This is a genomic window from Heyndrickxia acidicola (genome assembly GCF_001636425.1).
GTDB classification, from domain to species: Bacteria; Bacillota; Bacilli; order Bacillales; family Bacillaceae_C; genus Bacillus_AE; species Bacillus_AE acidicola.
In genome coordinates this window covers 2,682,582-2,740,252 of the sequence record NZ_KV440953.1, presented here as the reverse complement: position 1 = coordinate 2,740,252, position 57,671 = coordinate 2,682,582, and the positions used below count along the sequence as shown (strand labels likewise).

Annotated in this window: 51 protein-coding genes, 1 pseudogene and 1 other annotated feature (2 of these 53 cut by a window edge); of the genes and pseudogenes, 39 read left to right on the top strand and 13 right to left on the bottom strand. The window is 39.6% G+C overall.

From position 1 onward, the window contains the following. Positions 1-1,162, bottom strand: the 5' portion of a protein-coding gene (locus A5N88_RS12790) for an aldehyde dehydrogenase family protein (protein ID WP_066266650.1). 293 nt of this gene lie to the left of the window's left edge; the window shows 1,162 of its 1,455 coding nt (coding positions 1-1,162); it begins with the start codon at positions 1,160-1,162; its stop codon lies beyond the left edge, outside the window. Positions 1,163-1,307: 145 nt separating this feature from the next. On the opposite strand from A5N88_RS12790, the gene A5N88_RS12785 reads away from it, so the two are divergent. Continuing rightward, positions 1,308-2,213 (top strand): LysR family transcriptional regulator, encoded by a 906-nt coding sequence (locus A5N88_RS12785; protein WP_066266647.1) that lies wholly within the window; start codon positions 1,308-1,310, stop codon positions 2,211-2,213. 303 nt (positions 2,214-2,516) lie between these two features. Next, a complete protein-coding gene (locus A5N88_RS12780) occupies positions 2,517-2,978 on the top strand; it encodes a nucleoside 2-deoxyribosyltransferase (protein WP_066266645.1) in 462 nt (153 codons plus the stop codon). Between the two features lie 13 nt (positions 2,979-2,991). Here the strand turns inward: A5N88_RS12780 and A5N88_RS12775 are convergent, their stop codons facing one another. After that, positions 2,992-4,044: a mechanosensitive ion channel family protein gene (locus A5N88_RS12775; protein ID WP_066266643.1), complete on the bottom strand. Its 1,053-nt coding sequence runs from the start codon at positions 4,042-4,044 to the stop codon at positions 2,992-2,994. A gap of 482 nt (positions 4,045-4,526) precedes the next feature. Between A5N88_RS12775 and desA the strand changes: the two genes are divergently transcribed. From desA to A5N88_RS12720, 11 genes are all read left to right on the top strand, one after another. After that, a complete protein-coding gene (gene desA / locus A5N88_RS12770; protein WP_066270505.1) occupies positions 4,527-5,573 on the top strand; it encodes a Delta(5) desaturase DesA in 1,047 nt (348 codons plus the stop codon). Positions 5,574-5,753: 180 nt separating this feature from the next. Next, a complete protein-coding gene (locus A5N88_RS12765) occupies positions 5,754-6,869 on the top strand; it encodes a sensor histidine kinase (RefSeq protein ID WP_066266637.1) in 1,116 nt (371 codons plus the stop codon). An 11-nt stretch (positions 6,870-6,880) separates the two neighbouring features. Beyond that, the gene (locus tag A5N88_RS12760) at positions 6,881-7,480 is read left to right on the top strand and encodes a response regulator transcription factor (protein ID WP_066266636.1); all 600 of its coding nucleotides are present in this window, start codon (positions 6,881-6,883) and stop codon (positions 7,478-7,480) included. 166 nt (positions 7,481-7,646) lie between these two features. Then, positions 7,647-8,033: a YidH family protein gene (locus A5N88_RS12755; RefSeq protein WP_066266635.1), complete on the top strand. Its 387-nt coding sequence runs from the start codon at positions 7,647-7,649 to the stop codon at positions 8,031-8,033. 123 nt (positions 8,034-8,156) lie between these two features. Then, entirely contained in the window at positions 8,157-8,453 is a 297-nt protein-coding gene (locus tag A5N88_RS12750; RefSeq protein WP_066266634.1) for a rhodanese-like domain-containing protein, read from the top strand. Positions 8,454-8,911: 458 nt separating this feature from the next. Next, positions 8,912-9,304, top strand: a complete 393-nt coding sequence (locus A5N88_RS12745; protein WP_232317574.1) for a hypothetical protein — start codon at positions 8,912-8,914, stop codon at positions 9,302-9,304. A 492-nt stretch (positions 9,305-9,796) separates the two neighbouring features. Then, positions 9,797-10,225: a MarR family winged helix-turn-helix transcriptional regulator gene (locus tag A5N88_RS12740; protein WP_066266632.1), complete on the top strand. Its 429-nt coding sequence runs from the start codon at positions 9,797-9,799 to the stop codon at positions 10,223-10,225. Positions 10,226-10,608: 383 nt separating this feature from the next. Next, positions 10,609-12,243: an MFS transporter gene (locus A5N88_RS12735; protein ID WP_066266630.1), complete on the top strand. Its 1,635-nt coding sequence runs from the start codon at positions 10,609-10,611 to the stop codon at positions 12,241-12,243. A gap of 36 nt (positions 12,244-12,279) precedes the next feature. Further along, complete coding sequence (locus tag A5N88_RS12730) at positions 12,280-12,915, top strand: biotin/lipoyl-containing protein (protein ID WP_066266628.1); 636 nt, start codon at positions 12,280-12,282, stop codon at positions 12,913-12,915. 224 nt (positions 12,916-13,139) lie between these two features. Next, positions 13,140-13,679 (top strand): NAD(P)H-dependent oxidoreductase, encoded by a 540-nt coding sequence (locus tag A5N88_RS12725; RefSeq protein ID WP_066266626.1) that lies wholly within the window; start codon positions 13,140-13,142, stop codon positions 13,677-13,679. Next, positions 13,676-14,152 (top strand): hypothetical protein, encoded by a 477-nt coding sequence (locus tag A5N88_RS12720; protein WP_066266621.1) that lies wholly within the window; start codon positions 13,676-13,678, stop codon positions 14,150-14,152. Before A5N88_RS12725 ends, A5N88_RS12720 begins: the two co-directional genes overlap by 4 nt. A 368-nt stretch (positions 14,153-14,520) precedes the next feature. On the opposite strand, the gene A5N88_RS12715 is transcribed toward A5N88_RS12720, so the two are convergent. Beyond that, a complete protein-coding gene (locus tag A5N88_RS12715) occupies positions 14,521-14,889 on the bottom strand; it encodes a hypothetical protein (RefSeq protein ID WP_066266619.1) in 369 nt (122 codons plus the stop codon). An 18-nt stretch (positions 14,890-14,907) separates the two neighbouring features. Beyond that, complete coding sequence (locus tag A5N88_RS12710) at positions 14,908-15,426, bottom strand: acyl-CoA thioesterase (protein ID WP_066266617.1); 519 nt, start codon at positions 15,424-15,426, stop codon at positions 14,908-14,910. Positions 15,427-15,786: 360 nt separating this feature from the next. On the opposite strand from A5N88_RS12710, the gene A5N88_RS12705 reads away from it, so the two are divergent. The 12 genes from A5N88_RS12705 (at position 15,787) to A5N88_RS24940 (ending at position 26,839) form a co-directional block, all read left to right on the top strand. Next, positions 15,787-17,166 (top strand): FAD-binding oxidoreductase, encoded by a 1,380-nt coding sequence (locus A5N88_RS12705; protein WP_083953147.1) that lies wholly within the window; start codon positions 15,787-15,789, stop codon positions 17,164-17,166. A 486-nt stretch (positions 17,167-17,652) separates the two neighbouring features. Further along, a complete protein-coding gene (locus tag A5N88_RS12700) occupies positions 17,653-18,714 on the top strand; it encodes a LacI family DNA-binding transcriptional regulator (RefSeq protein WP_066266614.1) in 1,062 nt (353 codons plus the stop codon). A gap of 89 nt (positions 18,715-18,803) precedes the next feature. Beyond that, positions 18,804-19,568 carry a sugar phosphate isomerase/epimerase family protein gene (locus tag A5N88_RS12695; RefSeq protein WP_083953146.1) on the top strand — a complete coding sequence of 255 codons (765 nt, stop codon included), beginning with the start codon at positions 18,804-18,806 and terminating at the stop codon, positions 19,566-19,568. Beyond that, positions 19,555-20,508 (top strand): sugar kinase, encoded by a 954-nt coding sequence (locus A5N88_RS12690; protein WP_066266611.1) that lies wholly within the window; start codon positions 19,555-19,557, stop codon positions 20,506-20,508. Before A5N88_RS12695 ends, A5N88_RS12690 begins: the two co-directional genes overlap by 14 nt. Further along, on the top strand, positions 20,505-21,803 hold the full coding sequence (locus tag A5N88_RS12685) for an MFS transporter (protein WP_066266610.1): 1,299 nt from the start codon (positions 20,505-20,507) through the stop codon (positions 21,801-21,803). The genes A5N88_RS12690 and A5N88_RS12685 overlap by 4 nt, the downstream gene beginning before the upstream one ends. Further along, complete coding sequence (gene hxlA, locus A5N88_RS12680; RefSeq protein WP_066266609.1) at positions 21,800-22,420, top strand: 3-hexulose-6-phosphate synthase; 621 nt, start codon at positions 21,800-21,802, stop codon at positions 22,418-22,420. Before A5N88_RS12685 ends, hxlA begins: the two co-directional genes overlap by 4 nt. Next, positions 22,417-22,968, top strand: coding sequence for a 6-phospho-3-hexuloisomerase (gene hxlB, locus A5N88_RS12675; RefSeq protein ID WP_066266607.1), 552 nt, complete (start codon positions 22,417-22,419; stop codon positions 22,966-22,968). The genes hxlA and hxlB overlap by 4 nt, the downstream gene beginning before the upstream one ends. 12 nt (positions 22,969-22,980) lie before the next feature. Then, a complete protein-coding gene (locus A5N88_RS12670; protein WP_066266604.1) occupies positions 22,981-23,598 on the top strand; it encodes a bifunctional 4-hydroxy-2-oxoglutarate aldolase/2-dehydro-3-deoxy-phosphogluconate aldolase in 618 nt (205 codons plus the stop codon). A 620-nt stretch (positions 23,599-24,218) separates the two neighbouring features. Then, entirely contained in the window at positions 24,219-25,109 is an 891-nt protein-coding gene (locus tag A5N88_RS12660) for an SH3 domain-containing protein (protein ID WP_066266600.1), read from the top strand. 355 nt (positions 25,110-25,464) lie between these two features. Next, positions 25,465-26,325, top strand: coding sequence for a type II toxin-antitoxin system SpoIISA family toxin (locus tag A5N88_RS12655; protein WP_066266594.1), 861 nt, complete (start codon positions 25,465-25,467; stop codon positions 26,323-26,325). A 77-nt stretch (positions 26,326-26,402) separates the two neighbouring features. Further along, the gene (locus A5N88_RS12650; RefSeq protein WP_066266591.1) at positions 26,403-26,594 is read left to right on the top strand and encodes a hypothetical protein; all 192 of its coding nucleotides are present in this window, start codon (positions 26,403-26,405) and stop codon (positions 26,592-26,594) included. 107 nt (positions 26,595-26,701) lie between these two features. Next, positions 26,702-26,839: a hypothetical protein gene (locus A5N88_RS24940; protein WP_157090672.1), complete on the top strand. Its 138-nt coding sequence runs from the start codon at positions 26,702-26,704 to the stop codon at positions 26,837-26,839. Positions 26,840-26,900: 61 nt separating this feature from the next. On the opposite strand, the gene A5N88_RS12645 is transcribed toward A5N88_RS24940, so the two are convergent. Beyond that, positions 26,901-27,317: a DUF2500 domain-containing protein gene (locus tag A5N88_RS12645; protein ID WP_066266584.1), complete on the bottom strand. Its 417-nt coding sequence runs from the start codon at positions 27,315-27,317 to the stop codon at positions 26,901-26,903. Positions 27,318-27,804: 487 nt separating this feature from the next. After that, positions 27,805-28,976, bottom strand: a pseudogene (locus tag A5N88_RS12640) (IS256 family transposase). Between the two features lie 116 nt (positions 28,977-29,092). Between A5N88_RS12640 and A5N88_RS24395 the strand changes: the two are divergent. After that, a complete protein-coding gene (locus A5N88_RS24395) occupies positions 29,093-29,473 on the top strand; it encodes a nuclease-related domain-containing protein (RefSeq protein WP_083953144.1) in 381 nt (126 codons plus the stop codon). Positions 29,474-30,211: 738 nt separating this feature from the next. Here A5N88_RS24395 and A5N88_RS12630 read toward each other — a convergent pair. From A5N88_RS12630 to A5N88_RS12615, 3 genes are all read right to left on the bottom strand, one after another. Then, the gene (locus A5N88_RS12630; protein WP_066266579.1) at positions 30,212-31,612 is read right to left on the bottom strand and encodes a protoporphyrinogen oxidase; all 1,401 of its coding nucleotides are present in this window, start codon (positions 31,610-31,612) and stop codon (positions 30,212-30,214) included. A gap of 842 nt (positions 31,613-32,454) precedes the next feature. Next, complete coding sequence (locus tag A5N88_RS12620; protein ID WP_066266574.1) at positions 32,455-35,355, bottom strand: SH3 domain-containing protein; 2,901 nt, start codon at positions 35,353-35,355, stop codon at positions 32,455-32,457. 1,024 nt (positions 35,356-36,379) lie between these two features. Beyond that, positions 36,380-38,104, bottom strand: coding sequence for a pyruvate oxidase (locus tag A5N88_RS12615; RefSeq protein ID WP_066266571.1), 1,725 nt, complete (start codon positions 38,102-38,104; stop codon positions 36,380-36,382). A 285-nt stretch (positions 38,105-38,389) separates the two neighbouring features. Between A5N88_RS12615 and A5N88_RS12610 the strand changes: the two genes are divergently transcribed. The 8 genes from A5N88_RS12610 to A5N88_RS12575 all read left to right on the top strand — a co-directional run bounded on the left by A5N88_RS12610 (position 38,390) and on the right by A5N88_RS12575 (position 48,048). Next, the gene (locus A5N88_RS12610) at positions 38,390-39,244 is read left to right on the top strand and encodes a DUF1206 domain-containing protein (RefSeq protein ID WP_066270494.1); all 855 of its coding nucleotides are present in this window, start codon (positions 38,390-38,392) and stop codon (positions 39,242-39,244) included. A 501-nt stretch (positions 39,245-39,745) separates the two neighbouring features. Continuing rightward, positions 39,746-40,765, top strand: a complete 1,020-nt coding sequence (locus tag A5N88_RS12605) for a LacI family DNA-binding transcriptional regulator (RefSeq protein ID WP_066266569.1) — start codon at positions 39,746-39,748, stop codon at positions 40,763-40,765. Between the two features lie 142 nt (positions 40,766-40,907). After that, positions 40,908-42,578: an ABC transporter substrate-binding protein gene (locus tag A5N88_RS12600; protein ID WP_066266566.1), complete on the top strand. Its 1,671-nt coding sequence runs from the start codon at positions 40,908-40,910 to the stop codon at positions 42,576-42,578. A gap of 65 nt (positions 42,579-42,643) precedes the next feature. Continuing rightward, the gene (locus tag A5N88_RS12595; RefSeq protein WP_066266563.1) at positions 42,644-43,636 is read left to right on the top strand and encodes an ABC transporter permease; all 993 of its coding nucleotides are present in this window, start codon (positions 42,644-42,646) and stop codon (positions 43,634-43,636) included. Beyond that, entirely contained in the window at positions 43,633-44,583 is a 951-nt protein-coding gene (locus A5N88_RS12590; protein WP_066266560.1) for an ABC transporter permease, read from the top strand. Before A5N88_RS12595 ends, A5N88_RS12590 begins: the two co-directional genes overlap by 4 nt. Further along, positions 44,558-45,544: an ABC transporter ATP-binding protein gene (locus A5N88_RS12585; protein WP_083953142.1), complete on the top strand. Its 987-nt coding sequence runs from the start codon at positions 44,558-44,560 to the stop codon at positions 45,542-45,544. Before A5N88_RS12590 ends, A5N88_RS12585 begins: the two co-directional genes overlap by 26 nt. A 5-nt stretch (positions 45,545-45,549) precedes the next feature. Further along, positions 45,550-46,533 (top strand): ABC transporter ATP-binding protein, encoded by a 984-nt coding sequence (locus A5N88_RS12580; RefSeq protein ID WP_066266555.1) that lies wholly within the window; start codon positions 45,550-45,552, stop codon positions 46,531-46,533. Between the two features lie 180 nt (positions 46,534-46,713). Beyond that, entirely contained in the window at positions 46,714-48,048 is a 1,335-nt protein-coding gene (locus A5N88_RS12575; RefSeq protein ID WP_066266553.1) for a GH1 family beta-glucosidase, read from the top strand. A gap of 143 nt (positions 48,049-48,191) precedes the next feature. Here A5N88_RS12575 and A5N88_RS12570 read toward each other — a convergent pair whose 3' ends face one another. After that, positions 48,192-50,384, bottom strand: coding sequence for an alpha-galactosidase (locus A5N88_RS12570; RefSeq protein WP_066266549.1), 2,193 nt, complete (start codon positions 50,382-50,384; stop codon positions 48,192-48,194). 361 nt (positions 50,385-50,745) lie between these two features. Then, positions 50,746-50,970: a binding site (T-box leader), on the top strand. Positions 50,971-51,183: 213 nt separating this feature from the next. On the opposite strand from A5N88_RS12570, the gene A5N88_RS12560 reads away from it, so the two are divergent. Continuing rightward, positions 51,184-52,527, top strand: coding sequence for an amino acid permease (locus tag A5N88_RS12560; protein ID WP_066266543.1), 1,344 nt, complete (start codon positions 51,184-51,186; stop codon positions 52,525-52,527). Between the two features lie 916 nt (positions 52,528-53,443). Next, positions 53,444-53,785 (top strand): hypothetical protein, encoded by a 342-nt coding sequence (locus tag A5N88_RS12555; protein WP_066266541.1) that lies wholly within the window; start codon positions 53,444-53,446, stop codon positions 53,783-53,785. A 101-nt stretch (positions 53,786-53,886) separates the two neighbouring features. Here the strand turns inward: A5N88_RS12555 and A5N88_RS12550 are convergent, their stop codons facing one another. Next, the gene (locus tag A5N88_RS12550) at positions 53,887-54,519 is read right to left on the bottom strand and encodes a hypothetical protein (protein ID WP_083953141.1); all 633 of its coding nucleotides are present in this window, start codon (positions 54,517-54,519) and stop codon (positions 53,887-53,889) included. A gap of 142 nt (positions 54,520-54,661) precedes the next feature. On the opposite strand from A5N88_RS12550, the gene A5N88_RS12545 reads away from it, so the two are divergent. After that, the gene (locus A5N88_RS12545; protein WP_066266539.1) at positions 54,662-54,859 is read left to right on the top strand and encodes a hypothetical protein; all 198 of its coding nucleotides are present in this window, start codon (positions 54,662-54,664) and stop codon (positions 54,857-54,859) included. Between the two features lie 172 nt (positions 54,860-55,031). Here the strand turns inward: A5N88_RS12545 and A5N88_RS12540 are convergent, their stop codons facing one another. Continuing rightward, positions 55,032-55,856 carry an STAS domain-containing protein gene (locus tag A5N88_RS12540; RefSeq protein ID WP_066266537.1) on the bottom strand — a complete coding sequence of 275 codons (825 nt, stop codon included), beginning with the start codon at positions 55,854-55,856 and terminating at the stop codon, positions 55,032-55,034. Positions 55,857-56,301: 445 nt separating this feature from the next. Beyond that, complete coding sequence (locus tag A5N88_RS24390; protein WP_083953140.1) at positions 56,302-56,451, bottom strand: Spo0E family sporulation regulatory protein-aspartic acid phosphatase; 150 nt, start codon at positions 56,449-56,451, stop codon at positions 56,302-56,304. A 489-nt stretch (positions 56,452-56,940) separates the two neighbouring features. Between A5N88_RS24390 and A5N88_RS12530 the strand changes: the two genes are divergently transcribed. Further along, entirely contained in the window at positions 56,941-57,204 is a 264-nt protein-coding gene (locus A5N88_RS12530; RefSeq protein WP_066266532.1) for a hypothetical protein, read from the top strand. Positions 57,205-57,465: 261 nt separating this feature from the next. After that, positions 57,466-57,671 carry the beginning of a DinB family protein gene (locus A5N88_RS12525; RefSeq protein ID WP_066266530.1) on the top strand. 268 nt of this gene lie beyond the right edge of the window, so 206 of the gene's 474 nt are visible here — the first part of the coding sequence; the start codon lies at positions 57,466-57,468; the stop codon falls past the right edge of the window.

The window sequence follows — 57,671 nt, the reverse complement described above, 5'->3', positions numbered from 1 at the left end:
TGATGGCAACAGGTCCGAATATTTCAGTTTGAGCCAGTTTTGAATCGTTGTTTACATCAGTAAAAACAAATGGAGTGAGAACATTCCCAGCCCGTTTTCCTTCCAGCACTAAGCGGTTGCCTTCTTTCTTTCCTTCTTCAACTATCTTTAAAATTTTATTGATTTGATTATTATTGATAATAGGTCCAATTACTACCTTTTGATCAATGGGGTTTCCGTAAGGCAGCTCGCTTGCTCTTTGTACATAGCGATTGACAAATTCATCGTAAAGGCTTCGCTGTACAAGGATACGGTTTGTAATCATACAGATTTGTCCCTGATGAATGAACTTGCCAAAAATGGCTGCATCGATTGCCTGATCTATGTCAGCATCCTCCAGTACGATGAAAGGACTGTTGCCTCCCAGTTCAAGGGCCACTTTTTTCAAATGCTTGCCGCAAAGAGCGCCAATATGCCTTCCAACAGCTGTTGATCCGGTAAATGATATGATTTGAGGAGTAGGATGCTCTACAAAGTAATCTCCTACTTCTTCAATAGTAAATGAAATGACGTTCAGGACTCCTTTTGGCAGACCTGCCTGCTCAAAGACCTCTGCAATGATAAAGCCGCCGGATATTTGAGTTTGCAGATCCGGTTTTAATACTACTGCATCTCCTACAGCTAACGCTGGAGCAACTGCACGCATGGAAAGGAAAAGTGGATAATTAAAAGGACTAATAATTCCCACCACACCGGCAGGCTTATGGTAAACAAGACTTTCTTTCCCTGGCATCGATGATAAAAGAACATCAGGGGCTTCCATTCTGTCACTATAGCTTGCCGCATGTCTAATCATGTCAATAATGCTAATAACTTCGCCTGTTGCCTTTAATACTGAGCTTCCCGTTTCTTGGACAATAACTTGAACGAATTCATTTTTTTTTTCTTCAAAAATTTCTGCAGCACGGTAAAAGATCGCTTTTTTTGTTTCTGCAGAAGTTTTTGCCCAATCCTTTTGAGCTTTCAGGGCTGATTCATACGCTTCATCTACATCTGTTTTTGTAGAAAGCTTAAAGGATGTCAGTACCTCATCATTAAAAGGATTAGTATCGTTATAGACGGTTTCACTTTTCCCCTCACGCCATACACCATTTATATATTGCTTGGAATAATGATTTATCATAAAAGACAGCCTCCTGTACTTTATTTAAATGAATAACTCCTTTAATAGGAGTACAGTTGAAAGTATATAATAGATTATCGATAGTGTATAATACATAATTGTTTATAAAATAATATATTTAAGTCTATGTATTGGAGAGGGAATGATGGAACTTTTACAGCTGAAGTACTTTCAGGTGGTTGCTCGCCTGGAACATATGACAAGAGCATCAGAAGAGTTGAATATCGCACAGCCATCCTTAAGTAAAACGATTTCAAGGCTTGAGGAAGATCTCGGTGTCCCTTTATTTGACCGGGAGGGAAGACAAATCAAGCTGAATCACTATGGTAAAGCCTTTTTAAGAAGGGTGGACCGTGTATTTATGGAAATAACAGAAGGAAAGCAGGAATTGCAAAGCCTCTCGGGACTTCATCAGGGAACCGTACAGCTTGCTATTTCCATTCCAAGTATTTTACCAGAGCTTGTCAGCTCGTTCTTAATAGAGCATTCTAATGTTTATTTTCAGCAGCTGATTGCTGGAAATTCATCCATGGCGTCCTTGATAGAAAGGGGTGACATTCATATGGGAATTTCTTCGACGCCGATAGAAGGTACGGATATTGAATGGACTCCTTTATTGACTGAAGAAGTTTTTCTCATGGTTCCTAATAACCATCCTTTGGCAAAGAAAAAGAGTATTGATCTAATTGAAGCAAAGGACGAGTCATTTATTAGTACGAATACAGGAATTGGTGTTAGGAATGTAACGGATGCCTATTGCCGGGAGGCAGGATTTATCCCGAAAATCGCTTTTGAAGGGGATGAGACTCTCTTAATTGCAAGGCTCGTCCAAAAGGGGCTTGGGGTAGCTTTTGTACCGGCGCTAACCTGGTTTATTTCTCCCCATCAATCAGTATCTTTGCTGCGCATTAAAAATCCGGTGTTTCAACGTACCATTGGGATTGCGCGCTCAAAACGGAGGCATGCCTCCTATGCAGCAGATTGTTTCTTTCAACATGTTGTCAGCTATTTCGAGAAAATTTCATTTAAACTGGAAAAGCATTTTACATAAGGGCTCTTTTATTCTTGCCTGTATATTCCTGATTCAGGCGCTTTTTTGCGTGGGCGGTGCGAGAGCCTCTTTGGTTCTTTGACTCTTTGCTCCTGAAGGTCTCCCTTCACCCGCCAAGCAGGATCCTCGCGTATCTGTAAAATATCAATATTGCGTTTTCAGGGAGCTTAAAGATTATTGGATTAACTATTGCATCCTACTCTTAGACACCTGTGGGATTGTTCTTTCATATATGTAGAAAAAGAATATTTTGGGCGGGAGATCTCCATGCTCAAAATGTTGAAGAAAAAAGGAGCGATATAGATGGAACACAGTTCCCAAAGGACAATAAGAGTATTTATTGCCAGTCCATTTTTTAACAAAGATCAGGTTGACCGCATATACCGCTTAGAACAGGCTTTAAAACGGAATCCTTATGTTGCGGATGTTTTTTCTGCGCGATATCATCAGTTTGAGCAGCTCACATTTGGTTCTATGGAATGGAGAAAAGCAACGTTCCATAACGATCTGAAATTTTTAAGAAGGGCTGACGTTATGGTGGTCATTCTTGATTTTGAAGGATCCAATGTGGATAGCGGGACTGCATTTGAAGTTGGATACGGTTATGCCATGCAAAAGCCCATCATTCTTATTAATGAAAAAGTGCCCATCATTAATTTGATGATGGCAGAAAGCTTGCATGCTTATCTTACGAGAGTGGAAGACATTGCATTCTATGATTTTCTACGTATGCCAGCCAAGCCATACACGGGAAAAGTTATCTAGGCTTGTATCATCTTCATTCTTTTACCATAGGCTGGGATGCTACATAAGTAGCGAGCCGAATCTGTTTCTCCATAAATAGCTTTACAATAGAGTGCCGGAGCCTGCTTTCAATTTCATCTTTTACATCTAAATTCATGACGGGCAGTTCAATTAAGAAATCTATGGCACTCCCGCGGATATTAATCAAGCGAATGGATGTGTCAAGCGCTTTTAGAATGCCTGCCTGTTCATCCTTTACTTTTTTTACTGCTTTATAGAGGAGGAGTTCAACTTCTTTAGTATCAGCCCCGTATTCCACGCTAATCATCACCTGGGCCGTTACTTCAGCCCCCGTCCGATTTTTTATCACTTGTTCTATAAAATATTGATTCGGTACAATCAGCGCACCTTCCTTCGCGCTTCTCACGAGGGTGGATCGGAGCCTGATTTTTTCCACTTTGCCCACTGTATCATCAATTTGAATGACTTCACCTACCTCGACAGGTCTCTCAAAGAGCATAATAATTCCTGAGACAAAGTTCCCCGCTATGTTTCTCATCCCAAAGCCTATCCCGATCCCCAGCACACTGAAAACAGTACCAAGAGCCGTTAAATCAATACCAACACTTTTGAAGCTGATCCACACCGCGAGCAGCATGACAACATAATAAATAACTTGATTAAAGGTAAATCCTAATCCCTTGTCCACATCGTAATGCTTATAAACAGGGGTTAAAATGTATCTTGTAAGCAGCTTTACCAGCCTGCTTGCAAGTGAAACTAACATGATAGCGATAATCACCAGGAAAAGGGTAACCTTGACTCCGCCCTGTGAATAGAGAGGATAGAATAGCCATTTTTTCTTAGAAAAGATAAAAAGAAACAAGAGTATAATGCTGTAGTACATCAGCCAGTTTACGGAGGATAGAAATACCGGTGTAAATCGTTCATTTAAAGCCGAATTTTTGGCTGAAGCGTATAAAGCCGTTCCTTTAAAAGATAAGCCTAGAAGGATTATTAGAAGGGAATATGCAATAAATTTGAAAAGCATAGAATGAATTACTATATTATAAAGATTCTCATTCATGATTGACCACCTAAGTTTAGAGATTTAGTAACCTATTCCTGTTAAGTGCGAAGGTTAAACAATTTTGAAAGTCTGTCTTTGCGAAAGGCTGTTTTCTCATAGATTGCTGCTATACGTAAAAAGGAACATCCCGTATGTTGTCTGTCTTTTTGGCATCTTTTCGTGTGTTATGCGCAAGTCTTAATACTGAGTATATATTTAAAATGATATTTTTGTGCCCATTAGCACCAAAGTATACGAAAAGAACCTTGGTAAAGGAATTTTTGTTTTGATTTTTTTCCATTCTCTTGACAAAAACAGTTATGAACATAGAAATTTAGCAGAATCTAAAAAAAAAGCAACACAGTAAAGCGAGGCGGCTGTAGGGGTGGATCCCTTATACATGACATTTATCATGCATGATGTATGACGGGTATGTCTGCCCGGTTTCTCTTCTTTCTTATATAATGAGCCTTATCCTGCAACAGAAGGGAAACGAAATGATGAATAAAACAAAAAAAGCCAATTTAAATTTAAAAAAATTAACATCGCCATATGAGCGATCCGATACAAAGGGAAGTGTAAGACAAATAATAAATACCATTGTTCCTTTTTTGATCGTTTGGATTCTGGCATATGAGAGTTTGTCGGTTTCTTATTTGCTGACATTAGCATTTGCTGTGGTAGGAGCGGGATTTTTAACGAGAATCTTTATCATTTTTCATGATTGCTGCCACCACTCTTTCTTTAAGAATCGGCGTGCGAATAAAATTCTGGGCACGATTACAGGAATATTGACGTTGTTTCCGTACAATCAATGGCAGCACAGCCATTCTGTTCACCATGCCACAAGCAGTAATCTTGATAAGCGTGGAACAGGGGATATCTGGATGCTGACAGTGGATGAATACCTGTCAGCGCCTATTTGGAAAAAGCTTTGTTACCGTGCATATCGAAATCCATTTGTTATGTTTGGATTAGGTCCTATTTATGAATTTCTTTTGAAAAATCGGTTTAATCGAAAAGGAGCCAAACGCAAGGAACGTATCAATACGTATATTACGAATCTTTGTATTGCTGCATTGGCAGTCTTGCTCTGCCTTGCAATTGGCTGGCAATCCTTCCTGCTGGTACAAGTGCCGATCTTCTTAATCTCCGGCTCAGCAGGTGTCTGGCTTTTTTATGTACAGCATACGTTTGAGGATTCTTATTTCGAGGGTGATGAGGAATGGGAATATGTAAAAGCAGCAGTCGAAGGAAGCTCTTTTTACAAGCTGCCTAAAATTCTTCAGTGGCTTACGGGGAATATCGGGTTTCATCACATCCATCATTTAAGCCCAAGAGTGCCCAATTATCGATTGGAAGCTGTACACAATGATATTAAGCCATTGCAAAATGTTCCAACAATTACCTTGGCAACAAGCCTCCGCTCCATATCCTTTCGCCTTTGGGATGAGAATAACAAGAGGTTTATCGGGTTTAAAGAATTGAAGGGATATGTTAAATTAAAAAATAAAAAGATACAGGCTAGACCAGAAACAGAGCTTTAAATGAATAGAACCTATTCCATACTGCCCGGATTTCCCATTATCCGGGCAGTGTTTGTATATAGAATACATAAAAAATAGTTCTCATACAGAAAGCCTGTAAGATAGGAATGGGTAAGATAATTTCAATAGATATAGTTTGGGGAATTTATTTGAGAATCTACTGGAAAAAGAGGTAAAGAAATGTTTAAAAAGGTAACCACATTTTATCGGAACAATGGTATAGCCCCTTATATATGGACCATACTCTGTATCCTTCCCTTCTACTTTATTTTACAAGCGGACTCTCTGGCTAAAATGCTGGCAGGAATCCTCCTTACATTCTTATTTTTTGCCTTTTACCGCTTTGCCTTTACCGCTTCAAACTGGACGATTTATTTATGGAGCATTATTTTAATTGGTATATCAACAGCCTTTACCAGTCTTTACAGCTATGTTTATTTTTCTTTTTTTCTGGCTTATTATATAGGAAATATAAAAGATCGGATAGCGTTTACCTCTCTGTATATTGTGCTTCTTGTCAGTACCACGGTCTCAATCAACTATAATATCCTTATACAGGATGCTTTAATTTTAAAGCAACTGCCATTCGTGATTATTACGGGAATCAGTGTCATCCTCCTGCCCTTAAACATAAGGAATCGGAAGGAAAAGGGACAGCTAGTGGAAAAACTTGAACATGCCAATAAAAAAATATCAGAGCTGATAAAGTTAGAAGAAAGACAGCGAATTGCACGGGATCTCCACGATACATTAGGCCAAAAGCTTTCGCTTATCGGTTTAAAAAGTGATTTGGCAAGGAGACTAATTTATAAGGATCCAGAGCAGGCGCGAGCGGAGTTAAAGGATGTTCAGCAAACAGCCAGAACGGCGCTTAATGAAGTAAGAAAAATGGTTTCTTCTATGAGAGGAATCCGGTTAAAAGAGGAAGTTCTGCAAATTAAGGAAATCTTAAAAGCAGCAGGGATTGAATTGGAGATTGATGGGTCTACAGTTTTGACAAATGTATCGCTTTTTACTGAAAATATTTTAAGTATGTGCCTAAAAGAGGCTGTAACGAATGTTGTTAAGCATAGCGGTGCGGCCAAATGCAGTGTGATGATAAACCAGTCTTGGAAAGAGGTAGAATTGATAATCAGCGATGACGGGGTATTTAAAGATGGAAATAAAGAGAGGGGCCATGGGTTAAGCGGCATGAAAGAGCGGCTCGATTTTGTAAACGGAGAAATGGAGCTTTTTTCCGAAAAAGGAACCGTATTAATCATAAAGGTACCAAATGATGTGAAGCAAAAAGACTAGGAGGGCTTTAAATGATAACGATTGTTATAGCTGAAGACCAGAAAATGCTTCTTGGAGCCTTTGGATCACTTCTCAATCTTGAAGAAGATATGGAGGTTGTCGGAAAAGCTTCCAACGGGGATGAAGCGATCGAGCTTGTAAAGGCTCTCAAGCCGGATGTCTGTATTATGGATATTGAGATGCCTGGCAAGAGTGGACTTGAAGCAGCTGAAGAAATAAAGGGCCTGAACTGCAAAGTCATCATTTTAACCACATTTGCCCGCACAGGTTATTTTCAGCGGGCTTTAAAAGCAGGAGTAAGAGGGTATTTACTAAAAGACAGTCCTAGCGAAGAACTGGCGAGTTCCATTCGAGGTGTAATGGAAGGCAGAAGAATAATTGCACCCGAATTAATGGATGATATTTATAGTGAGGAGAATCCGCTTACTGATCGGGAAAGAGAGGTACTGGATTTAATAGCAGATGGAAAAGACACAAAGGAAATTGCTGATCAGCTTAGTATAAAAACAGGCACAGTCCGAAATTATATATCCGCTATCCTTGAAAAACTGGGAGTAAAGAACAGAATTGAAGCGATAACACATTTAAAGGAGAAGGGCTGGTTTAAGTAAAAGAGATCAAGTATAGGGATTACTATAATCTGCATTTTATGCAATTAATAATGAATTAATGGCTATGCAAATTTTAAAAATACTATTATACGTAGGAAGCAGAGAATTCTTTGTACGTAAAGTAACAACCTATACGACAATAGCCTTTTATAAAGAGGGATACTAAATGAAAGAAATAGAACAAACTGGAGAATCAAAATATATTCAGCAGCACCTTGCGAATGAGCGCACGTATCTTGCCTGGATCCGTACAAACATTACAATCATCGGGGTTGGCTTTTTAATTACCAATCTTCATTTTTCTACCCAGACACAAAAGATTGTTATCGGAGATATATTGGCTAAGGTTATTGGATTGGCTTCCATTTTCGTGGGGATCATTTCTTTGATCATTAGCACCTTCAGTTATTTTAAAAAAGGGAAAGATATTAATAATCAGACGTTCCGCTTTTCAAGAATTATGGTGATTTTTTTATCTGTCTCCCTTATTTTTATTTTCCTGATTTTTGGTATTTATTACGTTTTTATCTGGGGGCTTGTTCCAAGCCAGTAATCCTAAATTCAGAGTGGTTTTAAGGATTTAATAAGGGTTTATCCATTTTACGAATAGATCTATGAGGAAAATGCCATGAAAAAAGGGTTAACTTAAGCCTTGGTCAAAGGAGGAATAAACAAGATGAAGCATCTATCGGCAAAAGAAGTTCAGCAAAAGCTGGAGAATGGAGAAAAACTGAATATTATTGATGTACGAGAGACAAAGGAAGTGGCGGAAGGAAAGATTTCATCGGCTATCAATATTCCACTTGGCTTAGTTGAGTTTCGCAAGCACGATTTAAATAAAAATAGTGAATATATTCTTGTGTGCCGTTCAGGTGGAAGAAGTTCTAAAGCAGCTGCTTTATTAGAAGAATGTGGATTCAAGGTAATTAATATGGATGGCGGAATGCTTGCATGGGAAGGGAAAACCGAATAGGGTGAGGGTGATATAAATTTAACATGGTACTGGATGAACAGGTCTGACATGCCCAATGCCGATTTTTAAAACCAAAAAAGCATTGAAATCATGGAAACTGGAACTGGTTTCATGATTCCATTGTATGAGCAAAGAAACTCATTGCCGTAGAAGAAGCAGCAAAGCTGCTACTCCCATCTATGTTATTACAACCATTCATTTCTTTCAAACATGGATGTGATCATTTGATAAAATGATTCTTAATCAATAACCACGAAATCTTCCCGCAGCTGTTTTTATGAAAGGATACCTCAACAATCATTATTACCCAATCAGATTTATGTTTATATGACTGATTTAAAGAAGTGAGCACATACATAAGAGGATATGAAACCTGCTTACACGTATAGCATTCATCAGTCATAATCCCTTCCAAGGCTTAATAAAATGTAATAGCTGCTTAAAATGGGGGGAAACAAGTGAAATTGGATTATATGGTGACAAAGGAAATGCTTGCAGAGTATTTTGAACTTAATGCAAAGAAAAAAGAGATTGAAAAGGAAATGGACAAATATAAAAATGTGTTTAATCAATATTTCGATTATGCTGTAGGTCAATATACAAAAGGGGAAGTGACCATCGGAAGCTTTAAACTTGAAAGGCAAATTCGAAAGACAGAAAAATTTGATGAGGATAACACGGTAAAGCGCCTGGAGGAACTAAGATTGAACGAGCTGGTTCAGACGGTCAAAAAGCCAGATGAAGAAAAAATTCAATCTGCTCTTCATTTAGGACTGATTTCAGAACAAGACCTAGAGGGCTGCAGAATCATTCAATCATCGAGAGCCATTTATGTGAAAAATCTTGCCTAAATCGTATTAAAAGTATTTGCATAAAAGACAATAACAGCAGCGTTACCTTTGAGCCAAATAGGCTCTTATTTTTTTCACAGGATCTGTTAGACTTCTATGTTGATAACTGCTCATTTTTTAGATCAATATTTCAGCTGTGCTGAAAGACGTGTGAAACGACCGGTTCACACGAATGAGCTAAAAAACACCAGAGTTCTTTAACAAATCCTTTTGATAAGGATATTCACGTGAAATTTTGCTATTTGACAGAATAAAAGTAGTTAATGCCAAATTTCGTTATTAAAATTATGGATAGCTTACATAAAGATGCCACCAATATTAGGAGTAAATAGTAAATAGCTTGAATAAATAATCTGTATAGGGTGAGGGGAGATTCTCTTGCTCTTTTCTATTTTTATTTCTTCTATTATGATAGTAAATAAGACATGTTTCCAATTTGCAAAGAGAATACGTTATTTTGTAATCGCTCTTTTGCAAGAGGGGGGAAAATAATTGAAAGAAGACTCAATACAATCCATAGAGTATGAAATTGCCCTGCTGGTACGATTAATTACAGCCTATAGCCCAAGACTTGGAATGCTGGATCGTTCCGAATACATGCTGCTGAGCGTATTGGAGAACACAAGTCCTTTGTCCATTAATGGACTAGCTGAGCATTTGATGTTAAATTTATCTACTGCCAGCAGACAGATTGCTGCGTTAGAGTCTAAAAAATATATAAAAAGATCTCCTGATATAAAAAATGGACGAATCAGCCTTGTAGAAATTACTTCAGGAGGGTTGGAGATTCTGCATAAAGTACAAAAAGCCAGGTCTGAATTCTATTCAGAGGTTCTGCAGGACTGGTCACAGGATGAGCTGGAAAGCCTGGAGGCGAACTTGACCCGATTAAACTTTGACTTTCGAAAATGGGGAAAATAAAAGCTGGTGAACCAAAAGGTCATCAGCTTTTTTTAATCAAAGGCTTTATTATTGGAATTCGTTTTTTAGCTCATTCTTTCTTTTCTGTAAAATGAACTTAAAAACGAGCAGTTATCAGCATAGATGTAGCAGAGACTAAAATCCGAATACTAGCCTGCCAAAGTTTTTTATTGAATCGCAATAAACTGAAAAACCATAAAATCATAAAATCATTGAATTATTTTGTAAAAGTTGTATAATACATATTGCATAATACAACTTGTTAGATGCAATATTAAATTTCCATATTGGGAATTTTTTTAGTTTGAAAATACAAATACTATTTTCAATGAAGTGATGCTCCAGTTATAACGACTCATTACTTTATGAAAGGAGGAATCGCGATGAGTCAAAAGATCAATACCTCAATATCAGAGACGGATAGAGTAGCGGTCCCCCAATTTTTAGTTATATCCTTTTTAACTATTTTCGCAATTGGTCCCCAATATTTTTCAAATCTTGCGTATACGATGAATCAGGGGATTGTGCAAAACGGTCTTAATGCAAGTTCAAATTACCTGCTGTATCCATCTATCCTGTCCAATATTGCTTTTGCACTGGGAGTGCCATTTGGCCCGATTTTGACAAGAAAGTGGGGCTTGAAAAGAAATTACTTAACTTTTGTACTTATTTTTTTAATAGGCTCCATCATTAATGCCACAACCCCTGATTTGCAGGTGCTGGCAATCGGAAGGATTATTCAGGGATTAAGTGCCGGGATGCTGTTCTTAACCATTCTGCCTGTCAGTCTCAGATCGTTTCCTAATAAGATTCGTAATGTATTCCTGCTAATGGTCATTTCAGGGCTCTTTGGTTCCAGTGCAGTTGGAGCATTTTTTGGTTCCGTCTCTCTCAGTTTAGACGCATGGCGCTGGCTTTATCTATTAAATATTATTACATCTGTTCTTAGTCTTGCAGTAGGTTCAGTTGCTCTGCCAAAGCATGATGATCATCATCAGGAACACACGCCTGTTGATAAAACCGGTGTGTTCATTCTTACTTTGCTTATGATCGTTTTATCAATTCCGCTTTGCAACTTGGTGGAAAAGGGATTTACATCTTTATATGTCTGGCCGTTCTTTTTAATGGCTTTTATTTTGGTCGTTGTCTTTATCCTTTTTGATTTAAAAGCCAGCACACCTATTGTTCCATTTAGTTCTTTAAAAGCAGCTAAGCCGATTTCAGGAACTGTAATGGCTGTTGCTTCGCATATTTCATTGATCTTTGCGTTAGCCGGTATCAATGGATTTTTGCGGAACAATAAAGATTTGCCCTATGAATATCTTGCACATTTCTATTTCTGGTTCTTTATTGGCGTGTTAGTGACTGCCGTATTAAAGACATTGCTTTTTGACATACTCGGTGCAGGCATTTTGGGTATGATCGGGTCACTTGGGGTCATTTATGTAAGCTGTAATTGGATTTTTATTACACCGGCTGTGACATTGGACACCCTTTATTTCCAAGTTGCCGTGCTTGGCGCAGGAATTAGTATGACTCTTGTATCTGGGGCATTGGGAACCGCGCTTGCTGGTGATATCCATAAAGCATCCATGCGTTCGGTTACCCTGCATTCTATCCGGAATTTTATTGGTGCTCTTATGTCTCCATTGCTGGCATGGTTTATCACAACTGAGAATGCTCTTCATTATGGCAATATCAGAAGCTATTTAGGCCAAAATGATTCAGAAACCAATGCAGAGCTTGTTAATCTAACCAAGCATTTTATGGAGAATGGGCTTCCGGCCACTATGGCAAAAAACATGGCCTCATATGAGCTGATTGCTAATACGAAGCGGGCAGCCATTTTAGGAGCCTATCATAACCTATTTGCTATTTTGCTTGGAATTGGTGTCATTATGTTTTTGGCTTCCATAGGAAAAGCTGTTACGGGTAAAGGACGTACGCTTGTTCAAAAGCCAAAGAGAATGATGCTTCCGGCACCAAAGGAACAGGGAAGCCAGGAAACAGCCAATTAATTTATTTGATTTTTTATATTGAGAGGAGAATTTTATATGAACAGCCGATTACTCATTACGAATATTATAGGCTTTGTGGTCGTTGCCGCATTAGTTGTAATGGGCATTTATTTTTATTACCAGAACGAAAACTATGTGAAAACAGACGATGCAGTGGTTTCCGCTGATATGATGCAAATTGTTTCGCCTTCATCGGGCGTATTATCCAAATGGAATGTATCCGAAGGAGATAATGTTTCAGATAATACGAATGTGGGAAATGTGGCATCGGGCAAAGGCTCTTCCACTTCTATCACTGCAAGAATGGCAGGTAAAATTATTAAAAATGAAGCAAAAACAAACCAAACAGTACAAGCAGGCCAGGTATTGGCGCAAGAAGCTGATATGGACCATCTTTATATCGTTGCAAATATAAAGGAAAATGATTTGAAGGATGTAAAAGTAGGAAACAGTGTGGATGTTACAGTGGATGGCGACCCGGGCACAACGTTTGATGGTACGGTAAAAGAAATTGGCTATGCGACGAACTCAGTATTTTCCGTTTTGCCAGACCAAAACTCCACAGGCAATTATACGAAAGTAACACAAAAAGTGCCGGTGAAAATTTCTCTTAGCCAGGTATCGGACAAAGTGCTTCCTGGTATGAATGCAGAGGTTAAAATTTCAAAATAATCCCCTGCCTCTTTTTGAGATAGGGAATTCATATTTCATGTGTTTTTCACAGATGGATGTTTTAGGACATATGGTTAATTCTCTTCTAAATATCTAAACCTATAATGTGAAAATTAACGCAATGACTTTTCATACACTATTCAGCATGTTTATTTCTAACAACTATTTAAAACGGATAATGATTTGAAATAAAAGGTTATACACAGCATGAGGAGGAATAATACATGAAGATTTGTATTGTATATGATAGTGAAGGCGAACATACAAAAGAGTTAGCACGCTCGATTGCAGAGGGTGCCAAATCAGTCCCAGGGGCAGAAGTATTTTTTCAGCATGTTGATGAGGCGGATGTATATGCCCTTCCAGAAATGGATGCGATTATTTGGGGGTGTCCAGGACATTTTGGTACCATTAGCTCAGGATTGAAGAATTGGATAGATAAGCTGGGATATTTATGGGCACAGGGAAAACTAATCAATAAAATAGGAGCCGTTTTTTGTACCACTGCTACTACACACGGCGGTTTGGAGGCAACTCTTTTAAACCTGATTACACCCATGCTTCATCAAGGAATGATACTGGTAGGCCTTCCAGGAAATATTCCGGAAAATGCTTTATATGGATCCTATTACGGAGTAGGTGTTACCTGTCCAATTGAAAGCAAGGAAATCATTTCGCATGAAGGACTTCAGCTTGGAAGAGCCTTAGGAAAAAGGGTGGCACAGGTGACTGGATCCTTTTTAAATGGAGATGGCAAACAATGATGATTATAGTAATGTTTGTCATTTTTGCGATTATTGTTATTGCAGTAATGTCCATTATCAATATTCGTTACTCTTCACAGAATGCAGAACGAAAGAAGCTTGCTGATAACAAGCATAAGGAAGTCGAGGAAGAAGTGCTCCAATCTCCTGAAACGGCTGATGAGTCTGATGTAACATCACGTGTCGAGAAGAACCGGTCCGCTGCTCATACTGAATCCCTGCAAGAAATTCCTGTAGATCAATTGGACCAGAAAGAAGCTGAGCACGAGCCTGCCCCTCAGACACGGTCTGAAAAGCATGCCGGCAAAGTAACAATGGATAATATTAATGATCAAGCATACAGAGAGGCCCTCGTGAAATTTAAATATGGGCACCCTCAAGAGGAAGAAAAGCCGGTGAAAAAAAACATGAATGATGATGCTTTCCGCAAAGCATTGCAGTCACTGTCTAAGAAGGATGACGATCATTCATAATAGCAATGGTAAGTGGAAGCCTAAAAAACCTGACTGCCAGCACACTTTTTGAAGTGTCTGGAGTCAGGTTTTTTTATGGAAAAGTAAAAAAAATTGTTTGACCTATGCAGTCTCTGTCTAGCTCCAGCGCTTCGCAGAAAGCGAATGCCTAGAGCGGAAATCAGCAGGCAAGAATATCAGGGCCATTATTTTAAAAGGCGCCGCACCATGGTCAGTCAAACTTTCCTCGACTAAAAGACCAAAGATTAAGTAGAAAGCTTGCGCATGGTTAAATTGGAGATCGTTGTACAGCTTAATAATGGGGAGTAATGGAGAAGAGGTGGATTCAACAATGAAAGATTCTCTTCTTTCTGCCTGCCCCTTGTTATTTAAATTAGAAGGGTACCAATTACAGCTTCAGGGCTTTTCCCCATAATTAAGAGACTAATTTTCGCATATCCTGTCTGTTTAAACTCGTTAAAGAGTTCATGAAGAACATCGATGTTTTCGTCAATTTTTATAACTTGAATTTCTCTTTTGTATAAGCGAAGAATGGATGCTTGTACAAATTTCGGTGTGGGTTCTAAAGGAACTTCATCAAAAAGGAGATTTCCCATATATTGATATTTAAATTGGAGTGCACGAGTAAGATACACGGCGTGCAGCAGTTTTTCGAAAAGTACGGGGTAGTTTTGCTTCACTTGACCAATAGTCTTTTGAGCAGCTTTCAAATCATCTAAACTGGATAGTGTTATCAATGTCCCCCCGCCTTTCTTTTACAGATCCCAAGGTTTTTTTAGGGAGATATAATTTGCTAATTCCTTACTTTTTTCTCTTCTCATCTTACGTACTTCGGCACGGTCCTTGGCTGTATTATAGATAAAGATTTCTTCTTCGGTTTCTGGAATCACGTTCGGGACTTCAATGGGTCTTTTATTTTCATCAAGTGCTACAAAGGTTAAAAAGGCAGTAGCAGCAACTCGGCGTTCACCTGTATCAATGTCCTCTGCAATAACCTTACAGAAGATTTCCATAGAGGTTCTTCCTGTATAGCTGACGAAAGATTCCACGCAAACAGAATCTGTTTGATGAATTGGGCAAAGAAAATCGATAGAATCGGTTGAAGCTGTCACACACTCTTTTACACGTGAATGTCTGCGTGCTGAAAGGGTTGCAGCATCATCCAGTTTCTTCATTAAAACTCCGCCAAATAGAGTATTATAATTATTTAAATCACAAGACAGCACTTGTGCGGTATTAATAATTCTGCTTTCTTTCGCTTTTTTCGCTTCCATTTTAATGCTTCCTTTCTTATTTGGAATTACCAGCGAAGCAATTAGTATATGTGCTCGTTCCAAATAATTACTTTACCTTATAATATTACGCCCCTAAAAACCTGAAGTAAAATGGTTAAATATTATTCTGTATATAGATAGAATCTATGAAAATGCTTCCGGTTTTTCTTTAAGTTTGAATTCTTGAAATTTATAATAAAGATAGAGCATGCAGTGAATGATTTACTAACAAACATAAATGGAATATTTTATGTTCGATTAGGCAGATTTCAAAGAGTAATAGTTTGAAACGCTGCTACACATTAGATCAAAATCGGAAATAGCGGAACAATAAAAATTGGCTGCAAGGGGGAATACGGTATGAATAAGATGCATGGAACATGGATAAGTGAATTAAAGAATCTTTTGCAGGAAGACCAGGTAACGGTCAATCCTACAGTGCTGGAACAGCATAGCAAGGATGAATCCTATCATATACCGCATTTGCCGGATGTTGTTGTATTTCCAAAGGATGCTGAGGAAGTTCGAGAAATTATGCGATTTGCCTATAAGTATGAAATACCTGTGACACCATTTGGGCTGGGATCAAGCCTCGAAGGACATGTAATTCCGTATCAAGGTGGTATTTCACTTGATTTTCAATTAATGAATCAGATTTTGGAAGTCCGGCCGGATGATTTTCTGGTACGTGTGCAGCCAGGTGTTACGCGGACTCAATTAAATAAAGAGCTAAAAAAATATGGTCTTTTCTTTAGCGTAGATCCTGGTGCGGATGCTACTCTCGGAGGTATGGCTGCAACAAATGCGAGTGGTACTACATCTGTCAGATATGGCATTATGCGTGATCAGGTTCGAGATTTAGAGGTCGTCCTGTCAGATGGCCGGATGATTCATACAGGAAGCATGACGGCTAAGTCATCTTCCGGATTGTATATTACCGGCTTATTTACTGGTTCTGAAGGGACATTGGGTGTATTCACCGAATTAACCCTGAAAGTTCATGGAATACCTGAGGTGACAACGGCTGCGCGGGCTGTTTTTCCAAGTACAGAGGCCGCAGTCCGTACGGCAGTAGATATTCTGTCAGCCGGCATTCAAGTAGCAAGAATTGAATTAGTGGACGACCGTTCAATTAAGCAGGTCAATCTCTACAATCAAACAGATTATCTCGTTAAGCCTACATTATTTATTGAATTTCACGGCAATGAGGCTGGCGTAAAGCATGATGTAAGCTTTGCCGAATCAATTGCAGCAGAAAATCTTTGTGAGGAATTCTTGTTTGAAGCAGATTCAAAGGCTATTGCAAAGCTGTGGGAAGTCCGCCACAATTTAGCCTATGCTTTTGCCCATAAGTCCCCAGGTAAAAAAATGATGGTTACGGATGTATGCGTCCCTATTTCAGAGCTAGTGGGCGCGATAAAGGATGCACGATTGGCGATTGAAAAAACGGGTCTTGATGGCGCATTGCTTGGACACGTAGGTGATGGAAATTACCATGCGATTATTATGATTAACCTAAGCGATTCAGAAGAGGTGAAAAAAGCAAAAGAACTGAACGCCCATTTAGTCGATTATGCTTTAAGCCGCGGAGGTTCATGCACAGGCGAACATGGTGTAGGAATCGGAAAGGCTGTATACCAGCGAAAGGAACATGGAGACGCACTGGATATCATGCTGGACATTAAAAAAATACTGGATCCCAAAGGAATATTGAATCCAGGGAAAATATTCAAAGGATAGAAAGATACAGCATGCTTTATTTTTTGAAGAAGGATAAGTATAAATTTTTTTATTAGATAAAGTATTTAACCAATGTAGTCTCTGTCTAGCTCCAGCGCCTATCGGCTAGTGAATTTCTACGACTACTCACTGCGATAAGTCAACATCTAGTTTCCTTTATCTCAGTCGAAGACTCTGAAATCCGTACGCCGATGAGCAAGGCGCTTGCGCTTTTCTTCTGTCTAGCTCCAGCGCCTATCGGCTAGCGAATTTCTGCATCTCCTCCCTGCGATAAGTCAACATCAGCTCGTACCTCGCTGTGTTTCCTTTATCTCAGTCGAAGACTCTGAAATCCGTACGCCGATGAGCAAGGCGCTTGCGCTTTTCTTACAAGCATTTGTAACGCAGAAAAAGGAGGATTTTTTTGTTTTTTACTAGTTGACAAGATGAAAGCGTTTGCTAAAATAGATTTATGGGATCGGTTTCATAAACAGAATGGATGATTAGATGGAAAAAAAAGAACCAATCAAAATTACAATTTATGATGTTGCAAAGGCTGCCGGGGTATCCAAATCAACTGTTTCCCGGTACTTAAGCGGCCGTTTTCATGAATTATCGGAAAATACGAAGAGAAAAATTCAGGAAGTCATTGAACAATTAAATTATAAGCCTAATCACATGGCCAGAGGATTGAAGGGGAATAAAAGCTTTCTCATTGGTGCGATTGTAGCAGACATTACAAATCCTTATACAACCGCCATTCTTAGAGGGGCTGAGGATGTCTGTAAAGAGAATGGCTATGCTCTTTTAATATGTAACACAGACAACAATCCGCAGAAGGAAAAGGAATACATTTCTATGCTGCAGGCGCACCGGATTGACGGGCTTATTATTCAAACAACTGGCGGAACCAATCCATTCCTTGAAGAGCTTTTTAATGATGGGAATACACCGATTGTTCTCGTAGATAGAAAGGTTCCGGAGCTTTCGTTTGATCTAGTTGGAATTGATAATCAACAGGCGACATACAAGGCAGTATCCTATTTGCAATCACAACATTACGAACGGATTGCATGGTTTACTGAACCAGTTACTGATATTAGCGTGCGTAAAGAAAGATTTCATGCTTTCCAGGAAGCGTTAAAGCTTACAGATGTCCACCATCCAAGCCTTGAGGATATCTATGTGGCAGACTTGAAGAAGGATGATGAGCTGGAGATGTGTCTTGAGAATTTCCTCGGGAAAACGCAGTCTCAGTCGAGAGCCATATTCTGTGCAAATAGTGTCATTTTATTAAAAGTTATTTTGGCGCTGCAAAGCAAAGGGATGAGGGTTCCGGAGGATGTAGCGCTCATCGGATTTGATAATCCGGAGTGGGCAAGCGCAGTTTACTCAGGTATTACAACAATTGAACAGCCTACCAGTGAGATTGGAAAGTCCTGTGCAGAATTGATAATAAAACGTATTAATGGCACACCAATGCTGCCTCAAACGTTATCTTATCATGCAAGTTTGATAAAAAGGGGTTCAACCCCATCCGTTAAAAAACACTTTCATAAAGAGGAATAATTGATTCTTCTTTATGAATGGAAATGGGAGCGGTACCATAATTTTTAAAGATTAATGGGAACGGTACCAAAAAAGAAGGGGGAATACAAGTGGTTGATGTTTTGATTACGATGAACTCCTTCACTGCTGCTGAAGTCAGTCAGGAGGGCTACCAGAGCCTTTTTAAAATGATTAAAGCGGCCGGGTTTTCAGGAGTGGAAATACGCCGAGAACTGCTAAAAGAAGAGCTTCCTTCCGTTTCAGATATTAAAACGATGCTGAATGATATAGGATTAGTGGGATATTATTCATGCCCCATTCCCTTATTTAATTTAAATGGAGGGTTAAATACAGAGCAAATTAAGCAGGCTTTACTTGAGGGGCAATGCTTGGACGCGAAACTCATTAAGTTTTCCCTGGGCCATTATACTCCTGACAGCTGTATGGAGGATTTAAGGGTGCTTACAGAAACAGCAATCGGGCGATACTGTATAACCGTTGAAAATGATCAGACACAAGAAGGTGGAAAAGTCGAAAGGCTTGCGGCATTCTTTGAGCGCTGCGAGAAGGAAGCTATTTCTATATACTTTACGTGTGATATTGGAAACTGGCTGTACGTAAAGGAGGATCCATCAGCTGCAATCGAGAAAATGAAAGCGCACACAAAGTATATTCATATAAAAGAAGTCGTTCAAGCAGAAGACGGCTTCACAACGGTTGCGATTTCTCCTCATACAAATTTTAAATGGAAACGGCTGCAGGAGGGGCATTCAAATGCAACGCCGATTGCAGTGGAATTTCCTGTTGATACTCGCAGCTTGAAAGACTATTATTCTATGATTACTGAAGGAGGAGCCCATTATGAAACAGTTTGACATGCTGACATTTGGCGAAGCCATGGGCATGTTCATGGCCAATACTAAGGGAAATCTATCAAAAGTAAAGGAATTCACAAAAGAACTGGCCGGGGCTGAAACGAATGTTTCCATCGGTATGGCAAGACTGGGATTTAATGTAGCCTGGCTGAGTAAAGTGGGCATCGATCCAATTGGTACCTATATCATAGAAGAGCTGCAAAAAGAAAAAGTGAACATTTCTCTTATTAAAAGAGACAGCGAAAAACTGACAGGCTTCCAGCTGAAGGAGAAAGTGGAGGCTGGTGATCCCTTTGTTCAGTATTACAGAAGCTTTTCAGCAGCCAATCAAATGTCCTGCGAGGACTTTCCGGAACTGGCTCAAATAACGGCACGCCATTATCATATGACAGGCATTCCTCTTGCGCTTTCAAATCCTGTCAGAGAGCTTGCTGAGCATATTTTAAAGAAAGCCAAAACAGAAGGGAAGACCATTTCTTTCGATCCTAATTTGCGCCCATCCCTTTGGAAAAATGAGAAAGAAATGATCTCAGTCATCCAATCCTTTGCATGCCGTGCCGATTGGCTGTTCCCTGGTATCTCAGAAGGAGCATTGCTGACAGGATTCCAGGAACCGAAGGATATTGCCGCTTACTATTTAGATAAGGGAGTAGGGCTTGTAGTAATAAAATTAGGCAAAGAGGGAGCCTATGTGGCGACACAGCAAGAAAATGGGATCGTTCCCGGTATAAAAGTGGAGAGAGTGGCAGATACGGTCGGAGCCGGAGATGGGTTTGCCGTTGGTGTAATCAGCGGTTTGTTTGATGGTTTATCTTATTTTGAAGCCGTTCAAAGGGCAAATGCCATTGGGGCTCTGGCTGTAATGTCTGCAGGGGACAAGGAAGGACTTCCAACCAGAACAGAACTTGAACAATTTATGAAAAGGGGTGCAGTGGTATGAAACAAAAAAATACAGCAGCAAAAAAGCGTTTTTTCTATTTGATACCGATTGCGTTTATTACTTATAGTCTTGCATACTTTGATCGAGCAAACTACAGCTTCGGTGCAGCCGGAGGAATGGCTGGAGACCTGCATATCACTACAGGTGTTGCCTCTTTTCTATCTGCTTTGTTTTTTCTTGGATACTTCTTTTTTCAGGTACCAGGCGCTCACTATGCTGAAAATAAAAGTGCCAAGAGGTTAGTATTTTGGAGCCTGCTTTTTTGGGGGGCTTTAGCATCTGCTACAGGTCTTGTGCACAACGTAGCTTGGCTTTATCCTATCCGGTTTTTCCTTGGAGTGGTTGAAAGCGCTGTAATGCCTTCGATGCTTGTTTTCTTAAGCCATTGGTTTTTAAAAAGGGAAAGGTCTCGTGCCAACACCTTTTTAATACTTGGGAATCCCGTAACGGTATTGTGGATGTCCATAGTTTCAGGCTATTTATTGAAAGCGTTTAATTGGAGAGGGATGTTTTTAATTGAAGGCCTGCCTGCCATCATTTGGGCTTTCGTATGGCTGAAACTCGTTAATGACAGGCCTAAGGATGCCAAGTGGCTGACCAATCAGGAAAAGCAAGACCTTGAAAATGCTATGAAGGAAGAGCAAGAAGGCTTTAGCCGAATGACCAGCTATAAGGAAGCATTTCGTTCAAAAACGGTTATTTTACTCTCTATTCAATATTTTGCATGGAGCATTGGGGTCTATGGTTTCGTAATGTGGCTTCCATCCATTATTAAAAGCAGTTCAACCCTCAGTATAGTACAAACAGGCTGGCTATCCGCCGTTCCTTATGTACTTGCAACATTGGGAATGCTCTTGGTTTCCTATTTCTCTGATAAAACGATGAATCGAAAAACTTTTGTTTGGGTTTCCCTTTTAATTGGTACGGTGGCATTCTTCGCATCCTACGTGGTCGGGACTTCGAACTTTTGGCTTTCATTTGTTTTATTAGCCATAGCAGGCGGTGCTATGTATGCTCCGTATGGTCCGTTTTTTGCTATTATTCCCGAACTACTTCCTAAAAAAGTGGCAGGTGGAGCGAATGCCCTAATCAATAGTATGGGAGCACTCGGTTCGTTTGTAGGTGCATATGTAGTTGGCTATTTGAATGGTGTGACGGGCAGTGCGACTGCAAGCTATATCTTTATGGCAGGGGCTCTTTTGGTTTCTGTAATCTTGACAATGGCAGTCCGTACACAAAAAAAGTCCTTACTAACTAAAACGGATTACGTAAAAGAAGAGGTGGCTGTCAAGTGAAAATACAATTGGCACTCGATCGTTTAACTATTGAAGAAGCAATAGCTATTGCTGAAAAGGCCGAGCAGGAAATTGATTGGATTGAGATAGGAACCTCTTTAATAAAAGAGTTTGGCGTTAAAAGCATTAAGGAAATGAAAAAGCGTTTTCCAAATAAGTTCATTGTTGCCGATATTAAAACGTTTGATAATGCCAAATACGAATTTGAAATGTGTTTTCAAGCTGGAGCTGATATTGCAACGGTTATGGGGGCTGCACCAGCCGTAACGCTGGATGTCTGTGTCGAAACAGCAGAGCGTTTTGGAAAAAAAGTAATGATCGATTTATTGAATACACTAGAGGAAAATCTGAAATACATTGAGCAGTTTGACAATGTAGTAGTGTGCAAGCATATCAGCAAGGACCAACAGGAGCATGGAGGAAAAGCTCAATGGGTTTCACTATCTGTATCGGGGCATCAGGAAGTAGCGGCTGCTGGCGGGATAGGGATTGATACACTGGCTGAATTAAAAAAGCTGAATCCGGATGTCCTTATTGTAGGGTCCGCTATTTCAAAAGCAGAGGATCCTAAAAAAGCAGCACGGGAAATTAGAAAAGCATGGGAGGCATTGTCATGAGTGAAGCAATTGAAACAATTTTAAATGAGATTCAAGAAGTATTTAAAAAAGTTGATCGGAGCAATGTAGAGAAATTAGTGGACGTATTATCCACTAACCAAAGAATCTTTGTTTTGGGGGAGGGCCGCTCGAGGTTGATGGCCAAATCCTTCGCCATGAGACTGATGCATCTGGGATTACATGTGTACGTAGTAGGCGAAACCACTACTCCGTCCGTGCAGAAAGGAGATATTTTAATAGCAATCTCCGGTTCCGGAACGACAAGCACTATTGTCGGCATGGCAGAAAAAGCAAAGAATAATGGTGTCATGGTAGTGGTAGTTACCAGTGACCAAAAGTCTAAACTCGCGCATGCCTCCGAATGTACCATTCATATTCCAGCCGCTACAAAGTATCGTAAAGAAGGAGAACTTTTTAGTGAACAGCCATTAAGCTCGTTATTTGATCAATCTGTCCATATTTATTTTGATGCAGTTTGTCTAGCCATTGTCCGTGGCCAGAAGTCCGGAAATGAAGAGGCATTTGTTCGGCACAATAATTTGGAATAGGGGGAGGCTGCTATGACCACTTTATTATCATTGCTCGAAAATAAAAAGCTGATAGCGGTTCTGCGGGCATCACATGTTGAAGAAGCCATTGCAAAGGGAGAAGCATTATTGCGCGGCGGCATAAAAGTCCTGGAGATTACCTTTACCATTCCGGAGGCAGAAAAGGTCATTCAGTACTTTGCCGATAAAAAAGAGGCGATCATTGGGGCAGGAACAATTACATCGCTTGAACAGGCCAAATTGGCATGGGAAGCAGGAGCAAGCTTTCTCATTAGTCCTGGATTTCATACAGAGGTAGGAAGATGGACTTTAGAGAAGGGCATACCGTATATACCTGGTGTTTTAACGCCGACAGATATCTTAGCTGCAGTGAACGAAGGCTTTCAAACACTTAAGCTATTTCCCGCTTCTGTTTTTGGCCCAGAATATATGAAAAGCCTGCAGGGACCTTTTCCTAGAGTAAAGTTCATTCCTACAGGAGGCATTACGAAAAGCAACGCAAAGAATTGGCTTGAAGCAGGGGCTATTGCAGTAGGAGCTGGAGGAAGTCTTGTGAGCGGTAAGCCCGAAGACATAGAAAAAAGAGCCAAAGCTATCGTGGATAGCATCCATGCTGTAAATCAGGTTTGACCGAAAAGTCTCTTTTCACAGCCATTGCTCCTATTTAACAAAATAAAGATAATTAAAACAACAGGTTTGATATTAAACTTGTCATTCGTCTACGAAAGGGTGCACGACGAATTACGGGATTTATCTATTGTACGAAAAGCAATAATCTATACGAAAAAAGAGAAGGAACTTATTCCTTCTCTTTTTTCATAGGATCTGCTGCATTTTTTACTCGTTATTGAATCAATCGTAATGGAAACAAGTGCTTCGAGAGGAATTAACCGGCAGGATGATTAAGGCAATACCAAAGTCAGAGTTAAAGCACTATGATGATTTGAATTCAACAGGTAGAATGAAACAGCCTTTTTATAAGGCTCTTTTCGTAAACTTTGTTGCTATGGGACACAGAAATATCATTTTAAATATATATTCAGTATTAATACTTGTGAATAGCATACGAAAAGATGCCACGAAGACAGACAACACACGAAATAATCCTTTATACGTAAAGCAACAATCTATGCGAAAACAGCCTTTTATAAACAGATAACAGATGGATCATAGTAGTATAGTTCCATTTTAGGGTTGCAAAAACTATAGTATACTTTCAATTAGTAAATCTATTAAAGCGAGGGAAAAAAATGAAGAAGAAATCTTGGCTGAAACAAATGATGGCAGCTATATTCGTTTTGTCATTGTTTATTCAGATGCATACAACATCAGATGCCAGCAGCTCAGGAACCTATCAGGTTAAGGCAAACCTATTGAATGTAAGGACTGGCCCAAGTACTCATAATCATATTCTAGGAGCTTTAAAAAGCAATCAGATTATACAGGTAAAGTCTATCAGTAATGGCTGGGCTTCTTTTACCTTCCAGGGAAAATCGGCATATGCGAGTGCTGCCTATCTTCAGCGGGCTACATCCAGTACCATTGCAAATGAGTTTAAAACAATTGGAAGTAATCAGCAGCTTATTCTTGTAACCACACCAAGCAAGGGGACGAGCCAGGCAACTGTCCAAACCTTTGATAAACAGTCGAATGGAAAGTGGGTTCAAATGCTGAATATCAGTGGAATTATTGGCAAAAGTGGCTTTGTCTCAAATTTTAATGAGAATTCAGTAGGCTCTCCTACTGGGAAATTTACCATTACCGAAGCATTTGGCAGACAAGCGAATCCTGGTACAAAACTAAAATATATAAGACTGACTAGCGATAGCGTCTGGGTGGATAATCCAAAATCCCAATATTATAACACTCTTCAATCGATAAAGAAGACACATGAACAAAGCGAGAAAATGTATATTCCTCAATACGATTACGGATTTGTCATTAATTATAATACAAATCGCATACCAGGCAAGGGAAGCGCCGTCTTTTTCCATATTCAAAAGGGGAACTATACACTTGGCTGTACAGCCGTCTCTGAGCAAAATGTGATAAAAATTCTGAAGTGGCTGAATCCGAAGAAACACCCTGTTATCATTGAAACTCCTCTTGATTCGGCACCTTTTACTACTGGTGCATTATAATGGTGTGATAAATGTAACGTGGTGTGCCCGTCCATGACAGCCAGTTACAGAGAGAGACCCCGGATCCTGTTTTGATCCGGGGTCTTTTAATAGAAGTGAATATATCTGAATTTTTTTAAAAAAGTGTATTGTGATGTATACTTTTTGAAAGAGGTTTTGTATCAATGTTTTCAGATATGGCAAAACCCTTTTTATAAAATGTTCATGCAGGACCAAGCAGGACATTGAATGTCTGTAAATGACCCGACATATAGTATAGTAATCTACGGCTGGGGATTGAGATGCTGCATAAAGAAGCCTTCATGCCTCAATTATCAAAAAGATATTGTTCATGCTTAACAAAGGAGGAGAAACCGTGGAGGAACCAAGCCAGGAAAGAACGTGGCTAGTATGGAAGATTATTGTACCTATTGCAGCCATCATCGTAGTGTGTATTTTAAATGCCTATTGGGGGAAGCCATTTTTCATATTTGCCCAGTCGCATAAATGGTATTTATTAATTGGCTTTGCAGCAGTGATGCTTTACTGCAGCTGGGCATTTCCTAATTTTTTTCGGCAATACAAGCAAAATCTCAGGCGCACCTGGTACTTCTTGTTTCTCGTGGGCATTGTCTTTCTTCTTTCAGACAAAGGATTCCGCTCTGCAGATTGGCAGACCTATACACTGTATGCAGGAATGTTCATTTTCGTGGATTTAGCCCTTTTTCTTACACCCACCATTTCAAAAATTGGCGGGACAGAGCTCGGCGTAGTCAGTGAAGTAGAGAATGTAAATGAAGAAATGAAACAGGTGATCGTCAAGACAAAAAGCAAGAGCCATTTGTTTACGACGATTTTGGACCGCGTCGATAAATCAGCCTTTAGTAAACAGGATTGGACAGATATTGATGATTACCGAAACAGCCTGGAAAGCTTTTTGTCTACTTACGGCGAGGAATGCAGGCAGGAAATAACGGTCATATGCAAAAAAGATGATGAGACCTTTCAGCAGGATCTCGGTATCAGCCTTGGGGTTGAAATCCAGGAAGAGCAGCTTGAAATGTTAAATGAAGAAATCATTGTCCAGCTGGATACACAAATTGTACTCATTCCTTTTACACAAAAAATTCATCCCGTGGTCATTGCAGTAGTTTCCTGGAAGGAGCCAGTCCTGCAAATTGATTTTGACTATCTGATTAATTTAGCGATTATTCATACATGGTACGTAAAAGAGTGATAATATAGGCATTTGGGTATAGTAGTGATAGAGGGGATTTGTTAAAATAGTAAATAGACAGGAAAGGAATGAGGCATATGGCAAAAGTATACAAACCAGCATTTAAAAAAGAGCAAAAGGAAAATTCAAAATCACCTTTTTTTGTAGAACAGCCTGATACTTCTCTTCCTAAGGTTCCTTTGGCTCTACATACAAAAGAATTATTTAAAAAAAGTGAAGAAGCGCTGGGCCATCTTAAAGAAAAAAGCGGGTGGACAGGGCGCGTGTAAAAGGCCACAAAAATCTGGCCTTTTTTGTTTGGATTGGAATCACCATTTTTCGCCTATACCAGTAATATAAACTATAACTATTGAACTATTGATGGGAGCAAATGAAGGTGAAAAATAAAAAAAAGAAGAGCCCGCTTATCTTAGAAAAAGCATCAGGCAAATTGCCAAAGTACAATAAGACAGATGATCCCCTTCTCGTGCTGAATTCTAAAATTAAGAAAAAGATTCAGGAGCTGAAGGAGTAGTTTTAATATGCTGTCAGTTTTATGTCCATTCAATGTGCCTGTTGGATTGGTTCTCCAGGCACTAATGTGAATAGGATTTCTCATAGTTGCAGATTTTTTCTTTAGGCAGAGGATTCCTTATCCGGTCAAATCCATAAAATCGCGTTCCCTGGAAGGATAATGTTTTATAATCGCCCTCAGCCAGCATTCCATACTCTCTCCCGGTCAAAGAAAATTCTATGCGGTCACCGCTTTCCACCTCAAATGTTACATAGTGGTCAGTATGGGTATGCATGTCAAAGTGATCTCCATTTCTCCTTATTTCTGTTCTCATTGTTTTTACTTTAGCCAAAACGGACAAGCGGGGAGCCTTTTCATTTTTACTCCATTGGGCAATAGATCCAATGATGGGCACCAGAATACCAATCATGACAATGATAAAGATGGCAGCGATAAAAATGGGTCCGAAGTGTGAGATTGTACCGAAATCATCAAACATATGATATTTTACTCCTTTTTTGTGCGTGTTTTATATACGGAGTGGAGCGGGTTGGGGTTAATTTTTTGGACTTATTGGAGCGGTGAGTATGAGTGTAGAATGCAGTATGGAATAGTGCGGAATTATAGGTCTTTGTACCCAATTTACCCTATTAACGTTAATTTTTACCCGATTAGAAACAGTTTTCGCCCGATTAAGGTGTGTTTTTACCCGAATATCACACTTTTTTACCCGATTCATTGAACTAGGCTGAAAAAATTCATCTAAATTTACGCATATAGGAGGTTATTTGCCTATACAAAGAGATTAGATCTTCTATTAGTAGGAGAGGAGAGTCAAGTCCACTATTATGTGTAAAAAGCATGTTCAATGGATACCACGAATATACGTCTGAGTATTGGGTTTTGGTTGAGGAGGGGGCTAGCCCCCTCCTCAACCAAAATCTTCTTACTCTATCTTTCCTAGTTAAGCTTTTAATAAAATGTCCTTATTGAGGATGCAGGAATTTTCGGTTACCTAGATCTAAAGTATCGGCATAGTCCATCAGTACAGCTCCAATTAAGCGGAAGGCAGACTGGTGATTGGGGAAAACCCGAATCACTTGTTCACGCCGTCGAATCTCTGAATTTAATCTCTCCAGCACGTTTGTCGTACGGAGATGGATGTGGAAGTCCTCTGATTCTGTATAAAATTGTGTGGCATCATCAAAGCCCTCGTCTAAAATAAGAATGGCTTTTTGGTATCCCTTTTGTTCTTCATATGTGGCCATAAATTCGTCTTTAAGCTTTTTAGCCTCTTCCAAATTAGAGGACTTAAAAATCGCCTTTAATTGAGAGCGTGCCTCTTTCGAGTCCTTACGGGGCATGGTTTGAATCATGTTTCTCAACATGTGTACGGTACAACGTTGCCAACTGGTGCCAATGAAGGCTTTGGTAATGGCAGCTTTCAACCCCTGATGAGCATCTGAAATAATTAACTTCGGTGACTGAAGACCTCTGGATTTAAGAGATTCAAATAATTCTCTCCAGTTTGTTTCACTTTCGGAATGATCCACCTTTAACCCAATGATTTCACGTTTGTTTTGTTCGTTGACACCCATCGCGATGTAGACCGCCTTAGAGACAACCTTATTGTGCTCCCTAACTTTAATATACATGGCATCCACGAAAAGATAGGGGAAGTACATGACATTTAAAGGCCTGTTTGCCCAGTCATTCACCAATGGATCCAGCTTTTTGGTTAGATTAGAAACCATGGACTTTGAGACGGATTCTCCGCAAAGCTCTTCCATAATCTTGGTGACTTTACGAGTGGACACCCCGTTTACGACCATCTCCAGCATAGACAAAAGCAAGCCTTATCACATCTTGCATACTTCTCAAAGACGTCCGTAGCGAATTCACCATTTCTTGTCCGAGGCACTTTAAGACGGATTTTTCCAACGTTCACAATCATTTCTCTCTCATAGTATCCATTTCGATAATCGGTCCGTTCTGATGAACGCTCATGGGAATCTGCCTGTATATAGCGATCTCTTTCCATTTCCATATATTGATTCAACACAAGGACAATAGAGGATTTCACAATATCGTTTAAATCAGATTTTCCGATTTCCTCTTTTAGTTTATCGAAGTCTAGTGTAAAATTAATTTGGGTCATTATCATGTCCTCCTGTTATGTTTTTTCGTGGTAGAAAAACATTGTAACATGGAGGGCTGATATGGCCCTTTTCTTTTTACACAATTATATAGACTTAATCGAGAGGAGTTGAATATGTGGTTGTAAAAGAGCGAAAAATCCCTATAAAAATTCAAAAAATAGAAGCTTTGCTGCGGAGGATTCCGATAACTCACCCAAAACGGCCGCTTATGGAAGAGGAATTGGCAAAGAGTTATGCAGGTTATCGCGGAGAGCAATCGTTAGATTACCATTTTAAGTTTTTGCCTGAAAAGAATTATTTAATATTACATGATCTGCGTCTTAACAATAATGAACACTCCTATTTTCAAGTGGATTCCCTTTTAATGTCCTCTAAATTTCTCGTTATTATTGAAGCCAAAAATATCAGTGGAAGCATCATCTTTGATGATCATTTTAACCAATTAATCCGTACAATTAATGGTAAGGAAGAAGCCTTTTCGGACCCCATATCATAGGTTAAACGACATCACAGACAGCTAAAACAGTGGCTTTCCGCAAATAAATTCCCTGATGTTCCTATCAAAACACTGATTGTGATTACGAATCCCTCTACCATAATCAAGACTTCCCGTCCTCCTGAAAATTATCCTATTATTACACATAGTGCAAGCATGATATCGAAGATTGAAACGTTTGAAAGAGTACATAAAATGGTGCTTTTAACCAAAAAAGAACTGAACAGGCTTTCAAGAGTTTTGATAAAAAAGCATGAGCCCCTTGAGTATGATGTACTAAGACAGTTCAATATCGAAAAAAGAGAAATTGAAAATGGCGTTTACTGTCCCGAATGTTTCAATCTTCCTATGCAGCGGAAAAATGGAAGATGGATATGCAGGAAATGCCATAGTGTATCTAAAACAGCTCATTTAGAATCGTTAAATGATTATTCCAATCTATTCAGTCATACAATTACGAATCGCCAGTTGTGTGACTTTTTCCTCTTATCCTCAAACTCCATAGCGAAATACCTCCTTAAAGAGATGAAACTTCCTTTCACTGGGAAGGGAAGAAATAGGGAATATCACTTATAAAGGCTTTGTTTCACCTTGATTAATTATTTATTTTTGGATATCTTTCTATCATCTTAGGCACCTCCTTTTATTAACCATTCGATTTTGTAATGCTTGCTATTAAACTTCAATATAACAAAGACCCAGCCTGCCAGTAAGTTTACTGATAGGCTGGGTCTAACCTTAAACGGTCAGGGAATCAATAATCTTTTGAGCCGTTTCCCTTCCATTTTTAATACAATCCGCTATACCCACTCCATAATAAGAGCAGCCAGCAAGAATGACATTTGGAAATTCAGCAGACATAGCGGAGTCGAGCGCTTCTATTGTCTTTCTGTGCTTCAAATGATATTTTGGCATTTGGTGATCCCATTTCGTTACTTCGGCTGTAACTGGTTTTCCTGTTATGCCAAGGCTTTTTTCAATATCCTTTAGGGCGACACGAATCAGCTCTTCTTCATCCAGTCGGTTTAGGTATATAAAGGCATCGGGGTCCGTATTTTTATAAAATAATCTTAATAATAGCCGGTGGTGCTTGGACGTATGTGTCCATTTTCGACTCGTCCAGGTACAAGCATTACATACCAATCCGCTGTTTTCGGGAGCGATAAATCCGGTTCCGTCTGCAGGCAGCTGCTCATCCGGAATATCAAAGCCAAGATAAACACTGATCAGAGAAGAGTCTTCCAACTGATTAAAATGGTGTTCAAGCTCATCTGACTGAAGAAGGGATTTTGCTGCATTATGGGGGATGCTTAATACCGCATAATCTGTTTCAATCTCTTCATGGTTTTCAAATGAAATGACGTAGCCACCGTCTTCACGCCGTGCCAATTTTGTGGCTTTCATTTCTGTTAAAACTTCCACATCAGGGGTTATTTTTTCTTCAAGTCTGTCGATAATGGCTGAGAGTCCATCTTTAAAAGAGGCAAACTTTTTATTGCCGCCTGATTGGAATTTTTGTTTGTTTTCACCCAATCCCTTTATAATGCTCCCATATTTATTTTTATACTCCAATAGATAGGGGAGCGTTGTTGCCAGTGTAAGTTCATTCAGCTTTCCTGAGTATACACCGGATAAAACGGGTGCAATTTGATTTTGAACCAATTCTTTTCCTAAAAAAGCCTCGAGAAATTCGCCGACAGAGCTGTCCTTTGTAAATGAGCTGTTTTGGGTGGTGAGGTCCTTTAATGCTTCCTTTTTTCCTTCTTCAGAAACCAATTCGCTGCTAAAAAGGGATTCCTTGCTCATAGGAATGCCGAATATAGTATCATCTGGAATGGGCAAAAGCTTCTGCTGGTGATAGATGAAGGATTTTCCGGTTGCATTGTTTACCATTGCATCCTCTAATTGAAGGTCGCTGATTAGCTCAGAAACTCCCTCTTTACGTGCTACAATGGAATCGGCTCCTGTTTCCATAATAAAGTCATCGTTTTTAATGGTACTAATTTTACCGCCAAGCAAAGACTTTTCTTCTACTAGTATTAATTTAAGATTTATTTTGAGAGAATGCTTTAATTGTTGAAGATAGTACATAGCGGAAAGACCAGTAATTCCCCCGCCAATTACAACTGCCGTTTTCATTTTGTTCAGCTCCTTGATAAACAGCAAATAGTATTGTTTCTATTTATATCATTACTATTATAAGGGATTTTACACAATCATGTTGGGTTTTAGGATGTGGAAAGATTGTGACAGGGCGATGGGTGAGAAGGAAAAGTGGAAAAAGGGTCTACAACATGGATCAGCTTGTAATGCCAGCACGTCCAAGAAGTAGTGGTTAGGGATAGATATTTCGAAAAGACGGACAGCCTTCTGAAGTTCACTCCTCTTATTGGGGTGAGGAATTATTGATGTCATCCAGGTTTTCTTCTTTTTTAAATATCAGTTCATTTTTCTATTTATCATAAAAATAAATATCTACTACTTTTGAAGAACCCTAGATATCAACGGATAAGACCCCGAAATACCCATTTTCAAGCGGAACCATGTTGGATAAATTTAAATTTGGGTTTTCGTTGTCATGTCCCTCATTTGTTACCGTGTGGCTCTGTCCTGTAAATACCATGAAAATGGCTATAAAAATCAATGTAATGCGAATTCTTCTTAACTCTGCTGTTATCTCCACTTTATCCCTATTTGTTTTGAAGCTGGCATAATGTTTCTAAGAATAATGGTTATTTATATATTTGCTAAATTTCACAAATTATATGTTAATATTTAACATTGTAATTACACTGAAAGAAAATGCTGCAGTGTCATTAGAATAATGGGAAAGAATCTATATAAAAAACTCCGGAATGAAAATTTCCGGAGTTTTTAAGAGGATAAAGTATTTAACCGATGTAGTCTCTGTCTAGCTCCAACACTTATTGGCCGACGAATGGCCAACATCAAATCGTGAACGACAACGCTGTGTTCAGTCCTTATTGAAGCTCAAATGTAACGTATTTTGCACCTACCCAGCCGGTTTGTCCATTTGCAAGGGTGACATTGTACCATTGTTTTGTACTGTCCATCGCAAGGGATCCGTCTTTATTAAGGTTAATAGAAATGTATTCTGTTGGATCAATGGATATATTGTTTGAGTTTTGGTCTAGTACGTTTGGATAGCTGGTTCCCGGGCCTGTGCGTACATTTAATCCGTAAGTAGTGGCTCTTCCAAGGTTCTTAACTGAAAGACAAGATTTAAATGTGTAAAAGTTAATATCATGGGTCCAGTAGGTTTGACCGCCTGTTTGCAGCTCCACCCAATCATCATTGGTCTTTTCAACAAAGGTAAAGCTAGAGCCGGAGCTCAGTGTTTTTACATTGTCTAATATACCCTTTGCACTGTTCAAGGTTAAATTCTTCTTTGCAATGGCAGTTACACCGGGAGGGAAAACCTCCATTGCAACCGGAATGGCAGGGTAAGTTTGAACTGATGTATCCGGCTGCGCGTCAGCATAATCATTCTTGTTATATGCAAGAATGTTTTGCATATGACGAGCAATCGATTTTCCCCAGTTTTGGTCACTGGCATAGTAATAATTCATTCCTATACTATTAGCATCTATACGTGTATTGCTCATATCCGTAGTCTTGAAGCCAAGGATTGGCGTTTTATAGTAGCTTCCTGTTGGTGTTAAGTAGTTAACTTTAATGACCCTTGCAGCGTAATCAATACAATCTTCCACTGAGGAAAATTTGTAGGCAGCAATAAAAGGATCGGCATCGTATGCATGGTAGCCGAACAGATTATTTTTTGCCAATGCAATGGTTGATGTTCCATAGGCGCTTTCAAGAATTGCATGTGCCGCAAGATACAGGGCATTCACTCCATATTTGTTCCCGGCATCTATGAAGGCCTGACCTTTATTGGTTAAGATACTTTTCTTTCCCGTCGATTCTACATAGCTTGCAATATAATTGTTGATTTGAGCTGCGGTTACATTGGAATGCGTGCGCAAATCAATAAATTGATAGCCGTCATGTGCTGTTAGCGGATCCCCCGTAATAACCTGGTTTAAATAGCTTCCGCTGGCATAGCCGGTTTTGCCGTTATAGGTTACTTTATACCAATTGTTTGAGGTTTTAGCACTGGCAATGACAATGGTGGAGCCGGGAATCGTTGTCAGCAGATCGGCACTGGCATCAGCTGATTTTCTAACATTCAGGGAAGTCGTCGTATCGTATGTTGTTGGCGTAATGGCCTGCTCTGTAACCTGAGGTGTATAGGCTGAAAAATCACCGCTAAAGGCATAGCCCGTTTGATTGCCATAGCTGACACTGTACCAGCTATTAATTTTTTTTGAGATTTTAAGAACTGTGTTTTTTGGAATTTTTATCAGTTTGTTAAAGTCGTTTCCAAAAGACTGATAGAGATACGTATCCACCTTTGCCTGATAAGGTGCAGATGTAAATGAAGTGAATGAACTGCTTGTTACATCCGTACTTTTTACATACAAGTTTTGATTGTTAAAGCTAACTTTATAAAAGGTATCCTTATTTTCGCTGTTTGTCCCAATGACTGAAGATGCAAATCCATTATTGGCATCCATTGTAGCCACAGTTTTGCTATTTGTGTCCGGAGAAGAATACAGGACAGCCGTTTTATTCGTAAAATAATAGGCAGCGCTTGTTGGAGTATCCTGATAGGTTACAGGAGGTGTATATACAGAAAAATTGGTGCTGTACACATAGCCTGTGATACCCTTATAGCTTACCAAGTACCAGTTGTTGATTTTCTGAGTTACCTTAATTTTTTCGTTTTTTTGAATGGTGGCAAGCGGTTTGAATACACTTCCAAAGCTCTGGTATATTACTGTGTTCTGATTGGCTTGTAACTGAAGTTGTGAAAAAGTTTTAGCTGTTGCTGCTTCTGCATCCGTGCTTTGGACGTATAAGTCCTGGCCATTATAGGAAATCTGATACCAGGTTTGTCCAAGGCTGTTTTCGACTTTTTTAGTAGAGGCAAAACCTGTGGAGCTTGGCACCGAATAAACTGCTGCCTGCAGAAGGTCAGCAGACGGGTAAAACTTTACGGTCTTATTCGTAAAATAATAGGTTGTATTGGTACTGGTAGTTTTATAGGTTATTGGTGAGTATTTGCTGAAATCAGAGCTGTTTATAAAACCGGCTGCCCCTCCATAGCTTACAGCATACCAGTTTCCAATTCTCCCGGCAGATGTAATAATGGCACCTTTTGGAATGGTTTTTAGCTTCTTGTAGGCATTTCCAAGTCCTTGGTAAACATACGTTTCTTTTACCGCTTTGTATTTTTGAGGAGAGAATGAAACGAAAGAGCTTTTCGTGACATATGAGCTGCTTATATAAAGGGTTTTGCCGTTAAATGTAACGCGGTACCAGGTCTGTCCAATGCTGTTTACTACTTTTTGGGTAGAATAAAAACCATTATTGCTTGAAACGGTATAAGTGCATTTCTTACTTGTATTGGGAGCAGGGTAAAGGTTAGCGGTCTTATTGGATACATAATAGTTTTTTTCAGAAATCAATTGGTTATATTCCTTTAAGTAATTTTCGTTCACCCAACCGGTTTTTACAGTGTTTTTCCCTTTGGAAGAGTAGATATAGGATACCTTATACCAGCTGCCGTTTTTTACAGTGGCACTGACAATTCCTCCTTTGGGAATTGTGTAGATGTTTTTGTAGCTGGTTCCTGCCCCAGAATGTACTGGGAGGCTCGTAATTGTTTGAAAAGAGGTTTTGGTTATCGAAATTGAACTGCTGGCTTCTATCTTCATCGTTTGAAGTGGAGAAAAAGTGATAGATGCAGCCCCAGTCACGATGCTGGTAGACAATATCAGTGCTTTTCCGAGTTTTTTCATTCTTCGCCCTATTCTCCTTTGAATTAATTCGTTAATATTTTGGTTCTTTTTATATGTGAATAAAGTATTATATTTCGTTCATAAAATGGAAATATGTTAGAGAAAATGTGATATTACTAGTTATATCGGTAGAAAGTAGTAAAATTTTAAGAGATCTATTAAATTTTAAATATTTACCAATTTGTAGTCAACCAATTTTTTGTAATTTGTATATTTAATGGGTAATTTGACGTTTTGTGTTAGATGTAGAGAGGGTTGTCGAATGGTGGTGCGTGTTCAGTAATGGCAGAAATAAATGGAGTACTTTCCAAAAAAGAAGGAAAGGGAAATCGACAGCGGACATAAGAGCGGATTGAAATTCATTAAGAGTGGTAATGTATTTTTTTATCATTTGACCATGGGCATGGAGCAATGGATTTAGTTTGGCCAATTGAATTGAGGGAGAATGTTTAAAATTATGGCCACGGGCTTTAAGGCAAAAAAAGAGGCTGTCCCAAAAGGTCCACTGATGTCAGAAGACCTTGGATACAGCCTCTTTTTTTCTGCTGATTGATTATCACTTTAGTGGCGGTAGCGGTGCCTCATCATAGCAAGCTCCTGTGGGGTCCCCTAAGGCCAACTGATCCCGCAGGAGTCTCATGCCTTCCACTACAATCAACTTTGGGTTCAGATTAACAATTGGATTTAAAATAGACATGGGAAGTGCCCTGTTCATTCCTGCAGGTTGATTTCCCCTTCAGACACTCGCTTTCCACTCCAATTAATATTGCTTGTAAACGAAAATTGGATATTACTCAGATATGCGTACTGATGTTTTCTGGGTAGCCTAGTCAAAAACTAAATAGAAAAATTTCCTTACCTTTTTCCTTTTTCCTTTTTTTATTCAGTAGTAAAAAAAGGGTGACTCCATTCAACGGTATAGTACGGGTTTTTGAACCACCCTCTCTGTCTTATTATTTAGGTATTTTTAGGTTGATAAGTGCTCGTTTTTCAGGAATTGACTATCTTAAATGAGAGCCACTGCTTAGTTTAAAAGGCGTTTAATCCCTTTTCGAATCGGAGGCATTTCAAATTTACCCTCTACAAAGAGTTCCTTGATTACATATTCTGAATAATGAATGGCCTGATGATAGGATATTTTACCAGGGAGAGGCGGAATATCTTCGATTAAAACATCCACCACTACAGGTTTTTCGGATATAGAAGCCTGCTCAAGGGCATTGGCCAAATCCTCTCTTTTTTCTACTCTAATTCCGACTCCGCCGCAGGCTTCCGCAAATTCGGCAAAATCAATGGAACCATTATCAGTTGCATAGTGCAAATGGCCAATGGAGGCTTGTTCATAATTAATTAGGCCAAGAGCACTGTTATTAAGAATGATGACAATCATCGCCATATTGTTTTTTACTGCAGTGGCAAAGTCATGCATGACCATTTGAAAGCCTCCATCCCCGCAAATCGCAATAACCTGCTGGTTGGGAAATGCTCTTTTGGCAGCAATGGCACCGGGGAGTCCACAGCCCATAGTAGCCATCCACCCTGATACGACAAGCTTTTGATTGGTCATCTTTAGATGCTTGGCAGTCCAAACAGTGATCGTTCCGACATCCAGGGAGATGATGGAATCATCCTTCATTATTTTTTGAAGCTCCATTATCACCTGGGGAGAAGTGATGGGGGTACTGAATGCATTTTCATCTTTTTGCATTTCCTCTCTCCAAGCATTCATTTCTTCCTGGCATTTATGAAGGAACTTTGGGTCATCAGCTGGTTCTGTGTGTTCGGTCAGCCAGCTCAGGGCAGTTTTAGCATTGCCCGCAATTCCAAGAGTGACAGGATAATACTTGCCAATTTTAATAGGATTCATATCAATTTGGATTGCTGGTGCGGACTTAGGCAAAAATTCCCGGAATGGAAAGGACGTCCCGGCCAGAATCAAAAGATCCGTATCCTGCATCGCATTATAGGCAGGTTTCGTGCCGATTTGACCCAGATTGCCCAGGTTGTGAGGATGCATATCCGGTATAACACCCTTTCCAAGAAGGCTTACGATAACGGGTGCTCCAATTTTTTCTGCAAAGCGCTGAAGCTCCTCTCTCGCATCCATACAGCCTCTGCCGGCCAGGATAACAGGCTTCTTGGCTTTATTAATCAATTTAGCAGCCTGAATAAGTGAATTCTCTGAAGGAATCATTTGAGGTTTTTCCAAAATAGCGGACGTAAGGTGCTGAATCTCTTTTTGCTTTACTGCAGAAAGATCGTCAGGGATGACCAGAACAGCTACTCCCCGTTGAGTGTAAGCTGTTTTTATGGCCTGATTCAAAAGATCAGGAAGCTGCTCGGCTGTTTCTACTTGTTCGTTGTATACAGACACATCCTCAAACATTTGCTGAAGATTAATTTCTTGAAAAGCGCCTGTTCCCACCAGATGGCTTTTTACCTGCCCCACTAAAGCCAGCACGGGAGCCTCGTCTTTTTTTGCATCATAAAGTCCGTTCAATAAATGGACGGCTCCAGGACCAGCTATGGAAAGGCAAACCCCAAGTTTTCCAGTCAGCTTTGCATACGCAGCAGCGGACAGCGCAGCCACTTCTTCATGACGAACATGGATGAAATCAATCTCCGTTTCTTTTTTTCTTAAATCATCCACTAATTCATTAATTGAATCCCCAGGCAAACCGTAAATATGGTCCACGCCCCATTGCAATAATAAATTTGTTAGGATTTCTCCAGTTCTTTTTTCAAACATGTTCATTCCCCTTCCGTCAAACATTTACTTACCATATGCCCTTTTTTCTTTCTATAAAAACCAACCTGTCTAACTTCGATGAGTTTAATGAACACTCAGAATAAAGATGATCAAAATTTAACCGCCTACTTACTCTATTAGAAAGAAAATAACGGAAGAAGCTTGAGTGCTGAAAGGACACATCCTATGTAAATTGTGGAAGTGAGAGGGAATGGGGATCTAATCGTTTCAAAAGCTGGAGAAAATGGGTATGAAGAACATAGAAATCTGGAAAGGGGCCCTTATATGAAAAAAGACTTTTCGCAGGAAAAAGAACATGTTCAAAGAAAAGCCGAAGAATATAAGGAGGAGGCTGCACCCTGGATTATTTGGATGGCCCGCTTTGGACATCTTTCTAAAGGAGCCGTTTATGTTGTGATTGGAGTTCTTGCTGTCATGACACCATTTGGAACCCACGGCAAACTAACGACTTCCTCAGGGGCGCTCTACACGATTGCCAAGCAGCCCTTTGGATCAGTCCTGCTTGCAGCCCTGGCTGTTGGCCTTGCCAGCTATGCAGTATGGCAGATTATAATGGCAATTTTCGATCCTGAACATAAAGGGAAGGACGCTAAAGGATGGATGGCAAGGATCAGTTATTTGATCATTGCAGCGATCTATTTTGGGATGTGTTTCAGTGCGGTTAAAATGATGATTAGAGCAAGTGTGAGCACATCGGGCGAAAAATATCAGACCTTATCCGCAAAAGTGCTCGCTCAGCCTTTTGGACAAACAATGATTTCCATAATTGGAGCTGTATTCATTGGTGTGGGTCTATATAGTCTTTACAATGCCTACAAAGAAAAATTCACCCAAAAGCTTAAGAGACATGAGATGAACAAAAAAGAATGGAATGCTGTACGATATACCGGAAAGTTTGGAATTTCTGCTCATGGGGTGGTTTTTGCCATCATTGGCATCTTTTTGCTCAGAACTGCATTTAAGGCAGATCCTCATGAAACAAAAGGATTGGACGGCGCACTGGCTGAAGTCGCCAAGCAGCCGTTTGGTACGGTACTTTTAGTAGTCGTCGCCCTTGGACTTGCTGCCTACGGTGCCTACCTGCTTTTTGAAGCAAAATACAAAAGGCTGGCTCCATAATTCTTATTGGAGTGGCTACTTTGAAAATAACTGTGTTGCGACTTTAAAGCATCAAGCTAAACTAACTTCTAGTAATCATGATTGCCTTTTTGTTATGTGCAAAAGAACAGGTATTTTTGCGTCATGGTGTGAATTTGAATTAGCATGATGGTCTCTGTTAACATTCTATGCTCGTTTTTTAGCTCATTCGTGTGAAACTACCGTTTCATACGCCTTTCAGCTTAGCTCAGAAGTTACAGAAAAGAAAGGAAACCACAGCAAACTTGATTGCAGTGGTTTCCTTTCTTTTTTTGTAAAATGAGCTAAAAAACAAAAATGGAAAAGGTATATTTTTTCTCTCGGCTGCTGGTACGCTGGCTTAAAGAATAAAACGAGCAGCCTGAGTTTTTATTCAATTGTAAGAAAAAAATTCATAATAAAAAAAATATTATGAAAACCTTTACAAACTGAATTTTTAGATAAATAATAGTATCAACGAAACCGCTTTCGAAGGAGTAAAAAATGCTAACAATCTATGATATTGCAAAAAAAGCCGGTGTCTCAGCGGCGACGGTTTCTAAGGTCTTAAACGGAAGATCAGATGTAGGGAAAAGTACCATTGAGACAGTAAAACGAATTATAGAAGAATCGGGCTATCAGCCTAATTCAATTGCGAGGGGGCTGGCAACAAAGAAATCTAAAACGGTGGGTGTTTTTTTTCAAGATCACTTAAACACGGGCTTTCGGCATCATTTTCTTCAAGACATACTGGCAAGCTTTAAAGATGTCATTGGCGAAAGCGGTTATGACTTAATGTTTTTTGCAAATAATCATCCTGATAACCAGGCGGAAACATTTGAAGCACGAGCGAAAAATAGAAATGTCGATGGATTATTTCTGCTGGGTGTCCCCCGTAACGATCCAAATTTAAAGGGAATTGTACAAAGCCGCATTCCTTGTATGTCAATCGATTTGGATTTAAAAGGGCCGAATGCCAATTATCTTTGTTCCGACAATATAGGAGGGGCAAAAATGGCAATTGATTACTTAGTCAAAATGGGCCACTCAAAAATAGCCTTTATTTCAGATGTTTATGTAACAAAACCGGGCCTCGATCGGTTAATTGGCTTTAAAGAAGCGATGGCATATCACGAGCTGCCTATAATGGAAGAATGGATTCTTCCAGGTGATTTCTCCGAAAAAGGCGGATATCTTTCCGTTAAACAATTGATAGAAAGCGGCTGTCTACCTACTGCAGTTTTTTGTGCGGGAGACATGATGGCAATTGGTGCAATGGAAGCCATGAGGGAAAAAGGTTTGAAAATAGGAGAGGATATTTCTTTAATAGGGTTTGATGATATCACTCTACTAAAATATATTACTCCAAAACTAACAACCATAAGGCAAAGGAAAGAGGAAATGGGCCAATTGGCTGCAAAGGAACTGCTTAGGCTTATGAATGTTCCGCATTACTCTTCCAGTCCGTTTACGATTGAAACGGAATTAGTGATTCGTGATACGGTTACAAGGATAATAAACTGATTAACAACAAGCCGTTTGCAGCAGTCTTTAAATTCATTGTAAGGAGGTGTTGGGACGAGTAAGGGTCAACAATAGTTGATAAAAAAGAAAATGCTTTACAAAAATCCGAAACCGCTTTCGCAAAAAAATAGGAGGGAAAAAAATGAAGAATAAAAGATTGGCATCATTATTGATTACGGTCTTTATGGCTCTCACCTTTGTTTTGGCAGGATGTGCTGATAAAACGACAAATTCCACAGGGAATACAAATACAGGAACCACCTCTAAAAATGGCAAGCCATTAGTGATCGGCTTATCACCTGCCGGTCAGTGGCAAGAAAACTTTAATCCATTTTCAACCACTGCTATGGGCGGGACAAACGGTTTAATTTTCCAGCCACTTGATTATTTAGATCCTGTTAGCGGTAAGGATAATCCAATGCTAGCAACAAAGTATGAATGGACAAATGGGAATAAAACACTAGTCGCGACTCTTCGTGACAATGTGAAGTGGTCCGATGGCAAGCTGTTTACCGCTGATGATGTGGTGTTTACATTTGATTTGCTGAAAAAAGACCCGGCTGCCGATACTTCAGGTATTTGGAAGGAAGTAACGTCGGTTGAAAAACAAGGGACTAATCAAGTTGCATTTAATTTTGCCCAGCCGGATGTGCCTTTCCAAGCCTATATCTTAGGAGTAGACATTGTACCTCAACACATTTGGAAAGATCTTGGCGACCCTTCCAAAGCAAAAATTACTCAGAAGCTTGCCATTGGGACTGGCCCATATCTACTAGAATCCTTTTCACCTCAGCTTTATAAAATGAAGGTAAACCCCAACTTCTATGACGGTGAGTATGCCGTTAAGGAACTTCAATTCCCAGTATACAGTGGAAACGATAGTGAGCAATTGGCTTTAACTAAGGGGGAGCTTGACTGGGCAGGTATTTTTATTCCTGGTGCAGATAAAGTGTATGTCTCTGCAGATAAAGACCATAACAAATATTGGTTTCCTCCAAGCAATAACGTTACTCTTTATCCAAATTTGAACAATCCTATTTTAAAAGACGTCAATGTACGTAAGGCTATAAGCTTAGCGATTGATCGCAAGAAGCTTTCAGACCAGGCTGCATCTGGTTATGATCCGCTTTCCAGTACAACGGGCTTAATTTTGCCAAGAGATCAAAAATGGCTTGATCCAAGTATTCCGCAAGACAAACTGAAATTTGACTTTAACACAAATGCTGCAGTGAAAACCTTGCAGGATGCTGGTTATAAGAAGGGCAGTGACGGCATCTTTGTTTCACCTGACGGCAAAAAGCTTTCCTTTACCCTCCAAACGGTTTCCGGCTGGACGGACTGGGCTACAATGGCACAGCTGATTTCTCAGGAATTAAAGAGTGCAGGCATTGATGTTAAAGTTCAGCAGCCTGAGTTTGCAACATACTCAACAAATATTCAAGGCGGTAAATATGACTTGGCTATTTCATGGACCAATTCAGGTCCGGATCCGTATAAGCAATACCAGGATATGCTAAACAGCCATGGCGGCTGGAACTTGGAAAAGTGGAATGATCCTGCAACAGATGCTGCATTAAAGAAATTCCAGGGAACTACTGATGAAGCGAAACAGAAAGAGGCAATTAACTATCTTCAAAATGTGATGGTTGATAAAATGCCAACTATTCCATTAGTGAACGGGCCGGTTTGGTATGAAAACAGAACACAGAATTTCACAGGCTGGCCAACTGAAAATGACCCGTATGCGAATCCGGCTCCATTTAACTGGCCTGCTCCGGCAATTGTATTGTCAAAATTAAAGCCGAATAACTAAATTGTCATATTGGAAAAGGGCATTTGCCCTTTTCCTCCTATTTTAAGAACAACAGGGGGGAGAAAATGCGTTACGTTATCAATCGCTTCGGTTTTTTTGTTCTATCGTTATGGGCTGCGATTACGATTAATTTCATTCTGCCGCGCATGATGCCCGGTGATCCTGCTGATGCCATGTTTGCTAAGTTCCAGGGGCAGCTGACGCCTGCTGCACTGAATGCGATGAAGAAAGCATATGGGATAGGCCAATCCAGCTTGTGGCAGCAATATCTTGATTATTTACACGGTCTGCTGACTTTTCATTGGGGATTGTCTTTCATGCAATACCCAACACCTGTAAGTGATATGATTCGGGGAAGTATGCCTTGGACAATTGGGTTAGTGGGAATTTCTACGCTGCTTTCTGTTTTGATTGGAACAACGTTAGGTGTGTATATTTCATGGAAGAGAAAAGGCTTTTTAGACAATACCCTGCCCGTCGTATCCATGATCTTTCAAGCCATGCCATACTTTTGGGTTGCCTTGATTTTTGTATTTATTTTTGGTTTTAAGCTTAATTGGTTTCCAATGGCTCACGGTTATGATCCGTCCCTATCGCCGGGATTTAACGGAACTTTTTTAATCAGTATATTAAATCATGCTTTCTTGCCGGGGATTACGTTATTGCTTGGATCATTAAGCGGGTGGATTGTGGGAATGCGCAATAATATGATGTACACGCTCGGAGAGGACTATGTCACGTTTGCCGAAGCCAAGGGAGTAAGCACGCAGCGTTTAATGTTTAAATATGCTGCGCGAAATGCCATTCTTCCGCAATTAACCAGTTTCGCGATTGCCATCGGAAATGTTGTCAGTGGTTCTATCTTAACGGAACAGGTTTTTTCTTATCCGGGAATTGGAAATCAACTGACATCTGCTGTGCAATCACAGGACTTTCCAATGATTCAGGCCTCTTTTCTTTTAATTGCAGTTGCTGTACTTGTGGCTAACTTAATCGTTGATTTGTTGTATAGTCGCCTGGATCCGCGGATTCGCACTGGAAGGGGAGTAGAGGGATGAAGGCAGAGGTCACACCAGCAACTTCACAATTGAATATTAAAACTTCAAAAACAAACTATTTTAAGTGGGTGTCAATGCCATTTAAGCTGTTTTTCAGTAATGGAAAATCGGCAACTGGATTTATTATTTTTTTAATCTTTTTAATTATGGCTATTTTCGCTCCGGTCATTGCACCTTATTCGCCTAGTGCGGCCGTCTTCGATCCTAACTTGCCGCCTGCTGCCGGCCACTGGTTTGGAACAACGAACACAGGCCAGGATATTTATTCACAATTTATATATGGTGCGCGAACCACCATGATAGTCGGTCTTGGTGCCGGAATTCTATCTACAATTATTGGTTTAATCTTCGGTGTCGTCGCGGGGTACAAAGGTGGCTTGACAGATGCGATTCTCAGCTTTTTTACCAATCTATTTTTGGTACTGCCAGGTCTAGCTTTACTTATTGTGATTGGAGCCTATTTAAAGTCTTCCACTCCTTTCATAAATGGTTTAATCATCGCTTTAACAGGATGGGCATGGGGTGCTCGTGTTTTTCGTTCCCAAACCATGACGCTTGCAGGCAGAGATTTTATATCGGCTGCAAAAATGTCCGGAAAATCATCTCTTGGAATTATGATTACAGAAATCTGTCCGAATATGATGTCTATTATTGCAGGTAATATCATGTTTGCGACATTAGGAGCTATTTTGGCTGAGGCCGGCTTAGCTTATTTAGGGTTTGAAGATATCAATTCTACAAGCTGGGGGACAATGCTGTACTGGGCAAGCTCTAATGCTGCTTTGCTAAGAGGCGCATGGTGGTGGTTTGTTCCTCCAGGTATTGGAATTGCAATGGTTGGACTCAGTCTGGTACTTATGAATTTTGCTATTGATCAAATAACTAATCCTCGCTTGAAGTCACAAAAAAGGAGGAAGAACCTTGGAAGAAAAGCAGCCCGTACTTGAACTTCAAAATGTTTCAGTGAGCTATGATTCACCGGCTGGTATGGTTCATGCCGTGAATGATGTCTCTCTTAAAATCTACGAAAATACCATTGTGGGTCTAATAGGTGAATCCGGTTCAGGGAAATCAACCTTGGGAAATGCCATTATGCGTCTTTTAAAAAACAATGCCGTTTTAACCTCTGGAACTATTAAGGTAATGGGAAAAGATGTGTACAGCATGCATAAAAATGACTTGCGAAAATTTCGCTGGAGCCAAATGTCAATGGTTTTTCAGAGTGCCATGAACGCTTTAAACCCTGTATTAACCGTTGAAGAACAAATCCTCGATGTTTTCCTTAGCCATGATAAAAGTATGTCAAAGATGGAGGCCAAAAAGAGAGCATTGGAACTAATGGATATTGTTAGTATTGATCCGAAGCACTTGAAAAGTTATCCACATGAATTGTCAGGCGGTATGAGGCAGAGGGTCGTAATAGCAATCGCCATTGCTCTTGATCCCAAGCTTGTTATTATGGATGAGCCGACAACGGCTTTGGACGTGGTGGTGCAGCGTTCCATTCTGGATAAGATTAAAGAAATACAGAGGGTTAAGAAGTATGCCATATTATTTATCAGCCATGACTTCAGCTTAGTTTCTGAGCTATCCTCAAAGGTTGCTATTATGTATGCCGGGCGATTTATTGAAGTGACAGATAGCAAGTCGCTCGAACAACCAGAGAGACATCATCCATATACTCAGGGGCTGCTTAAGGCAATTCCTCAGCTGACAGCAGAAGATGTAACGATTGAAGGGATTGCCGGAAATCCACCGAACTTGGTAGATCTTCCGAGCGGGTGTGCCTATCATCCGCGCTGCCCGGCTGCTTATGATTTATGTAAGAAAGTCAGGCCCGAAATCCGGTATGTTGATGGCAGAGCGATTGAATGCCATTTATATGACACAGTTCAAAGTGAGGTGTAGGACTCTTGGATCAGTCATCTGCATTAGTAGAGGTTAAGGATCTCGTTATAAAATATCCAGTCCGCGGCGAGCGTAAAAAGAAATTTATTACACCTGTTGACAAGGTGAACCTTGAAATTAAAAAAGGCGAGGTACTGGCTTTAGTTGGAGAGTCCGGCAGCGGCAAAACTACCATAGGACGGGCATTGGTCAGATTATTGAAGCCCACAGATGGAACCATTACGGTTCTTGGGAAAAAGGTAAATGAAATAAAGGGCAAGGAGCTTAAAGAATATAGGCGAGTTGCACAAATGATATTTCAAGATCCTTTCGGGTCATTGAATCCTGTTAAAACCATCGAAAGCCATGTAATGTTCCCATTAAGGAGGCATCAGGGATATAAAGGGAAGGCATTAGACCAAAAAGTGACCGAATTGCTCCTTCAGGTTGGTTTAACACCCGTGAATGAAATTCGAAAAAAACACCCTCATGAATTATCAGGCGGGCAGCGGCAGCGTCTTGCCATTGCCCGAGCTTTGGCGGTGAATCCACAATTCATTGTAGCAGATGAGCCAACCTCCATGCTGGATGTTTCCATACGGGCAGGAATTTTACAGTTGATGAATGATTTAAAAAGAGAGCTGGGCTTGTCTTATTTATATATAACGCATGATTTAGCATCTGCACGCTATTTTGGGGACCGAATTATGGTTTTATATGGCGGAAAGGTTATGGAAATTGCGGATTCCAAAGAATTAATTAAAAACCCTTTAAACCCCTATACCCGATTGTTGCTGGCAGCGACACCAGGAAGTGATTCCCAAATAGACCTGACGAATATGAGTAATGACCCTCCAGATTTATCTATTGGCAGAAAGGGTTGTCCATTTGTTCATCGCTGTCCATTAGCCACTGATGTCTGCAGAGAGAGGATGCCGGCACTGGAGCAGCCTACAAAAAACCACTTTGCAGCCTGCCACCACTTGGATAAAAAGGAACAATGGGGTTAAAGAAACATATAAGGTTTCTTTGGTTAAATAAAAAATTTCATATGTTTAATCGGCTTTATGAAAGGACTCCATTGTTTTGTAGCTCATTTCCTTTCAGCCCATAGGAAATGAGCTAAAAAACGAGTAGTTATCAAATTAGATACTTAACAGAGCCACTTAAATAAGAAAGGGTGAGCGTCAATGAAGGCATTTCCAGAATCATTTAAGTGGGGGGCAGCTACTGCCTCCTACCAGATTGAAGGCGGCGGACATGAAGAAGGAAGAGGAGAGTCTATCTGGGACCGTTTTGCCCGTCAACCGGGAAAGGTTTACAAACAACAAAACGGAGAGATTGCCTGCGATCATTTTCACCGATATCCGGAAGATGTCCAGCTGATGGACGAGCTTGGAATTCAGTCTTATCGTTTTTCTTTTGCATGGCCCAGGCTTTTTCCTGAGGAAGGAAAGTTTAATTCTGAAGGTCTTGAATTTTATAAGCGCTTATTAGATGAATTAGAGGCAAAGGGAATCACGCCGGCTGCCACAATCTATCATTGGGACTTGCCAATATGGCTTCAGGACAAAGGCGGGTGGACCAATCGCGAAACAGTCGATCACTTTGTAGCGTATGCCAATGTGCTGTTTGAAGCTTTTGGAAGCCGAATTAAATCCTGGATTACTCATAATGAGCCATGGTGTGCAGCATTTCTGGGTTATGCGCTCGGTGTTCATGCTCCTGGCCGTACAGATTGGAATGAAGCATTAATTGCGTCGCATCATTTACTGTTATCTCATGGCAAAGTTGTAGAAGCATTCCGCTCAATGGGATTGGACGGTGAGATTGGCATCACCCTGAATTTGACACCAGCAGTACCTGCAACAAATGCTCAAAAGGATGCTGCAGCAGCTAAGCGCTCGGATGGTTTTGCCAACAGGTGGTTCCTGGATCCGATTTTTAAAGGGAACTACCCGGAAGACATGATGGCACTATATGAAAAAAGATTTGGACCCCTTCACTTTGTAAAAGAGGGGGATCTTGATTCGATATCCGGCCAATTGGATTTTTTGGGTATTAACTACTATACTCACAGCATTATTGAAGAAGATGAAAATGATGATATTTTAAGAGCAGCGAACATTAGCGAAACAGAAAATGTGACCGACATGGGCTGGGGTATTCATCCGGAATCCCTCTATCATTTATTAACCCGCATCAAAACAGAGTATACAGATATACCGCTATATATTACGGAAAATGGCGCTGCATTCCAGGATCAAAAAATGGATGGGAAGGTTGAAGATCATGACCGAATTAAGTATCTCCAAGATCATTTTTCAGCCGCACACCGATTCATCGAAGAAAATGGGAATCTAAAAGGATACTATGTCTGGTCGTTTATGGATAATTATGAATGGGCATTTGGGTATTCAAAACGGTTTGGTATTATTTATGTCGATTATGAAACACTTGAGCGTACACCAAAGGAAAGCTATAAATGGTATCAGGAAGTAATTCGGAAAAATCAAATTAACTAATAGGTTTTGCTAAATTCAATAATTGATAAGGGAATTGCCATTTGAAAAAACGTAACCTTTCCAGATTTTAGATGAAGGGTTACGTTTTATTTTAGGTTATTTCCTGTTTAGCCAATGTAGTCTCTGTTAGTGGACTCTGATTCTTAGCCGTTTACTTTTTTAATTATCCAAAATAAACTCCTGAAGTCCTCTTTCATATTTGGAAGGGTCAATCCGGTGTACATTAATTCATCACCCCCGTATACTTTTTTTGTCTTAATATCCTGGTAAAGATAATCAGGGTGAAGTCCTTTCAGCTTTAGTGTTTGAATTGGTGCTGCCGGCATGGCTAAGACCCTGAAATAAAAGACTGCTGCTTCATCCTGGCTTACAGAAATGAAGTTCCAGGCAGCACTATTCCTTTCAAAAGGACTGAGAATTCGATAAAAGGAGCCAAATTGTATAAGATGGCGTATTTCCTTATAAAGGGCAATCTGTTGTTTTATTTCCTGGCGATCTTCTTCTGTCAATTTTGTAACGTCCAATTCATACCCCAGGTTTCCTGACATCGCTGCATATCCCCTTGTATCCAATGGAGTAATTCTCCCCATCTGTTTGTTGGGAATGGCAGATACATGAGCGCCGATCGTAATAGGCGGGTATACCAAACTTGTTCCATACTGTATTTTTAAACGTGAGATTGCATCCGTATTATCGCTTGCCCAGGTTTGCGGCATATAGTAAAGCATTCCAGCGTCAAAGCGGCCGCCCCCGCTTGAACATCCTTCAAATAAGATATCGGGAAACCTTGCAGTCAGGGTTTCAAGTACCTGATAGAGTCCCAGCATGTAGCGGTGAGCAGTCTCCCTTTGCCTGTCAGGTGAAAGCAGGGAGGAGCCTATCTCGGTCATGTGGCGGTTCATATCCCACTTTACATAACTGATAGGAGCGCTAGTAAGAATGGCTGAAATAGAATCAATAATATATTCACAAACGTCTGCACGCGAGAGATCGAGCACCAGCTGGCTTCTGCTTGTTGTTCTGGGACGTTCGGGAACATGAAGGCACCAGTCTGGATGCTCAGAGTAAAGCTGGCTGTCTTCAGAAACCATTTCCGGTTCAAACCATAGGCCGAATTCCATTCCCAGACTCTCTATATAATTCCCTAAGGGACCGAGGCCGTTCGGAAGCTTGTGTGTGTCGACAACCCAATCTCCCAGAGAGCTCTTATCATTATCCCGTTTACCAAACCATCCATCATCCAGAACAAGTAATTCAATCCCAAGCTTCTTGCTTTCTTGAGCAAGTTTTTTTATTTTTTTCTCATCGAAGTTAAAATAGGTAGCTTCCCAATTATTGATTAAAACAGGCCGAAGGAGATCTCTGTGTCTTCCTCTGCATAAGCGTGTTCTATAGAGTTGATGAAAGGCAGCAGACATCCCGCTAAGCCCTGAAGAAGAATACACCAGCACAACTTCAGGGGCTTGAAAGCATTCTCCCGGCTCCAGCAGCCAGGTGAAATCAAAAGGATTAATCCCCATAGAGGCACGACTATTTTGAAAGGAATCTACTTCAATTTGGGCCAGGAAATTACCGCTGTAAACAAAATTAAAAGCAAATACTTCACCCAGGTCCTCGGTTGTATTTTTTCGCAGCAAAGCAAAAAATGGATCCTGCTGCGGACCGCTCGCACCTCTTCTGCTTTCGATTGCCTGGACTCCAGAGTGTAATGGCCGCCTTGACAGATTTCGCTCATTATTATGGGCGCCATGCAAGGTTAGTAAATCAAATTCATGATCTCTGAAGTCTATACTGGCGCTTAAAATTCTAAGGATTTTTACGTATTCATTGCCGTTGTTTCTCAGCTGTACCGTTCTAGTGATGACATCCAGATGATTGTATACGGTGTAAGATAGCTCAGCCTGTAAACCAATAAGTGCATCCTCCAGAACAATTACGAGTGTGTCCGCTTCTGCCTCGCTCTCCACATAGGTCGAAGGCAGTCCATCGAGCTTTTTCTTTCCTTTGTAAAGGTAGTGGGAGGCATAACGTAAATCTGTTATCGTGGATCCATTTTTCAATTGAATTTGATAAGCAGGACCCCTAAAATCACCATTTCCGTATGCAGGATATTCGTGTGGAATGGTATCAAGAGAAAAGGCTCTGTCATTGGGATCGGGATTTGGAGAGAATCCTCGATTCACAAATAGTATTGGATTGCTTTCATGGTACTTTTTTATTTTTTTTCCCCAGTACATATGGCCAAGATAGCCCTCTCGCAAAATCTTTATCACATAACTGGTATCCTTGGCCTGCAAATGAAAGGTTTTTTGTTCAGCATCAAAGCAGATTGCCATCGTTTCCTCCTGTTGAGTAAAAGATTGAAGCTCTTTTCGTCCTCTTTGTTGCATTTGACGATGGACAAAATACGAATTTATCCATTGTTCGAAAAGCAACATCTAAGCGAAAACAGCAAGTTTAAAAAGAATTCATCTTATAGACAAAGTATTAAGAGTAAAGACGAATCATAACTTTTCTGGGGAAATTGTTTACATGTAATTAAATTGGAGAAATTTCTGATACTATTTAAAATGTAAAATTATCTTCATACTTGATAAACCTACCATTGACAGGTAAAAGGGAAGGTGATATTTTTATCTAAGTACTTTAGCGCCTAAAAGCATAAAAGCATAAAAGCGTTAAAGCGAATTGAATAGATTAAAAGCGTTGAAGGGATTTAGTAGTTTATATTGACTTTTCAAGAGAGCTGGCGGCCGGTGTAAGCCAGCAAGGAAATATAAATGAATTACACTCCTGGAGTTCTTTTTCGAAATGATCTTATCATGAGGAAAAGACGGTTAGAAGCCGTTATGTTAATGAAGAGGCAAGCAAAAAAATGCTTGCAATTAGGGTGGTACCGCGATGAAATCAATCGTCCCTACTGGAGGCTTCCGGTGGGGATTTTTTTATTTGGAAAACGATAATAGCGATAGAAATGACGTTAAGTAAATCCCCTGGGAAAAGCCGTACTGAAGCTGGATTTGAAGCACATTTCCAGCGTAAAAAGCGTACGAATTCCTGGCACTTAACAGGTTTGTACGTAATGCAGAAATCTAGGCGGAAAAGCCATCAACAATAGAGAGAGGAAGACACAGCATGGAGAAAAAGTCATCTCAGCTACAAAAAGGTTTATTGCCCCGGCATGTTCAATTTCTTGCACTGGCAGGAATGATTGGTACGGGGATATTTAAAGGGAGTGCAGATACACTATCAATTGCCGGTCCAAGTGTTATACTGGCTTATCTTGCAGGCGGGGTTTTGCTGTTTATTGTAATGGCAGCACTGGGAGAAATGGCGGTTGCTTATCCCAAACTAAATGTTCAGCACCTGGTCCATAAAGCATTTGGATTTAGGTTTTCTTTTATAGTCGGCTGGCTGTACTGGATAAACTGGGTAATTGTAACAACGGTTGAATTATTGGCTGGAGGCAGCTTTTTGCAATATTGGTTCCCGTCAGTTCCCTTATGGATATTGGGATTAATTTGTGCACTTGTCGTTATTTGTGTAAATTTATTTTCCGTTAAATATTATGGTGAGCTTGAATTCTGGTTTGCCGGTGTAAAGATTCTTGCACTCATTGCCTTTATTGTTCTTGGATTTCTTATGATTCTGGGAGTAATTCAAAGCGACGTAAGTCATCCAATTTCAAACTATACAAACCATGGCGGCATTTTTCCTCACGGAATAGGGGGAACGGTCAGCGCCTTTTTAGTGGTCATGTTCTCTTATGGAGGAGCAGAGTTAATCGGGGTCGCCGTGACAGAAACAAAAGATGGAGATAAGGTCATGCCGAAAATTATTAAAGGAACGGTTTGGCGTGTAATTATCTTTTATGTTCTGCCTATTACCATTATTTGCGGGCTGATTCCATGGGATAGCGTTACAGGGAAAGATAGTCCTTTCGTACAGGTATTTAGTAAAGCAGGATTGCCTGGAGCTGCTGACGTAATGAACTTTGTATTGCTTACTGCAGTATTATCAGCGGCCAATTCAGGAATCTATGCTACTTCCAGGACACTGTTTACTTTATCGCAAAGCGGTGAAGCTCCAAAATGGTTTTTAAAATTGACGAAGAATGGAACTCCTATTAATGGTGTGGTTTTAACGGGCTTACTGATTCTAATTGGTGTGTATATTGCCTTTTTAACACCGAGCCAGGTTATCGGCTATTTAATGACCATCCCGGGCTTTACGGTTATGCTTTTATGGATTTCCATTTGCTTGTCTCAGCTCAAGCTTCGGAAAGGATATAAAGAAATCCCTGCTTTTCAGATAAAAGGATTTCCTTATACGACAATTTTCGGTGCAGCAGCCTTGCTGCTGATTTTTATCTCGTTTTTATTTAATAAGGATAATATCATTGGTACAAGTGTAACGCTCGTAATATTGGTACTGCTTATCCTCTTGTCCTTTACAGCGAAAAAACCATCAAAGCCATAAGCTATTATCCAAAAATGTGTTCAGATTCATTTCAAGCATCTGAACACATTTTTTTGTGCACTAAAGCACTAAAGGGGTCTGACCCCTTTAGTGCTTTAGTGTGATGGATTAAATTAAATAGACTTGACATCTTTTGTGTGCATGATATAATAATTAACGTTGCATTTTGTTTGAATTTAGTTGAGAAATTTAAACAAAAACTTCGGGAGTATTAGTAGTAAATTTTATTAAGTTTTAACATCTAATGTACAGAACACTTCTGTTCATGTAAAAGAAAGATACGTGCATGAGTTGCTGCACAGATAAAAGCAGTAATACAAATCGTATTTGCCTTCCGCAATAGAATATAACCCTCTACGCTTACCATTCTATTTTTTCTCACATTAATCGATGTTCCCATTTAGTATTACTGCGTAAAATAAAATTTACCCATAAGTCAAAACCTTATTTTTCACTGGAGCGATCTAGGAATCGCAAGATGAAAGAGAGGCAGGGCTTTCGTATTTAGGTTTTGAATGTAGATTGCTCTCGAACCTAATCTCACGGAAAAAAAAGCAGTGCTTTCGGTCATAGGAAAAGTGGCCGAGCGGCGCTGCTTTTTATTTGGTTTGCCGTGTAATTTGTACCGGCATGTTTTATATGCTTTAAGTTAAGCTCTGTTAAATTTCTATGTTGTTAGCTGCTCTTTTTTAGTTCTTTACTGTAACCTTTCAGCTGTGTTGAAAGGCATGTGAAACGGCCGTTTCACACGAATGAGCTAAAAAACAATAGAGTCCTCTGACATACCCAAGATTTAAAAAGAGGGTGGCCAAAAACGAATAGATTCGCAAAATTTATAAATATTTTTATGATTGGACGAATAAAATCTCTAATATGGTGCATTTAAAAAATCAGCCTGGAAAGCAGGGAGAGGGAAATGAAGTCCAAGATTCACCGCTGCAACTGCCGGAACGCCTGGTCTATTCAAAACAGGAAAAGAAAAATAACTGCAGCTGAGATTTTATTAAATGGTGATTGGGCAGCTGAATTAAAGCCAGAAAGAAAAGGGGAACCGAAGGGGTTTATTGCAGTCAAACAAACGGAAGATATTATTATTAATCCTATAAAAGATACAATGGAGAAATTCGAAAAAGTAATGAAGCTGTATTATGATAAGCAAGAGGTCACCTTTAATAGGATGCAGGGAAAATATTTGTATTTTTCTGAAAATGGAAGCTGCTATATTTTAAAAAGAATAATGAATGAGACGGAAGATTAAAGAAAAAGCAGGATAGAAAAAGGGAGAAATCATTTTTTGGATTTCTTCCTTTCATAATATTATGAGTTTAAAACCCTATTCAATAAGCCTGTTTTACATTACTAATTCCCATTGCACGTATACTTGAATTCCGGCTGAGTTTGAATGAAATAACCGCTTCGAACCTGGCCTGCCCAGTTCTGAAGTGCTTCTTTCCATTGGACACTAGAAAAGAATTCATCTACCGTAGTGGTATTGGAAAACCAAGTAATGGGAGTAAATGGGGCAAGCGGACCTGCATCTCCCCAAATACCGCCTGCTGGAATGGTACTTTCTTTTACAAGAAGCAGTGGAAGGCCATATTGGTATCCCATAGAAGGCTCAATTTGAAGAAAAGGAGAATACGGTTCCTTTTGTGCGGTAGGTGAGTTGGGTGATAGAAGTACTGCTGCCATCCCGTAGCTAGAAATGACCATACGGCGGATATTTTCTATTGTGGTGTCAGGGTATTGATCCGTGTTGGGAATTGTTCTGGGAAAAAGTAGGACGCTTTTTATTTCATTAAACATACGAATAACAAATTCCTGCCGCTGGGTAAAAGGCGGGTTGGCGGGACCAAGAGATAATAGGTTTTGATGGCTGAAAAAGACGGGGATTCGAAATAAATTGCTCGCTGCCTTTGATAAATCCTCCATACCATTGAGAATTTTCTGTTGTGCATCATATATCTCATATTGACCTTGATTATCGCACACTAATAATCACCTCCACTTATTCAAGGAGTGAATTAATAGTGTAGACAAACTTTCCTGTTAAAAAGCCTTTTTATGTAGTGTGAAATTATGTAATGTTTAAAATAGAAAACACCTATTAAAATTAATCAGTAGGGGATAAACCATGAGGATGAATAAAAAATTGGATGAAAAGAAAGAAGCAAAACTTGAAAGAAAAAAACGAAAAGGGAATTGGGGAGAAAGAGAACCTATTTATACAAAGTGGGATCTGCTCTTGGATATCACTATGATACTTTTTGAATACATACTTGGAGGCATATGGTACCTCATTCGGTTTGTCTTCCACCAAATTCACTCCTAAAGCAGTATAGCAGTTGATTATAAATGACTGTTTACGCATTAGATTGTTGCTTTACGTACCAGGCAAAATTCCGTATGTTGTCTGTCTTCGTGGCATCTTTTCGTAAGCTATTCACATATTTTAAAAGTCAAAATAAAAAGCCCCTTTAAAAGGAGCGCTTATTAAGGGACGTCTATTCATCTTTTACGAGCTGAAGAGATGATTTTATTGTAAGTTTGCTGAAATCCAGTCCTAATTGGATGGCTGTTTGAGCTATTTCAGGACGTATACCAGAGAGAATGGATTTTACACCAATTAAATTTAGAGCTTCAATCAATTGGAAAAGCTGATGTGCAACCATTGTATCAATCATTACAACACCAGATAAGTCAATATATAGAAGACTGATAGATTTATTGGCACATTGATATAAGGAAGTTTCAATGATATATTTGGCCCTGGATGTGTCGATATCCCCAATAAGAGGGAGTAAGGCTGTTTTTTTGCCAATGACAATGATAGGAGAACTTAGTTCCTTAATCATCTCCTGCTGGGATTGAAGTCTTTTCATTGAGAAATGATGGTTTTCTTCTACAAACCAGATCATTACCTTATCCATAGTAGTAATAATCCTGCGTTTCCAACTATCTATTTCTTGCTGAGTATAAGTGGTGTGCAGGTTTGCAAAATCGTCCATTAAGTCCAAATATTGCTCCTGTGTTCTGAAAAATTCTCTTAAGATAAAGTGAATTGGAGTTTTAAGATGCTGTTCATCTTGTGTAACTTCAAGGATCCATGTCTCGAGTCTAGCAATAAACTCTTCTTCGTCTATGATAAAGATTTCGGAAATGTGTTTATGAAATGCATAATTTTGCTGTTTGGTCGCGTTTATTACATCTGGGTCAGTAGAAGCATACACCCCAGATGGGTCACTTTTGTCTAATGATTTATACCATGCCTCTGTTAAATCCCATGTTTTGTCTAGAAAAAATTGATATAATTCACTGTTATTTTTCATTCCGATAGCCTCCACTTAAGTCTCCCATTAAAAATAATACCAAATTCCTATCCTATTTGTTAAGTTGTTTGATGAAAAGAAGAGATTCAAGTTAAATAGCTGCAGTTTTCATGGTCAAATTAATTATCGTCTCCTTGCTATGACTAGCAACTTTCCCTTATGAGTTGGGTCTGTTAAAGATCATGGTTGGTGTTAATCTAATAATGGGAGGAAATATGTAAGGTTTATGTTGGGGAGTCTGGTTAGGGAAAATTGAACCGCCCTCGAAAAAGATGGTATAGAGCTACATTGAACAAGACAGAATGCGGGCCATCATGCATAAAAAAGATCCTCAGAAGGTGCCAGAATCCTTTATTTGCATAATGGCTTAAGTGTCTTCATCCTGCCTTAAAACATACATTTGCAATTGAGTGAACTGAAAAGCGGATAATAGTTGTAAGGGAGACTAGATGATGATAAGCCTGTTTAAAAGACTATCCAGCTTTTGGCTTAAATATAGGGTTTCGGGTGCATTCAGTCCATATCTTAGACCTGCTTCAATTAATTCAATTCTTAATAATTCTATTTCTTTAGTGATATCATCCAGTTTTTTCAATGGTGATTACCTCGAATCAAATTATCTTTAATTAAAAGAATTATTACATAAACTAGGAGGTTATTTCAACCCATTTATTAGATAATCAACATAAACATTCCAATTTGACTATGTCTATAAATTTAATAAGATATGTCAAATCAGAATTGGCTTTTGCCTGAATAATAACGCTGCGGAAATAGAGGTTGTTCTTTTTGGCGTATTCATTTAGCTCCCGGTGATTTTCATTACCTTATATTTATTTATTGGAAAATAAAAAGGAACAGAAGATAAAGCTGCAGTTGGAAAGCATGAAGGAAAAAGGGTTTGTCCAGATAGGAAAAGGAAGGGTTGGCACCAAAATAACCGTTAAGGGAGTCGATTATCTAGTTCATTTGTTGTCCCAATATAAAGGGAATTATTTATCTGTATTTATTCTTCTTCATTACTAGTGTTTTATTTTTAAGGTTATACTATCAAAAAATGAAATGCCATTGGAGGAGTGGACGAATGTTTTTAAAAGGAAGCATTATTTCTGGTGAGTTTGATGAACAAATGAACGAATTTTCGTTACAAACGATTAAGCATTTTAACACTCAATCTACAATTAAGGAAAATCAATTAAAGGCTCTCTTTCATTACCTGCAGGAGCACGAAGGTGATAAGGATGGACAAGTCATTACGTTATATGACCAAATGCCGATAAGGCTAAGTCCAGAGGAAATTAAACATTTATTAAGTGATCTTGAAAAGGTTGGAACAATGTATCATTAGTACATTAACGGTAATAGGATTTTAAAAAAGATCCTGCTCAATTTCTATGTTGATACTGTGATAAAAATACGGGTGGTGTTCACCGAATAATTTTTCATTACTAACTCTTGCGCATGACAAAACTCTGGAAAGGGTATTCTGGATTTTTCACTCATCAGATCAATATGAAAACAGGAATTACGGGGTTTGAAAGAGAAATAATAGTGAAAACAGATTGTATAAAACGCACCCTAAATGACCCCCGAAAAGGAGAGCGAGAGGATGGATGTATTAGAAAGCCAGTATGATTTGATTCGTCGAACCAGGGAGTCATTATTTCGTTATTGTGAAACCTTGTCACATACGGATTATGTGAAAGAACTTGAGAGTTTTGGCGGAGACTCTATCCGCAGTTTGCATGCGCATGTAGCCGATTGTTATCGGGTATGGTTGGGAAAGCGAGCTCTTGGTACATCTCTTTCTGAAAT

Bases quoted from the DNA above. Each gene is read 5' to 3' on its own strand.
- A5N88_RS12785 (WP_066266647.1), top strand. From the start codon at position 1,308: ATGGAACTTTTACAGCTGAAGTACTTTCAGGTGGTTGCTCGCCTGGAA.
- A5N88_RS12780 (WP_066266645.1), top strand. From the start codon at position 2,517: ATGGAACACAGTTCCCAAAGGACAATAAGAGTATTTATTGCCAGTCCA.
- A5N88_RS12775 (WP_066266643.1), bottom strand. From the start codon at position 4,044: ATGAATGAGAATCTTTATAATATAGTAATTCATTCTATGCTTTTCAAA.
- desA (WP_066270505.1), top strand. From the start codon at position 4,527: ATGAATAAAACAAAAAAAGCCAATTTAAATTTAAAAAAATTAACATCG.
- A5N88_RS12765 (WP_066266637.1), top strand. From the start codon at position 5,754: ATGTTTAAAAAGGTAACCACATTTTATCGGAACAATGGTATAGCCCCT.
- A5N88_RS12760 (WP_066266636.1), top strand. From the start codon at position 6,881: ATGATAACGATTGTTATAGCTGAAGACCAGAAAATGCTTCTTGGAGCC.
- A5N88_RS12755 (WP_066266635.1), top strand. From the start codon at position 7,647: ATGAAAGAAATAGAACAAACTGGAGAATCAAAATATATTCAGCAGCAC.
- A5N88_RS12750 (WP_066266634.1), top strand. From the start codon at position 8,157: ATGAAGCATCTATCGGCAAAAGAAGTTCAGCAAAAGCTGGAGAATGGA.
- A5N88_RS12735 (WP_066266630.1), top strand. From the start codon at position 10,609: ATGAGTCAAAAGATCAATACCTCAATATCAGAGACGGATAGAGTAGCG.
- A5N88_RS12730 (WP_066266628.1), top strand. From the start codon at position 12,280: ATGAACAGCCGATTACTCATTACGAATATTATAGGCTTTGTGGTCGTT.
- A5N88_RS12725 (WP_066266626.1), top strand. From the start codon at position 13,140: ATGAAGATTTGTATTGTATATGATAGTGAAGGCGAACATACAAAAGAG.
- A5N88_RS12720 (WP_066266621.1), top strand. From the start codon at position 13,676: ATGATGATTATAGTAATGTTTGTCATTTTTGCGATTATTGTTATTGCA.
- A5N88_RS12710 (WP_066266617.1), bottom strand. From the start codon at position 15,426: ATGGAAGCGAAAAAAGCGAAAGAAAGCAGAATTATTAATACCGCACAA.
- A5N88_RS12705 (WP_083953147.1), top strand. From the start codon at position 15,787: ATGAATAAGATGCATGGAACATGGATAAGTGAATTAAAGAATCTTTTG.
- A5N88_RS12700 (WP_066266614.1), top strand. From the start codon at position 17,653: ATGGAAAAAAAAGAACCAATCAAAATTACAATTTATGATGTTGCAAAG.
- A5N88_RS12690 (WP_066266611.1), top strand. From the start codon at position 19,555: ATGAAACAGTTTGACATGCTGACATTTGGCGAAGCCATGGGCATGTTC.
- A5N88_RS12685 (WP_066266610.1), top strand. From the start codon at position 20,505: ATGAAACAAAAAAATACAGCAGCAAAAAAGCGTTTTTTCTATTTGATA.
- hxlB (WP_066266607.1), top strand. From the start codon at position 22,417: ATGAGTGAAGCAATTGAAACAATTTTAAATGAGATTCAAGAAGTATTT.
- A5N88_RS12670 (WP_066266604.1), top strand. From the start codon at position 22,981: ATGACCACTTTATTATCATTGCTCGAAAATAAAAAGCTGATAGCGGTT.
- A5N88_RS12660 (WP_066266600.1), top strand. From the start codon at position 24,219: ATGAAGAAGAAATCTTGGCTGAAACAAATGATGGCAGCTATATTCGTT.
- A5N88_RS12650 (WP_066266591.1), top strand. From the start codon at position 26,403: ATGGCAAAAGTATACAAACCAGCATTTAAAAAAGAGCAAAAGGAAAAT.
- A5N88_RS12645 (WP_066266584.1), bottom strand. From the start codon at position 27,317: ATGTTTGATGATTTCGGTACAATCTCACACTTCGGACCCATTTTTATC.
- A5N88_RS12630 (WP_066266579.1), bottom strand. From the start codon at position 31,612: ATGAAAACGGCAGTTGTAATTGGCGGGGGAATTACTGGTCTTTCCGCT.
- A5N88_RS12620 (WP_066266574.1), bottom strand. From the start codon at position 35,355: ATGAAAAAACTCGGAAAAGCACTGATATTGTCTACCAGCATCGTGACT.
- A5N88_RS12615 (WP_066266571.1), bottom strand. From the start codon at position 38,104: ATGTTTGAAAAAAGAACTGGAGAAATCCTAACAAATTTATTATTGCAA.
- A5N88_RS12610 (WP_066270494.1), top strand. From the start codon at position 38,390: ATGAAAAAAGACTTTTCGCAGGAAAAAGAACATGTTCAAAGAAAAGCC.
- A5N88_RS12605 (WP_066266569.1), top strand. From the start codon at position 39,746: ATGCTAACAATCTATGATATTGCAAAAAAAGCCGGTGTCTCAGCGGCG.
- A5N88_RS12600 (WP_066266566.1), top strand. From the start codon at position 40,908: ATGAAGAATAAAAGATTGGCATCATTATTGATTACGGTCTTTATGGCT.
- A5N88_RS12595 (WP_066266563.1), top strand. From the start codon at position 42,644: ATGCGTTACGTTATCAATCGCTTCGGTTTTTTTGTTCTATCGTTATGG.
- A5N88_RS12590 (WP_066266560.1), top strand. From the start codon at position 43,633: ATGAAGGCAGAGGTCACACCAGCAACTTCACAATTGAATATTAAAACT.
- A5N88_RS12575 (WP_066266553.1), top strand. From the start codon at position 46,714: ATGAAGGCATTTCCAGAATCATTTAAGTGGGGGGCAGCTACTGCCTCC.
- A5N88_RS12570 (WP_066266549.1), bottom strand. From the start codon at position 50,384: ATGGCAATCTGCTTTGATGCTGAACAAAAAACCTTTCATTTGCAGGCC.
- A5N88_RS12560 (WP_066266543.1), top strand. From the start codon at position 51,184: ATGGAGAAAAAGTCATCTCAGCTACAAAAAGGTTTATTGCCCCGGCAT.
- A5N88_RS12555 (WP_066266541.1), top strand. From the start codon at position 53,444: ATGAAGTCCAAGATTCACCGCTGCAACTGCCGGAACGCCTGGTCTATT.
- A5N88_RS12545 (WP_066266539.1), top strand. From the start codon at position 54,662: ATGAGGATGAATAAAAAATTGGATGAAAAGAAAGAAGCAAAACTTGAA.
- A5N88_RS12540 (WP_066266537.1), bottom strand. From the start codon at position 55,856: ATGAAAAATAACAGTGAATTATATCAATTTTTTCTAGACAAAACATGG.
- A5N88_RS12530 (WP_066266532.1), top strand. From the start codon at position 56,941: ATGTTTTTAAAAGGAAGCATTATTTCTGGTGAGTTTGATGAACAAATG.